Below are 57,671 nucleotides of genomic sequence, written 5' to 3'. Positions count from 1 at the left end.
ACGGCTGATCTCGGCATAACGGGTTTCATCAGGCTGCCACAGCAAACGGAAATTTAACGGCAATAAGTAATACAGCGCAAAGAGTACAACCAGAGAGACGCCATAACGAATGCTTTTCATACACCCGAGCCCAGTAATTGTTCACGTCCAAGCCAACCTTCCCGGCCAGCCAGTTCACCACGGACCACTTTGCCTGACGGCAGCTCGCTAAAGTCAGCGGGCAACAGCTGGCTCAGTGGGCAAAATTGTATTTCTTCTTCCTCCGCCATGGCCAGCAGCGCATCGAACTGGTCGGCGTAGGCAATGCCTTCCACTTCGGCGTGGATGGTATAGACCGGCGTTCCCTTGTCGCGATGGATGCAGTCCAGCAGATAGCGGTTAAAGCCAGCGCTATCTACGGCGCTACCGACCACTTCATCCCAGGTGGGAAGCGTCACCGGGATTTGTACGGTGCCGGAGGCCCCGCCGCCAAGCTGCGGCAGGAATGGCCGCGTGCCGCGACAATCGCTGTTGTAGAGGAAATCGAAGGATTCTTTCGCTTTTACCACCCGCTGGTCGGCACGCCAGCCGGCGACGGCTGAGCAGGTTACCGGGCGACCGATAATGCGTTCCAGTTCGAGCAGACCGCGTTCCACTTCCAGCGTCAGACGTTCCTGCGGCCACACGCCGCTCCATGCCTGCCAGCTGTAGTGGTCCCAGGCATGCAGACCCACTTCATGGATCTGCGCGGCGGCGCGAATAACCTCTTCGTTACCCGCGCCAATCCTGCGCCCCGGCCACGCGGTACCGGCCAGCAGAATATCCCAGCCGTACAGCGACGCCGCGTTAGAGCGCAGCATTTTCCACAGAAACTTCGGTTTTACCAGGCGCCATAAATGGCGCCCCATATTGTCCGGCCCGACGCTGAAAAAGAAGCTTGCCTGAATTCCATGCTTGCCCAGCAGGGCCAGCAGCCGCGGTACGCCATCACGCGTCCCGCGAAAGGTATCGACATCTATGCGTAAGCCGACTTGTTTCATGAGTTTTTATCGTCCGTGAGCTCAACGGTGCGCAGGAAGAAGTCCAGAGTATGCTCAACGGTCTCTTCCATCTCGACGGTCGGTTCCCAGTTCAGGCAGCGTTTTGCGTTACGAATGCTCGGCTTACGATGCTCAACGTCCTGGTAGCCTTTACCGTAGTAATCGCTGCTTTCCACTTCACGGAAACCGGCGAACGGCGGGAAGCGATCGCGCAGCGGGTGGCGCTCGAAGCAGGCAAGCAGCATTTCCGCCAGCTCTTTGATGCTCGCTTCGTTTTCCGGGTTACCGATGTTGATGATCTGACCATCGCAGCGACCATCTTTATTCTCAATGATGCGGAACAGCGCTTCGATACCATCGCTGATATCGGTGAAGCAGCGCTTCTGCTTGCCGCCTTCGATAAGCTTAATCGGCGAACCTTCCACCAGATTAAGGATCAGCTGAGTGATGGCGCGGGAGCTACCGATACGCGCGGCATTAAGGTTATCCAGACGCGGCCCCATCCAGTTGAACGGACGGAACAGGGTGAACTTGAGGCCGTTCTTATCGCCGTAGGCCCAGATCACGCGGTCCAGCAGCTGTTTAGAAACCGAGTAGATCCAACGCTGTTTGTTGATCGGCCCGACCACCAGATTGGAGGTATCTTCGTCGAAGTTTTTGTCGGTGCACATGCCGTACACTTCCGAGGTCGACGGGAAGATGATGCGCTTATTGTATTTCACGCAGTCGCGGATAATTTTCAGGTTCTCTTCGAAATCCAGCTCGAACACGCGCAGCGGGTTACGGGTGTATTCGATAGGCGTGGCGATCGCGACCAGCGGCAGTACCACGTCACATTTCTTAATGTGGTATTCGATCCACTCGGAGTGGATACTGATATCGCCTTCCACGAAGTGGAAACGCGGGTTATCGAGGAAACGGCTGATGGCGTCAGAGCCGATATCCAGGCCGTAAATCTCATAGTTGTCGTCCTGCAACAGACGTTCGGTCAGATGGTTACCGATAAAGCCGTTGACGCCGAGAATCAGCACGCGGGTACGGCGCTTCACCGCCACCACCGGTTTGCTGCTCAGCACCGCGCTGGTCACCAGCCCCAGCGCCTGCGCCAGTTGGGTACCCTGCATATAAACGCCGCGTTCGGTCTGGCCGGTGACAATTTCCAGCGCCCCCTGCTGACAGGCAACCACCAGCGGCGCGACAGAGATCACGGTGCCGGGCTTGGCTGCCGGCAGGTCGGCGCGCACGCGGGATTTCCAGACGATAAATTTGTTCGCGCCGGCATAGGCGAAAGCGCCAGGCCACGGATCGGACACCGCGCGCACCAGATTGTGCAGAGTCTGCGCCGGTTTGTCCCAATCGAGACGCCCATCTTCCGGGGTACGACGGCCAACGTAGGTCGCCTGGCTGTGGTCCTGCGCGCGTTCCTGAGTCTTACCCTCACGAATAGCCGGCAGCGCCTGGCCCAGCAGATCGGAGGCGGCGGCGCACAGTTTACGGTGCAGCGCCAGCGCCGCTTCATCCGGACCGATAGCCACAGCTTGTTGGGCGACGATATCGCCCGCGTCGGCGCGGTTAACCATTCGATGCAGGGTCACGCCGGTTTCACTTTCGCCGTTGACCAGCACCCAGTTCAGCGGCGCACGACCGCGGTATTTCGGCAGCAGAGAACCATGCAGGTTGAAAGCCCCCTTCGGCGCGATATTCAGGATCTCATCGCACAGCAGGTTGCGGTAGTAGAACGAGAACAGCACATCCGGCTTCATCTCGCGAATACGTTCAATCCACAGCGGATGGTTAACATCTTCCGGCGCCCATACCGGGATACCTTGCTCGGCGGCAATACGGGCAACGGAACCAAAGAAATGGTTTTCGCCAGGGTTATCCGGATGGGTAAAAATAGCGGCGATTTCATAACCGGCATCCAGCAGTGACTGAATACCTGCGCAACCCATATCGTGATAAGCGAAGACTACTGCTTTCATGAACGATCTTCCTCTTGAGACGCCGTTTCCGGCTGACGAACAACACGTTGAATAAAGTAACGGGGACGGGCGCGGACATCGTTATAGATGCGGCCGATATACTCCCCGAGCAGGCCCATACCGACAAACTGGGCGCCGATAAACATGAACAGCACGGCGAAGAGCATGAACACCCCTTCCGCCGCCCACTGTGGACCGAAGGCCAGACGCAGCACCACCAGCAGCAGGCCGAAGGCGAAGCCCAACAGGGCTATCACGCTGCCGAAAATGCTCAGTAAACGCAGCGGGGTGGTGGTCAGACAGGTCACCAGGTCATACATCAGGTTAATCAGACGCATGAAGCTGTATTTGGAGTCGCCGAATTCGCGCTCGGCGTGCATCACCGGGATCTCGACCGCCCGGCGGGCGAAAGTATTCGCCAGAATCGGGATAAAGGTGCTGCGCTCATGGCAGTTGAGCATGGCGTCGATGATATGGCGGCGATAGGCGCGCAACATGCAGCCGTAGTCCCCCATGGCTTTACCGGTGGTACGCTGGATCAGGCGGTTAATCATCTTCGAGGCAGATTTACGGAAGATGCTGTCCTGACGGTTCTGGCGCACGGTACCGACCACGTCGTAGCCTTCATCGGCTTTTTCCACCAGCCGCGGGATCTCTTCCGGCGGGTTTTGCAGGTCGGCATCGAGGGTGATGATCAGATCGCCGGTGACATGGCTGAAACCGGCCATAATCGCCGAGTGCTGGCCGTAGTTACGGTTCAACAGCACCGCCACCACGTGGCTGCCTTCGGCTTCGGCGGCCTCGGTCAGCATGCGCGCGGAATCGTCGCTGCTGCCGTCGTCGATCAGCAGAATTTCATATTGGCGCCCTAGCGTCGCACAGGCGGCGTCGGTACGACGCAGCAGCTCCGGCAGACTATCCTGTTCGTTATAAACCGGGATAACCACCGAGACTTTTTTTACGGGAGGATAAGTAAGCATATCAACGTCCTGACAACTGATGTAGCGCGGTAATGACGCGGGTGACATCGTCGTCGGTCATATCCGGGAACAGCGGGATGGAACAAATGCGCGCGCTGTTCCATTCGGTATTCGGTAACGAAACTTCAGGAAAACGCTCGCGGTAATACTTTTGCGTATGGGCCGCGCGGAAGTGCAGACCGGTGCCTATGCCCATGGCTTTGAGTTTTTCCATCAGGGCATCGCGGCTGATGCCGCAGGCCGCTTCATCAACGCGGATAATAAACAGGTGCCAGGCGTGCTGGTGATCCCATGCCGGAACGGTCAGCGGCTTAAACGGGGTATCAGCCAGCTCGCGCAGGTAGCGCTGGGCGATTGCAGCGCGACGTTGATTCGCCTGCGCCAGCTTATCCAACTGCACCAGCGCCAGCGCGGCGTTGATATCGGCCAGATTGTATTTGAAGCCGGGGGTAATCACTTCCGCCTGCGGCGCTCGGCCGTGGGTCTGGCGGTCGTAGGCGTCAACGCCCAGGCCGTGGAATTTGAGGCTGCGGATGCGGGAAGCCAGCTCGTCATCATCGGTGACGATAAGCCCCCCTTCGGCGCAGGTCATATTTTTGATCGCGTGGAACGAGAAAATCGCGGTGCCGCGCCAGCCGACGTGGCGGCCCTTATAGTGCGTTCCCGCGGCATGCGCGGCATCTTCGATAACCGGAATACCGTGGCGCTCGCCAACGGCGCGGATCGCATCGATATCCGCAGGCGCGCCCGCGTAGTGGACGGGAATAATCGCTTTCGTCCGCGAGGTGATCGCCGCTTCCACCGCCTCGGGGGTAATCATCAGATTATCGTGATCGACATCGATCATCACCGGCGTAGCGCCCAGCAGACAGATCATATTCAGCGTCGACACCCAGGTTTGCGAAGGGGTGATCACTTCGTCGCCAGGGCCAATGCCCATCGCCATTAGCGTGACGTGCATACCGCCGGTAGCGGAGCTGACGGCGATGGCGTGGCGGTTGCCGGTCAGTTGGCAAAATGCCTCTTCCAGCGCCTGGTTTTTAGGACCGGTAGTAATCCATCCTGATTGCAAAACTTCACGCAGCGCAGCCAGCTCTGCGTCGCCCATCGACGGGCGCGAAAACGGCAGAAATTCGCTCATCTTTTTCCTGTTCTATTAATAACCCACTAAAAAAGGGGGCCGGTAGAAAGAAATATCCTGCGCCAGCGGACTTAAACAAAATGAAAATGAAGTCGGTTCACCGCCACATTTCATTCCAGGGTATTTCGACGGTTATAAATCTAGTCGCTGTTGCTTAGGATAATATTAAGAAATTAATATTTTTCGCGAGAATAGTAATATCTCATTGAGAATCAGATAGATAGTATTTTCTTATGACAGGAATCAGCAGCAAAAAGCCCCAGTTTCATAGAGAAAACTGGGGCTTAACGGGTGAAAGTAAACGAATCGTCAACCAGCCCGCAATAAATATTTATTTACGTTTTAATCTATCGGTAAAAATTAGTGTTAGATCACAGAATTATTTCTGCTGTATTACAAATTTGCAGGAAAATCTGCGGGTAATTCATTAGCCGGGCAATTAATTACATCGTTATTATCCGCGCCACAATCGCGAACAAAGGTGATAGTCGCGAATTCATCAATCACTTCGGTCGGGTAGGCCGGGCCGGCGTCACGATAGGCGTTCATTAACGGAATATGATCGTTCTGGAAGCAGACGGTTTTTTCCGGGTTATTCATGATCCAGCGGGGGAAGAATATAGTGCCGTGGAACAGTTTGTCGCCCAGGTTGACGATCAGGCTGACGTCGGTACCGGTTGGTTCGGTCCAGGAAATTTTATAAATGCTTTCGCCTACCCGCACGATGTACGCATGCTGGTCTTTCACCCAACGGTTGGCAACGATGCCGCTGTGAATACGATAGTCCAGAGTGGTGCCATTTTTAACGTAAATTTCGTAGTTCCAGCCGTTGTCGTAGGTATAAACCAGATGTTTACCGATAAAGCCGCTGAGGTCATGTTTGTCAAAAGTGCTCATTATTTATTCTCCTCTGTTTCGTTGAGGTAAGAATACGGCTTTAAAAATTGAATGAATAACGCTATGTTTGGATTAAAATAATCTAATTTTTAGATGAATCATGCACAAGACCACGCTGGAACAATGGGCGCTATTGGAAAAAGTGATTGAGCTGGGCAGCTTTGCCAAAGCCGCGGAAGAGACCAACCGCAGCCAGTCTTCGGTGAGCTATAACCTGGCGCTGCTGCAGGAACGTTTAGGAGTGGCGCTGCTGGCGCCGTCCGGACGGCGAGCGGTGCTGACGCCCGCTGGCGAACTGCTGCTCAATCAGGTGAAACCGTTACTGAAGGCCTTTTCGTGGGTTGAGACCCACGCCGCGACGCTGCGCAACGGCGTGCGCACCCGTCTGGATCTGGTCGTCGACAGCATTTTCCCCCGCCAGCGGCTGTTCGCCATTCTGCGTCAGTTTCAGCAACGCTACCCGCAAACTCAGGTTCGGCTGACCGAAGTGCTGGAAAACGTCGATGAGGCAAGCGCCGCCCGCAGCGAGGCCGACGTGATGGTCTTAACCCGTCGCCAGGATATTACCGGACGCGGCGAATGGCTGATGAATATCGACTTTATCGCGGTCGCCCATCGCGACCATCCGCTGTCGCAATCGGATGAATTGCTGGACGACAACGCGCTGGCCCCTTGGCCGCTGATCCGCATTGCCGACCGTAGCGGCGATGCCTCATCCACCCGCGATGCCTGGACCTTTTCTACTATTGATGCCGCCATTGATGCGGTGCTGTATCAGGTGGGATTCGGCTGGTTGCCGGAGGAGCGGATACGCGCACATCTGGAACAGGGCGTGCTGAAAGCGCTGCCGCTGAGCCATGGCGCCCGCCGCGCCACGCCGCTGCATTTGATAGTCAAGCGGGACCTGGCGCCGCTCGATGAACAGGTCACCACCCTGTTGGATTTGTTCAGACAATCGTAATCATATGCTACATATGATTTTGTTATGGTTTTCTCCCAACATATTGATCCAGGTTACTCCTTAAGTATGACAAATTATTAAAATCGTCATACTTTTCGTTCCTTCTGGATGTAAACCTTGTCTATTTTCCGCACCACCTTGCTGGCGCTCTGCGCCTGCATTCCTCTGCTCGCGCCCGCCGCCATGCATGAAATCGCCATCGCCTGGCCGGTTAACGTCGGTCCTCTCAATCCACATCTGTATACGCCGAACCAAATGTTCGCCCAAAGTATGGTGTATGAGCCGCTAGTCAAATATCAGGCTAATGGCCGGGTTACCCCCTGGCTGGCTACCCGCTGGATCCACTCAGCCGATGGTAAAATCTGGCGTTTCACCCTACGTGATGATGTCTACTTCTCCAACGGCGAACCTTTTAACGCCCAGGCCGCGGTGGCCAATTTTCAGGCGGTGCTGGCCAACCGCCAGCGGCACGCCTGGCTGGAGTTGACCAATCAGATAACGGACGTTCAAGCGCTCAGCGATAACGAACTACAAATCACCCTGAAAAGCGCCTACTACCCGTTCCTGCAGGAACTCGCCCTTCCCCGCCCGTTTCGTTTTATCGCCCCCTCGCAGTTTGTTGACGGTAGTACCCAACGAGGCATCAAGGCGCCCATCGGCACCGGTCCGTGGATGCTGGCCAGCTCGCAGCTTAATCAGCAGGATGTACTGGTACGCAACCCGCGCTACTGGGGAAAAAAACCGGCGCTTGAGAAAGTCACCGTGAAAGTGATCCCCGATGCCACCAGCCGGGCGGTCGCCTTTGAAACCGGTGAAGTTGATCTGCTGTATGGTGATGAAGGGCTACTGCCGCTGGATACGTTCGCCCGTTTTCGCCAGCAGGACGCGTACCGCACGCGTCTTTCCGCCCCGACGCAAACCGTGATGCTGGCGCTCAATACGCTGCAAGCGCCAACGAATGAACTGGCGGTACGCGAGGCGCTTAACTATGCCGTCAATAAACAGGCGCTCATTGACGGCGTGCTGTACGGCACTCAGCAGGTCGCCGATACGCTTTTCGCGCCCTCGGTACCTTACGCGCCGGATAACCTGCTGGCGCGCCGCTTCAATCCGGATAAGGCCCGTACGCTACTGGAAAACGCCGGCTGGACGCTAACGCCCGGCAAGGATATTCGTGAAAAAGACGGGCGCCCGTTGCGACTTGAACTGGCTTTTATCGGCACCGATGCGCTGGCTAAGTCGATGGCGGAAATCATCCAGGCCGACCTGCGCCAGGTAGGTATCGATGTCGGGTTGGTCGGCGAAGAGGAGAGCAGTATCTATGCCCGCCAGCACGATGGCCGCTTCACGATGATCTTCAACCATACCTGGGGAGCGCCGTTCGACCCGCACGCGTTTATGAGTTCGATGCGCGTCCCTTCGCACGCCGACTATCAGGCGCAGCGTGGCCTGCCGGATAAGGCAATCATTGATCAAGAGATAGGAGAGGTCCTGACCACCACCGACGAGAGCCGCCGTCGCGAACTGTATCGCGATATCCTCACCCGTCTGCACAACGAAGCGGTCTATCTGCCGATAAGCTACGTCTCGCTGATGTCCGTCGCCCGCAAAACGCTGGGCGAAGTGCCCTTCGCGCCGGTGACCACCGATCTGCCGTTAGAGCTGATTACGCCGGTGGCGCCATGATGCTGAAATATCTTCTTCGCCGCCTGCTCCCGCTGCCGTTGATGCTGCTTACCGCCTCGGCGATCATCTTCCTGTTGTTACGTCTTGGCGCCGGCGACCCGGCGCTGGACTATTTGCGCCTCTCCAACGTGCCGCCCACCAGCGAAATGATTGCCGCTACCCGCGAGCAGCTCGGGCTCAATCAGCCGCTGGCGCGGCAGTATCTACACTGGCTGTGGCGCGCGCTACATCTCGATTTCGGCGTCTCCTACGCCAGCCAGCGCCCGGTGCTGGACGACCTGCTCCATTTTCTGCCGGCGACGCTGCAGCTCACCGGCGCGGCGCTGGTGATTATTCTGCTGACCTCGCTACCGCTGGGGATCTGGGCCGCGCGCCATCGCGACCGATTACCCGATTTCGCCGTACGTTTGATTGCCTTCCTCGGTGTCTCAATGCCCAACTTCTGGCTGGCGTTTTTGCTGGTAATGTTCTTTTCCGTCCATCTGCGCTGGCTACCGGCGATGGGCTACGGCGGCTGGCGACATCTGCTGCTGCCGGCGTTCTCCATCGCCCTGATGTCGCTGGCGATCAATGCTCGCCTACTGCGCGCCAGCATGCTGGAAGTGTCCAGTCAGCGCCACGTGGTCTGGGCGCGTCTGCGCGGGCTGAGCGAAGGTCAGATTGAGCGGCGACACGTGCTGCGTAACGCGACCTTGCCGGTGGTGACGGCGCTGGGTATGCACATCGGCGAGCTGATTGGCGGCACGATGATCATCGAAAATATCTTCGCCTGGCCCGGCGTCGGTCGCTATGCGGTTTCCGCGATTTTCAATCGCGACTACCCGGTGATCCAATGCTTTACCCTGATGATGGTGGCGGTGTTCGTGCTGGCCAATCTGGCGGTCGACCTGCTTAACGCCGCGCTCGATCCGCGCCTGCGCCGCCATGAGGAGGCCGCCGTATGACGCTGTTCGCGACCTTCCGCTGGCCGGTAAAACTGGCGCTACTCATTATTGCGCTGCTGGCGGCAATCGCCATGAGCAGCGGCTGGTGGCTGCCCTATGACCCGGCGGCCATCGATCTCCATCAACGTCTGCTCTCTCCAGGCGAGGCCCACTGGCTCGGTACCGATCACCTCGGCCGTGATATTTTCTCGCGCCTGCTGGCCGCCACCCGCGTCTCGCTGGGCGCGGTGATGGCCTGCCTGCTGCTGGTGCTGCTGATCGGCCTTACGGTCGGCGGCAGCGCCGGGATGGTGGGCGGCCGCGTCGATCGCGGCCTGATGCGCCTGGCCGAGCTATTTATGACCTTCCCGACCTCAATACTTTCGTTCTTTATGGTCGGCGTACTCGGTACCGGTCTTAGCAACGTGATTATCGCCATTGCGCTGTCGCACTGGGCCTGGTACGCAAGGATGGTGCGTAACCTGGTGGTCTCTCTGCGCCAGCGCGAGTTTATTCTCGCCGCACGCCTGAGCGGCGCGGGCCATTGGCCATTGTTCCGTGACCATCTGGCCGGTGCGGTGCTCCCTTCGCTGCTGGTGCTCGCCTCGCTGGATATCGGTCATATGATGCTCCACGTAGCCGGGATGTCGTTCCTCGGCCTCGGCGTCAGCGCGCCAACGGCGGAATGGGGGGTGATGATCAACGACGCCCGCCAGTACATCTGGACGCAGCCGCTGCAAATGGTCTGGCCCGGACTGGCGCTGTTTATCAGCGTGATGGCTTTTAATCTGGTGGGCGACGCGCTGCGCGATCGTCTCGATCCTCAGCTGATCGCGGAGCATAACCACTGATGCCGCAAAAGATCCAACTGGAACAACTTTCGCTCGTCGCCGACCGTCCGCTGGTCAGCGACGTTTCCCTTACCCTGCGCCGCGGTCAGGTGCTGGCGCTGCTCGGCAGTAGCGGCAGCGGTAAATCGCTGACCTGCGCCGCCACGCTCGGTATTTTACCGCCCGGCGTCAGGCAAACCGCGGGCCGGGTGCTGCTCGATGGTATCCCGGTGTACGGCGAACAGCTGCGCGGCGCGACCATCGCCACCATTATGCAAAATCCGCGCAGCGCCTTTAATCCGCTGCACACCATGGCGGCGCATGCGCGGGAGACCTGTCGGGCGACGGGTTACGAAGTCAACAACGCCGCCCTGCTGGCAACGATGGAAGAAGTGGGGCTGGAAAATCCGCTCTCGCTGCTCAAGCGCTACCCCTTCGAGATGAGCGGCGGCATGCTGCAGCGGATGATGGTGGCCCTGACCCTGCTCAGCCGCGCGCCGTTTATTATCGCCGACGAGCCGACCACCGACCTTGATGCCGTCGCCCAGGCGCGCATTCTCGACCTGCTGGCGGATATCGTCGCCAACCGCGGACAGGGACTGCTACTGGTGACCCATGATATGGGCGTTGTCGCCCGGCTGGCACATGACGTGGCGGTGATGGAAAACGGTCGTATTGTTGAACGCTGCGACGTTAACACGCTATTTAGCGCCCCGCAGCACTCGCTCAGCCAGCGCCTGCTGGCCGCTCATCTGGCGCTGTATGGCCTGGAGAAAACACCATGAATTTACTCAGCGTAAACGCAGTGAGCCACGATTACCCCCATCATGGCCCGGTATTGCGCGATATCCAGTTCGACATCGCCTCCGGTGAAACGATGGCGCTGCTCGGGCGCAGCGGCTGCGGCAAAAGTACCCTGGCGCGGATGCTGGTCGGTCTCGAAACGCCGCGGTATGGCGAGGTCGCCTGGCGCGGCGCGTCGCTGACCTCCCTGAAGGGGGAGGCGATCGGCGCCTTTCGCCGCGATATTCAGTTGGTGTTTCAGGATGCCATTAGCGCGGTGAATCCGCGCAAAACGGTGCGCGAGATTATCAACGAGCCGCTGCGGCACCTGTTTAGTTTATCGCACGATGAGCGTACGCAGCGGGTGGAGGAGATGCTGCTGGCGGTTGACCTCGCCCCGGCGCTGCTCGACAAGCGTCCGGCGCAGCTCAGCGGCGGACAGCTGCAGCGCGTGTGCCTGGCGCGGGCGCTGGTGGTCCGGCCGCAGCTATTAATTCTCGACGAAGCGGTATCGAATCTCGATCTGATGCTTCAGGCGGAAATTATCGCCCTGCTCAAACGCCTGCAGGCGCAGTTCGCCACCGCCTGCCTGTTTATCACCCACGACCTGCGGCTGGTGGAGCGTTTTTGCCAGCGGGTGCTGGTGATGGATAGCGGACGCATCGTTGAAACGGCAACGGTTAGTCTGCCGCTGCGCCTTACATCCGCTGCCGGACAGGCGCTACAGCGCGCGGTGCTCCCGCCCTTTCCCCACACTCTGCTTAACGAGGCCATGCCATGCAGCGCGTAACCCTGACTCTGGATGATGACCTGCTGGCCGCGCTCGACGCGCACAGCGCCCACCGCGGCTATCACAACCGCTCAGAAGCGGTGCGCGATATTCTGCGTGACGCGCTCCACCACAATCCGCTGCAACAGGCGGCGCAGCGCGGCTATGCGGTCCTGTCGTACGTGTATGAGCATGAAAAACGCGAACTGGCGAGCCGGCTGGTCGCCTCTTCGCATCAGCATCACGATCTCTCGATCGCCACGTTACATGTCCACATCAATCATGATGACTGTCTGGAGATCGCGGTGCTAAAAGGCAACATGGACGAAGTACAGCATTTTGCCGACGAGGTTATTGCCCAGCGCGGCGTGCGGCATGGGCATTTGCAGTGTTTAGCGGATGATCAAAACCTTGAAAATGAAGCCGCTCAATCCATAAAAAATTGAGAATGATTTATGTGGTTTATCAACAGTTGATAAACCACATAAACTATACGCTTTGTGAATTATCCCTGTTCGCCAATAATGGCGCCTCATTTAACGATCTCGTTATGGCGAGGCTCCTGCATAAATACAAGTTACCGCCCTGTTGGTATCGAGAGAGACCACTCAGGGAAATACAGGCTTCCATCGAATCAAGGTGTTGCCAAGGTAACTTCTGGCGGTCATAACCGTTCAGATACGTTATGCAGTGCTAAAACCAGGACGTAGGGATCTGCCTGCGCTAACCCTGTCTTGTTCGCCCCTATGAGTGATTTTTTATAGGGATTTTAATCATGTCTTCCATTCAACTCTGCGCCGCGCATCAGGCGACCTCTGGCTTCGACGGCGATGCGATCGCCCAGTACATGCGTACCGATTTTATTACGTTGCAGGAACATTTCAGCGTCCATGAGGCGCGTGAACACTTTATCTCGCAGCTCGCCAGCGACGATATCCCCGGCCAGGTATTTGTCGTCGCCGGTAACAAGCTGCGCGGCAGCTTATCAGTCAAAAAACTATTGCAGGAGGTAGAGGTAGGCCAGTCTATTCGCTACCTGATGGACAGCTGTCTGTTCCGCGTTAAACCCGACGATGAGCGCCCTCAGGTCATTGCCGAACTCACCGAGCGCGGCCTCGATCTGGTGCCGGTTGTCGATAAAGGGGAGCTGGTCGGCTGCCTGATGGAAAAGGAGATAGCCCATCTGCTGGAGGATGACGTCACCGAAGACGCCCAGCTGCAAGGGGCGACGCTACCGCTGGAAAAACCGTATCTGGAAATCAGTCCGTGGACGCTGTGGAAGAAACGCTCGGTCTGGCTGCTACTGTTATTTGTTGCCGAAGCCTACACCAGCAGCGTGCTGCAGCATTTTGAAGAGGCGCTGGAATCTGCCATCGCGCTGGCCTTCTTCATCCCGTTACTGATCGGCACCGGCGGCAACAGCGGAACGCAGATAACCTCAACGCTAGTGCGTTCGATGGCGTTGGGTGAAGTCCGCTTACGTGACATGGGACGGGTTATCCGCAAAGAGGTGTCGACCTCGTTTCTGATTGCCCTGACCCTGGGTCTGGCGGGCTGCCTGCGCGCCTGGATGATGGGGATTGGCATGGAAATCACGCTGATCGTCAGCCTGACGCTGGTCTGCATTACTCTGTGGAGCGCGGTGGTGTCTTCGGTTATTCCGATGTTGCTTAAGCGGATCGGTATCGACCCGGCGGTGGTTTCCGCGCCGTTTATCGCCACGCTGATTGATGGCACCGGGCTGATTATCTATTTCAAAATCGCCCAGTATTTTCTTGGGCTGAACTGATCGAAACAGCCCGGGCGCCAGGGTGCCCGGGCTCTCGGATTAAATTTCCGCCAATGCCTGCGCGCAGGCCCAGGCGCTTGACCACGCCCACTGGAAGTTATAGCCGCCGAGCCAACCGGTGACGTCCATCACTTCACCGATAAAGTAAAGCCCCGGCGCTTTGCGCGCCTCCATGGTGCGTGACGAAAGCTCGTTGGTATCCACGCCGCCGAGCGTCACTTCCGCAGTACGATAACCTTCAGTGCCGTTCGGCTGCACGCGCCACGCGGTTAGCGTCTCCACCAGCGCCTGCTGATCGCGAACGTTCAGTTGCTTCAGTGTCACATCAGGTATTTGCCCAAGCTGCTGTAAACATTCGACCAGCCGCTTCGGCAACTGCATCGCGAGGGTATTTTTCAGGCTTTGGTTCGGATGAGCGCCCCGCTGCTCATTGAGGAACGCCTCAAGATCGCAGTCCGGCAGCAGGTTGACGGTGACAAACTCGCCGGGCTGCCAGTAGCTGGAAATCTGCAGCACCGCCGGGCCGGAAAGGCCGCGATGGGTAAACAGCAAATTTTCGCGGAACAGCGTACCGTTCTCGGCGGTAATGGTAGCAGGAACCGAAACGCCGGAAAGCACCTGCAGCTGTTCAAGCAGCGGTTTATGCAGGGTAAACGGCACCAGCCCGGCGCGGGTCGGCAATACCTTCAGGCCAAACTGCTCGGCTACCTTGTAGCCAAACGGCGACGCGCCGAGCCCCGGCATCGACAGGCCGCCGGAGGCGATTACCAGCCTCTTCGCCGCCAGCGTTTCACCGTTAACCTGTAGCCGGTAGCCTTGTTCATCGCGCTCGACGCTGAGAATTTCGCTACGTAGACGGATCTGTACGCCGCCCTTTTCACATTCCGACAGCAGCAGATTGACGATTTGCTCCGCTGAATCATCGCAAAACAGCTGGCCCAGCGTTTTCTCATGCCAGGCGATGCCATATTTACCGACCAGTTCAATAAAATCCCACTGGGTGTAGCGCGCCAGCGCAGATTTGCAAAAATGCGGGTTTTGGCTGAGATATGCCGCGGGTTCGACATACATGTTGGTAAAGTTGCAGCGGCCGCCGCCGGACATCAGGATTTTGCGCCCCGGCTTTTTGCCATTATCGAGCAGCAGCACCCGGCAGCCTAACTGCCCCGCCTGCGCCGCACAAAACATTCCCGCCGCACCGGCGCCGATTACAATGGCATCAAACCTTTCCACTCAACTTTCCTCATTCCCGAATTGTCGGGAATTGTAAATATTTCACTCTGGTCACACCAGCACGAAAAAAACAACATTCAGTTACGTCTTTGAAAGATATAGGATTAATCCCAACCGGGTAAAACCCAAACAGGAAGAAAATCAAAAAAAGTCTATATTTCACTTTGCCCGCGCCGCTAAAGTCACTGATAATGCGCCGCGTTCATGTCCTCAAAATGGCGTAACGTCCTATGCTACATTTATTTGCCGGTCTGGATTTACATACCGGACTATTATTATTGCTTGCTTTAGCTTTTGTACTGTTTTACGAAGCGATTAACGGTTTTCATGATACCGCAAACGCTGTTGCAACGGTGATCTACACTCGCGCAATGCGGTCGCAGCTTGCTGTTGCGATGGCGGCACTCTTCAACTTTTTCGGCGTTCTGCTGGGCGGTCTCAGCGTAGCCTATGCCATCGTGCATATGCTGCCAACGGACCTGCTGCTTAACATGGGTTCCGCACATGGCCTCGCCATGGTGTTCTCTATGCTGCTGGCGGCCATCATCTGGAACCTCGGAACCTGGTATTTTGGCCTCCCGGCCTCCAGTTCTCACACCCTGATTGGCGCCATCATCGGTATTGGTTTAACCAATGCGCTGATGACCGGTACTTCAGTGGTTGATGCGCTGAATATCCCGAAAGTCATCGGCATTTTTGCCTCGCTTATCGTCTCGCCGATCGTTGGCCTGGTGGTAGCGGGCGGCCTGATTTTCATTCTGCGTCGTTACTGGAGCGGTACCAAAAAACGTGCTCGTATCCACCTGACCCCAGCGGAACGCGAAAAGAAAGACGGTAAGAAAAAACCGCCGTTCTGGACCCGTATCGCGCTGATCCTGTCCGCTATTGGCGTGTCGTTCTCGCACGGCGCCAACGATGGGCAGAAAGGCATTGGTCTGGTCATGCTGGTACTGATTGGCGTCGCGCCGGCGGGCTTCGTGGTCAACATGAACGCGTCAGGTTACGAAATCACTCGTACCCGCGATGCGGTCAACAACGTGGAAACCTTCTTCCAACAGCGTCCTGAGCTGCTGAAGAAAGCCACCGGCGTTGATCAACTGGTTCCGTCGCCGGAGACCAACACCGCGGCCAACGGCGAGTTTCACTGCCATCCGGCGAACACCATCAACGCGCTTGACCGCGTGAAGACAATGCTCACCGGAACGGAAAGCTACGATTCGCTGTCAGTGGATCAGCGCGGCCAGCTGCGTCGTATTATGCTCTGCATCTCCGACACCACCGACAAAGTGGCCAAACTGCCGGATGTGAGCTCTGACGACCAGCGCCTGCTGAAGAAACTGAAAACCGATATGCTGAGCACCATCGAGTACGCGCCAATCTGGATCATTATGGCGGTCGCGCTGGCGCTGGGTATTGGCACCATGATCGGCTGGCGCCGCGTGGCGACCACTATCGGCGAGAAGATTGGTAAGAAGGGTATGACCTACGCGCAAGGTATGTCCGCACAGATGACCGCTGCGGTGTCTATCGGCCTTGCAAGCTACACCGGGATGCCTGTTTCTACCACCCACGTGCTCTCCTCCTCGGTTGCGGGGACGATGCTCGTTGATGGCGGCGGCCTGCAGAAGAAAACCGTCACCAGCATCCTGATGGCATGGGTTCTCACCCTGCCGGCAGCGATTTTGCTGTCAGGCGTGCTGTACTGGCTGGCTCTGAAGCTTATCTAAGCAGTAGTCATGCGAAAAATGGGTCAGGAAACTGGCCCATTTTTTTGCCGTCTATTCAGCGCAGCTCAATGCCAGATAAGCAGCGCAATCATACTCACCAGTACCAGACCACATAGCGCGCTGGTCAGGATGAACTGCCGGCGAACACGCTCACAGCGACGAATAAACTCGTCATCATGATGATCGCGATATCGTTGGGCATAGATATACCAAACCAGCCGCATTTGTTTACTGGGCTGCCCATGCGAGGTGAAAAAACCTCCGCCATCAACATATTGATAGAGCAAGGGATCGCAACCACGTAGCACAACCAATAATGCACGCAACGATGAGAAGTAGCGTGCCATATTCACCACACAAACGATACACAGGGCCCAAAACAGCGCAACAGTGCTGATCATACTTCCTCCCCGGCGACCCATCCACGGAGATCCCTCCGGGACTACCGCTCCCCAATATCATCCAACCCACCGTACAGTAAAAGAGTGCGATACCGGTCACGTTTATTTATCCAACCGGCTCATTAAATAGTGTAGGAGATCAGTTAATTTTTTTACCACAAGGTTAATCGTTATCAATACGTAAGACGGAATAATTTGTTTAACTAACGGTGAACCAGGTGCATTGACGGAGTGCGAGGGGCGCTATATTGTAGAAATTATCTTCTACAATTAAGTCCTTAAAGGCTTAGCCCCCCGCGAATCTAGCTTGCAGGACGCGGGCGAATCGGCAGCACAGGCTGTCTGGTCCAACGGTCATCGACAACTTATGGAAGGAGTAACACTATGGCTTACAAACACATTCTTATTGCAGTAGACCTATCACCGGAAAGCAAAGTGCTGGTAGAGAAAGCGGTTTCTATGGCGCGCCCCTACAATGCGAAAGTTTCCCTGATTCACGTGGATGTGAATTACTCCGACCTCTACACCGGTCTTATCGATGTCAATCTGGGCGACATGCAGAAACGCATCTCTGAAGAGACGCACCACGCGCTGACGGAGCTTTCCACTAACGCCGGCTACCCGATTACCGAAACCCTGAGCGGCAGCGGCGATCTTGGCCAGGTGCTGGTCGACGCGATCAAAAAATACGATATGGACCTGGTGGTCTGCGGTCACCATCAGGACTTCTGGAGCAAGCTGATGTCCTCCGCGCGTCAGCTGATCAACACCGTTCACGTTGATATGCTGATCGTACCGTTGCGCGACGAAGAAGACGAATAATCCGCTTCTCCTCGCCAGCCAACGCCCGCACCTGCGGGCGTTTTTGTTTTTATGCTGTATCCCGCCTGAAGCGCACCGACCACATCAGGATATCAATCCAGATAATTAATGTCGGTTAGTGTGATCAACCATTTATTAGAAATAATATCTATATAATAATCTATACATTCAGCCAATGACCGCATCATGATGGGTCATCAGACTTTTTCGGCGCGTTTTGGCAGACGCGTTCATACTTTTTGGGATAGCACTAAAAGGCGAAGGAATATGAAAACAACTGCACCTACGGGCTTGCTGCAGCAACCCCGTCCGTTCTTCATGATCTTTTTTGTAGAGTTATGGGAGCGTTTTGGCTATTACGGCGTCCAGGGCATCCTGGCGGTGTTCTTTGTTAAACAGCTTGGTTTCTCTCAGGAACAGGCATTTATCACCTTTGGCGCCTTCGCGGCGCTGGTCTACGGCCTCATTTCCATTGGCGGCTATGTCGGTGACCATCTGCTGGGAACCAAACGCACGCTGGTGCTCGGCGCCGTCGTGCTGGCTATCGGCTACTTTATGACCGGCCTGTCGCTGCTCAAACCCGATCTTATCTTTATCGCGCTTGGCACGATCGCCGTCGGCAACGGGCTGTTTAAAGCCAATCCCGCGAGCCTACTGTCAAAATGCTATCCGCCTAAAGATGCCCGTCTCGACGGCGCCTTCACCCTGTTTTATATGTCGATTAACATCGGTTCGCTGCTGTCGCTGTCGCTGGCGCCGGTTATTGCCGATAAGTTTGGCTACGCGGTAACCTACAACCTGTGCGGCGCCGGGCTTATCGTCGCGCTGCTGGTCTACTTCGCCTGCCGCGGAATGGTGAAAGATATCGGTTCCACCCCGGATCATCAGCCGCTGAGTTTCCGTAATCTGCTGTATGTGCTGGTCGGCACCGTGGTGATGATTTTCCTCTGCGCCTGGCTGATGCATAACGTTAAAATCGCCAACCTGGTGCTGATTGTGCTGTCCATCGTGGTGACGATTTTCTTCTTCCGCGAAGCTTTTCGCCTCGATAAAACCGGCCGCAACAAGATGTTCGTCGCCTTCATCCTGATGCTCGAAGCGGTGGTGTTTTATATCCTGTACGCCCAGATGCCGACCTCGCTCAACTTCTTCGCCATCAATAACGTGCATCACGACATTCTCGGCATGACGATTAACCCGGTGAGTTTCCAGGCGTTGAATCCGTTCTGGGTGGTGGTCGCCAGCCCGGTACTGGCGGCTATCTACACCCGTCTTGGCAACAAAGGCAAAGACCTGACCATGCCGATGAAATTCACTCTCGGCATGTTCCTGTGCGCGCTGGGCTTTCTGACCGCCGCGGCGGCCGGGATGTGGTTTGCCGACCCGCAGGGACTGACCTCGCCGTGGTTTATCGTGCTGGTTTATCTGTTCCAGAGTCTCGGCGAACTGCTGATTAGCGCCCTGGGACTGGCGATGGTCGCCGCGCTGGTGCCGCAGCGGCTGATGGGCTTTATTCTGGGGATGTGGTTCCTGACTCAGGCCGCCGCGTTCCTGATGGGCGGCTATGTCGCGACCTTCACCGCGGTACCGGAAAATATAACCGACCCGCTGCAGACGCTACCGATCTACACCAACGTGTTCAGTAAAATTGGCCTCGTGACCCTGGCGGTGACGGTGGTGATGGCCTTTATGGTGCCGTGGCTGAACCGGATGATAAATACCCCAGCCAGCGCCGAGTAACCCGTTAGCCGCCCCGGCGACAACCGCCGGGGCGAGAATAAAAGGCGGCAACGGCCGCCATTATTTTAATCTAGAGAACAAATGAAAAGCTGGCTTTAATATATATTTATAATATGTCTGTAGTAGAGCAAGCATAATTCTCAGTTTTCTCCCCACCACACTTTTTCCCCGCCTTATTATGCTAGAGTACATTACAGCGCGTCAGGCCTCACCTCATAAAAATGGCAAACTACGTTCATATTTATACGTAATCATGCGGCGAATAATATAAAAGGAATTATTATGAATAATGGGTTTAAAAGGGATAACTTGCTCCAGATACTGAGCGAATTATTGCCAAATGAAACCATTGATGAACGGAAATATGTTCATGGTCTTATTCGTTCGAAGCCAGCGGTGCTGTACTTCGCCGATACACAAATAGTCCAGCTTAATCTTTCATTGTTTTATGATTACAAAGATAATTACCAGCGCATCCCTTATACTGATATACGCGAAATTAAAATGCGCAACGTTCTCTGGCGAAAGTTCGCGCTCATATATACCAATCCGATCGCGCCCATTGAAGTTGAAATGCCCGGCAAATGCCTCGGTTGCCCATGGCAGGCTGAAAACTTAAGCTATCTATTAGAGAATGATTTCTTTCAGAATAGTTGGCCTCATTAGGCCTTATTAAGTAGATACTGTTATCGGTTTGCAACTTTTTAAGGGTTTTTCCCGGACGCGGCGCGTTGCGCCTTCTCCGGGCTACCAAATCGCATCGTGCTGTAGCCCCGGTAAGCGGCAGCGCCACCGGGGGATTTTGAGATCGCCAGCACCAGTAGTGTCAGCCATCATGGTGAATTAATTAAAGGCAGGCCGCACGGACCGTAGGTCGGGTAAGGCGTTAGCCGCCACCCGACAAAAAACGACACCGCGAGTAGCTAGCCCGGGTAAGGCTTAAGCCGTAGCCCGGATAAGGCGCGTTGCGCCGCTATCCGGGAGATACCATCACGGCGTAATATTACTCCGGCGTACCGGCATAAATATCAAACCGATGCCCTTTGGTCACCACCGCGTTCGGCGTGGCGACATCCGCCAGCGGCGGCGCATAATCCGGACGCTTCACCACCACTCGTTTGGTCGCCAGCTGTCGCGCCGGCGCCAGCAGGCCATCGGCGTCTAAATCGGGCCCCACCAGCGACTGAAATACCCGCATCTCTTTTTTGACCAGCGCGCTTTTCTGCTTATGGGGAAACATTGGATCCAGATACACCACCTGCGGGCGCGGGGTGATATCGGTCAGCGCATTCAGACTGGAAGCATGAATCAGCTGCAGGCGCTCCTGCAGCCAGCCGCCGATCTCCGCATCGGCATAGCCACGTTTCAAACCATCGTCGAGCAGCGCGGCGACCACCGGATTACGCTCCAGCATCCGCACGCGGCAGCCGACCGACGCCAGCACGAAGGCATCACGCCCCAGGCCGGCGGTGGCGTCGACAACATCCGGCAGATAATCGCCTTTAATACCCACCGCTTTGGCTACCGCTTCGCCGCGGCCGCCGCCAAACTTGCGCCGATGGGCCATCGCCCCGCCGACGAAATCGACAAAGATTCCGCCAAGTTTGGGCTCATCACGCTTGCGCAGTTCCAGATGCTCGGCCGTCAACACCAGCGCCATCGGATTCTCAGCATCATGCTCCAGCCCCCAACGGGCGGCCAAAACAGATAAGGCGCCGTCACCGGCGCCTGTTTCATCAATTAAGCAGATCTTCACGTAGCAATCAGCCTTTGATCCCGTAATGCTCAAGCATCGCGTCCAGCTGCGGCTCGCGCCCGCGGAAGCGTTTGAACAGCACCATCGGCTCTTCGGAACCGCCGCGGCTCAGGATATTGTCGAGGAATGACTGACCGGTTTCGCGGTTGAAAATCCCCTCTTCTTCGAAGCGCGAGAAGGCATCCGCCGCCAGCACGTCGGCCCACAGGTAGCTGTAGTAGCCCGCCGCGTAGCCGCCCGCAAAGATGTGGCTGAATGCATGCGGGAAGCGGCCCCAGGTCGGGCCAGGCACCACGGCGACCTGCTTTTTAATCTCGGCCAGCGTCTCGAGGATTTTCGCCCCCTGCTCCGGCGAGTATTCCGCGTGTAGACGGAAATCGAACAGACCGAACTCCAGTTGGCGCAGAATAAACATCGCCGCCTGGTAGTTTTTCGCCGCCAGCATTTTCTCCAGCAGTTCCTGCGGCAGCGGTTCACCGGTTTCGTAATGACCGGAGATAAAGGCCAGCGCTTCCGGCTCCCAGCACCAGTTTTCCATAAACTGGCTCGGCAGCTCGACCGCATCCCACGGCACCCCGCTGATGCCGGAAACGCCAGCGGTATCAATGCGGGTCAGCATGTGGTGCAGACCATGGCCGAACTCGTGGAACAGGGTAATTACTTCATCGTGCGTGAACAGCGCCGGTTTGCCGTTTACCGGGCGGTTGAAGTTACAGGTCAGATAAGCGACCGGTTTTTGCAAGGAGCCATCCAGTTTACGCATCTGGCCGACGCAGTCGTCCATCCACGCCCCGCCGCGTTTATGTTCGCGAGCATACAGGTCGAGATAGAAGCTGCCGCGCAGCTCGTTATTTTCGTCATACAGCTCGAAGAAACGCACTTCCGGATGCCACACATCGACATCGGTACGCTCTTTGGCGGTGATGCCATAAATGCGCTTAACCACTTCAAACAGGCCGTTAACGGCTTTGTTTTCCGGGAAATACGGGCGCAGCTGCTCATCGCTGATGCTGTAGAGATGCTGTTTCTGTTTTTCGCTGTAGTAAGCGATATCCCACGGCTGCAGTTCATCGACGCCAAACTCGGCTTTGGCGAAAGCACGCAGCTGAGCTAGCTCTTTCTCGCCCTGAGGACGCGCGCGTTTTGCGAGGTCGGTCAGGAAATCGAGCACCTGCTGCGGGTTTTCGGCCATTTTGGTGGCCAGAGATTTAAAGGCGTAGCTGTCAAAGCCCAGCAGTTGCGCCAGTTCGTGACGCAGCGCGAGGATCTCCGCCATCACCGGGCTGTTATCCCATTTCCCAGCGTTCGGGCCCTGATCGGAGGCGCGAGTGGAATAGGCGCGATACATCTCTTCGCGCAGCGCCTGATTGTCGCAGTAGGTCATCACCGGCAGATAGCTCGGGATATCCAGCGTCAGCAGATACCCTTCCTGCTCTTTCGCCTGCGCCTGGGCCTGAGCGGCGGCCAGCGCGCTTTCAGGCATGCCAGCGAGATCGGCGACGTCGGTCACCAGCTTGTTCCAGCCCATGGTGGCATCAAGCACGTTGTTGCTGTACAGATTGCCAAGCTCAGAGAGGCGCGCGGCGATTTCGCCGTAGCGTTTCTGCGCTTCTGCCGGCAGGCCAATACCGGATAATTCGAAATCGCGCAGCGCGTTATCGACCGCTTTTTTCTGCGCGGTATTCAAGGTGGCGTAGTTATCGCCGTCGCGCAGGTCGCGGTAGGCTTTATACAGGCCTTCATGCTGGCCGATCCAGGTGCTGTACTCGGAGAGCAGCGGCAGCGTCTGTTCGTAGGCTTCACGCAGCTCCGGGCTGTTTTTTACCGAATTTAAATGGCTGATTGGCGAGAAGATGCGTCCCAGCACATCGTCCACTTCCGCCAGCGGCTGGCAAAGATTTTCCCAGCTATACGGCGCGCCGTGCGCCACCGCGCTTTCCACCGCGGCCCGGCAATCATCCAGCGCTTTGGTGACCGCAGGGACCACGTGCTCTGGTTTAATCGCAGAAAAAGGCGGCAATGAAAAAGGCGTCAGTAATGGATTGGTCATATGCGCTGTCCTGTTGAAGAAGGTGAATGAAGCGCGCGTTCCGGCGCTTTTGCATGAGATCTAGAATGGGGGATAGTTGCGGGAATTTCAATGACAGGCGGTGCGACAGCGGCAATCCTGGGCGAACTGCGGTAAACTGTCGGTTAACTTGTTTACTTCCCGGAATCTCTGCATCCATGCTCAGTTATCGCCACAGCTTTCACGCAGGCAACCACGCCGACGTCCTTAAACACACCGTTCAGAGTTTGATCATTGAATCGCTGAAAGAGAAAGAAAAACCGTTTCTCTACCTGGACACCCACGCCGGCGCGGGCCGCTATCAGCTGAGCGGCGAGCACGCCGAACGTACTGGCGAGTACCTTGAAGGCATCGCCCGTATCTGGCAGCAGGACGATCTGCCGACCGAGCTGGAGCCGTATATTTCGGTCGTCGAGCACTTCAACCGCAGCGGCCAGCTGCGTTACTACCCGGGTTCGCCGCTTATCGCGCGCCAACTGCTGCGCGAGCAGGACAGCCTGCAAATGACCGAATTGCACCCGAGCGACTTCCCGCTGCTGCGCGCCGAGTTCCAGAAAGACAGCCGCGCGCGCGTCGACAAAGCCGATGGCTATCAGCAGCTGAAGGCCAAGCTGCCGCCGGTTTCCCGTCGCGGTCTGATTCTTATCGACCCGCCATACGAAATTAAAACCGATTATCAGGCGGTGGTCACCGGGATTAACGAAGGTTATAAACGCTTCGCCACCGGCACCTACGCGCTGTGGTATCCGGTGGTGCTGCGCGCGCAAATCAAACGCATGATTAAAGATTTAGAAGCCACAGGTATTCGCAAAATTCTGCAAATCGAGCTGGCGGTGCGTCCGGACAGCGACCAGCGCGGCATGACCGCCTCCGGGATGATCGTCATCAACCCGCCGTGGAAGCTGGAACAGCAGATGAATAACGTGCTGCCGTGGCTGCACAGCAAACTGGTTCCAGCCGGTACCGGTCACGCGACCGTAAGTTGGATCGTACCGGAGTAATCGCAACCATCGGTGGAACCTTTTAAGCCTCGCGCTACAATCGCGGCAATTAACGATTAAGGACATATGGGCATGAGCAAACATTATGATTACCTCGCCATCGGCGGCGGCAGCGGCGGTATCGCCTCGATTAACCGTGCGGCGATGTACGGCCAGAAGTGCGCGCTGATTGAAGCCAAAGAGCTGGGCGGCACCTGCGTCAACGTCGGCTGCGTGCCGAAAAAAGTGATGTGGCATGCGGCGCAGATCCGCGAAGCGATTCATCTGTATGGCCCGGATTATGGTTTCGATACCACCATCAATCATTTCGACTGGGATAAGCTGGTCGCCAGCCGCAGCGCCTATATTGACCGTATTCATACCTCTTACGACAACGTACTGGGTAAGAATAACGTTGATGTTATCAAAGGGTTCGCGCGCTTTGTCGATGCCCACACCGTGGAAGTCAACGGCGAGACCATTACCGCCGATCATATCCTGATCGCCACCGGCGGCCGCCCGAGCCACCCGAACATTCCGGGTGTGGAATACGGTATTGATTCCGACGGTTTCTTCGAACTGCCGGCGCTGCCGAAGCGCGTGGCGGTAGTCGGCGCGGGCTATATTGCCGTTGAACTGGCCGGCGTGATTAACGGCCTCGGTGCCGAAACCCACCTGTTCGTGCGTAAACACGCGCCGCTGCGCAGCTTCGATCCGCTGATCGTTGAGACTCTGGTGGAAGTGATGAACGCCGAAGGCCCGCAGCTGCACACCAACGCTATTCCGAAAGCGGTAGTCAAGAATGCCGACGGCAGCCTGACTCTGGAGTTGGAAGATGGCCGCAGCCAGACCGTAGATTGCCTGATTTGGGCGATTGGCCGCGAACCGGCGACCGATAACTTCAACTTGGCGGCAACGGGCGTTAAAACCAACGATAAAGGCTACATCATCGTTGATAAATTCCAGAACACCAACGTGCCGGGCATCTACGCGGTGGGCGATAATACCGGCGCCGTCGAGCTGACGCCGGTCGCCGTGGCCGCAGGCCGTCGTCTGTCCGAACGCCTGTTTAACAACAAGCCGGAAGAGCACCTCGACTACAGCAATATCCCGACCGTAGTCTTCAGCCACCCGCCAATCGGCACCGTCGGCTTAACCGAGCCGCAGGCGCGCGAGCAGTACGGCGATGACGCCGTGAAGGTGTACAAATCGTCCTTCACCGCGATGTATACCGCCGTGACCTCTCACCGCCAGCCGTGCCGTATGAAGCTGGTCTGCGTCGGTCCGGAAGAAAAGATTGTCGGTATTCACGGTATCGGCTTCGGAATGGATGAGATGCTGCAGGGCTTTGCGGTAGCGCTGAAGATGGGCGCCACCAAAAAAGACTTCGACAACACCGTCGCCATTCACCCGACCGCAGCGGAAGAGTTTGTCACTATGCGTTAATCCGCGCAGCCCCGTCTCAGGACGGGGCTTCACTATTGCTCCGTCACCAGGTTACGCAGGATCTGATGGCCGATGTAGTTACTCCAGTTAAAGCTGTTTTGCAGCACCACCACCGCGTTTTGATTCGCTTTATCGAAGCCGATATAGCTCGAATATCCGCCGATGTAACCCACCTGATAGGTCAATTGCTGCTGACCAAACGTATCGGTCACCCAGGCAATGTTCGCCGCTTCGATTTGCCGCGGATAATAATCGACGCTAACGTCCCTGAATGCCTTATCCAGCGCCGTCTGCCCCGTGGGCGCGAAGTGAGCGCGGGCATAATTAATCAGATCGCCGGCGTCGCTGTACAAACTCGCCGCGCCAACCATGTTATTGGTAAACTTCCAGTCCGGCGTCAGCGCGCCGCGCGGTTTAAATTTCGGCTGATCGCCTGCATGTCCCAGCGCCCGCCACGGATATTCACGCAGCGTTTGCGGCTGGAAGCTGGTATTCCCCATCGCCAACGGCCGGAAGATCATCCGTGAAGCCAGCGTCTCAATCGATTCGCCGGTTTGGTATTTGAGGATATATCCCAGTATCGCAAAACCAAGGTTGGAGTAGCCCGGCTCGCGTTCCTGCGGCGCATTGAAGTTGCTCAGATAGCTCAACACGCCATCGGCATCGAGCTCGTGATAGAAGTTTTCACCGTCGTTAAGATAGGCCAATAGATGCTCAAGCGACAGCATATTCATCGGCTGACGCGGCAGCCCGGAGGTATGGGTGACCAGCTGCAGCAAGGTTATCTTACGGGCATCTTCGCTCAGCGCCGTACCCGGCGGCAGCAGAGTTTGTAAGGTGTCGTTCCAGTGCAAGCGTCCCTTGTTAACCAGCATCGTCACCACTTCAGCGGTTACGCCTTTACTTAACGAGCCGAGGGCAAAAAGCGTTTGCGGGATTATCGGGTAGCGCTGCTTATCATCTGTCACGCCGAAGCAGTGAAATTCAGCCGGACCGTTGTGATGAATAACCGCCACCACCACGCCGCTAACCTGCTTTTCACGCATGTAATGGCTGACGAAAGCGTCGATGGAAAGCCGCTGCCCATCATTTCCCACCAGGCTGGTTTCATTGCTGGGCGGACTCATTTGCGACAGCGTACCGGAACAGCCTGAAACCAACAGTAATGCCAATAGCACAAGGCCTAACCGCCTGTTCAAACTTCACCTACCTGCCGCGCATTTTGGGATGAGATAAAAAATAGACGCGGATCGTAGCGGTATTACTCCGCCAGCGCAAAGCGAATACGCTGAAAAATAAATAAGCTCCAGGCTTAGGACGCTACGCCACGCCGTTATTGCCGTGGCGCATAAATGCCGGACGCTGGTTAAGGGCCATATACCAGCGTTCGACGTTTGCCATCTCCGGGTGGGCGAACGGCGTCATTTTCCAACGGTGCACCGAAAGCCCCAGCACGATATCCGCCAGCGTAAACGTCTCGCCGGTCAGCCACGCGCCGGTGCGCTGTAGCTGGTTGTCGACAATCTGTACGCAGCGCGTCCACGCGGCGATACTCTCTTTAATGGCCGAGGGGTCCTGGAAACGCGGGTCTTTACGCACCAGCCCCGTGAAAGCGTAGCGCCAGGCGCTATTAAACTCCGTCGCCTGCCAGTCCATCCAGTGCTCTACCTGCGCCGCGGCACGTAACGCCGAGGGTAGCAAATCCTCACGTCCGGCCTTACGCGCCAGATAGCGGCAGATGCTGTTCGACTCCCAAAGGACAAAATCGTCATCCACCAGCACCGGCACTAACGCATTCGGATTGAGCGCCAAAAATTCCGGCGTATCAAGCGGGCTATAGCCGCTGCCATAATCTTCCTGCTGATACTCGATCCCCGCCTCTTCGCAGGTCCAGAGGACTTTACGCACGTTAATAGACGAGCGTTTACCCAAGATTCTTATCATCGTCAGCAACCCTTTTTCGTAATATGGCAGACATGAAGCTTGCCGGATAATGTGTATAGTGGATTGCAGAATAATTATCCACTACAGGTACTCTTACACATGGTCACTCCCTTCAACATTTTAACGCCCGGCAATATCCGCTTTGGCCGCGGGCAGGCCCGCAGCGCCGCGCCGTGGCTGGCGCAATATGATGCCCCGGTGCTGCTGGTTCACGGCGCGACCAAAAGCCGCGCCCAGTTTTTATTGAGTGAACTGACCGCATTGCATCTTCAGGTCAGCACGTTTGCTATCGCCAATGAACCCACGCTGGACGATATAGAACGCGGCGTACGGCTGGCGCGCGAGCGCGGCGTCGGCGCGGTGGTCAGCCTTGGCGGCGGCGCGGTCATTGATGCCGGTAAAGCCATTGCCGCGCTGGTCCCGGCAAGCGGGCCTGCCGTCGACTATCTGGAAGTCGTCGGAACGGGGAGAATACTGGAAGCCAGCCCGCTACCGTTTGCCGCTATTCCCACAACGTCCGGCACCGGCGCGGAGGTCACTAAAAACGCGGTCATCAACGTCCCGCAGCAGCAACGCAAAGTCAGCTTGCGTGACGACCGCATGCTGCCGCAGCTGGCGATTGTCGATCCGGCGTTAACGGATAACGCCCCCCGCGCCGTCACCCTCGGCTCCGGCCTTGATGCCTTAACTCAGGTTATCGAACCCTGGCTGTGCACCCGGGCGACGCCCTTCACCGATGCTCTGTGCCGTGAGGCGATCCCCCGCGGCATCGCCGCGTTAAAAACGCTGATGGAAAAAGAGTGTGCCGACAGCCGCGACGAGCTGGCCTGGGTCAGCCTGTGCGGCGGGCTGGCGCTGGCCAACGCCGGGCTGGGCGTGGTTCACGGTCTTGCGGGGCCGCTTGGCGGGCTAAGCGATGCCTCCCACGGCGCGCTCTGCGGCTGCCTGCTGCCCTTTGGGCTGGAACTCAATGAGTCGCAGGTAACCAATCCGGCGCTGCGCCAGCGTTTCCTCGACGTGCGCCAGTGGATCGCTGCCGGACTCGGCGTCTCGCCGGATGACGCCTGGCAAAGCCTGCGCGAATGGAGCCAGCGCTCGGGGCTCGGCAATTTACGCGACCTCGGCGTGCCGCGCGAAGCGCTGGAACCCGCCGCGCTGGCGGCCAGTAGTTCATCGTCGATGAAAGCCAATCCGGTCACGCTGGATTCAGAGCAACTGCTGGAGATGCTGGAAGCCGCCTGGGAATAAACGAGCCAACCGCCTGCGTTTACCCGGGGCGGTTCAAATTTTGTTGCATAATGAATGCTCCGAATTTCGTTTTCGCGCATTCACGATACCGGTAAATATTCACCCTTTAATTTCAAAGACCTGCTCTACTTCCCTGTCGTTTTTATGCACTGAAAAGCGTGACCTGACGCACAGTTTGTCTTCCGCAGACCGAAGCGAGTGTCTACGCTTATTAGAGAGCCCGGGCATGCCCGGCCCCTAAACTCACGCTATCCGGAGGCCTGTATCGCTATGTTCAGCCAGAAACTACGCAACGTTGATGACGACGAGTTGAGGATCGAAAACGATCCGTGCTACGAAGCCGATCCGTATGAGTTAAAACTGGATGAAATGTTCGACGCCGAACCGGAGCCGGAGATCATCGAAGGGCTACCGGCGTCCGACGCGCTGACCCCCGCCGACCGCTATCTCGAGTTGTTTACCAACGTCCAAAAGTCGCGCATTTTTCTTGATAGTAAAACCTTTCCCGACTGCGCGCCGAAACACGATCCGCTGGATATCCTGATGCACTATCGACGGGTTAAGCGTACGCCGGAGTTCGATTTGCGTCAGTTTGTGGAAGACAACTTCTGGCTGCCGGATAACCGCGCCGATGATTACACTTCTGATCCGAAACTGACGCTAAAAGAGCATATCGATAAGCTCTGGCCAGTCCTCACACGTGAACCGCAGGATCATATTCCGTGGTCGTCGCTGCTGGCGCTACCGCAGTCATATATCGTCCCCGGCGGGCGTTTTAGCGAAACCTACTACTGGGATTCCTACTTCACCATGCTGGGGCTGGCGGAAAGCGGCCGTGAAGATTTGCTCAAATGTATGGCCGACAACTTCGCCTGGATGATTGAAACCTACGGCCACATTCCCAACGGCAATCGCACCTACTATCTCAGCCGCTCCCAGCCGCCGGTGTTCGCCCTGATGGTGGAGCTGTTTGAGGAAGATGGCGTTCGCGGCGCGCGCCGCTATCTCGACCATCTCAAATTAGAGCACGCCTTCTGGATGGACGGCGCGGAATCGCTGATCCCTAACCAGGCCTACCGTCACGTGGTACGTATGCCTGACGGTTCGCTGCTTAACCGCTACTGGGACGACCGCGATACGCCGCGCGATGAATCCTGGCGAGAAGATGTAGAAACGGCGAAACATTCCGGCCGCCCGCCGAACGAGGTCTATCGTGACCTGCGCGCCGGCGCGGCTTCCGGCTGGGACTACTCCAGCCGCTGGCTGCGCGATATCACCCGGCTGGCGAGTATCCGCACCACCCAGTTTATTCCCATCGACCTCAACGCTTTTCTGTTTAAGCTGGAAAATACCATCGCCAATCTCTCCGGCCTGAAGGGCGATCGCGAAGCTGAAGCCGAATTTCGCCGTAAAGCTAACGCACGCCGGGAGGCGGTGACCCGCTATCTGTGGGATGAAGAGTGCGGCTGTTTTCGCGATTACGACTGGCGCCGTGAGCAGTTGGCCTTGTTCTCCGCCGCCAGTATCGTCACGCTATATGTCGGGATGGCGACTCACGCCCAGGCCGAACGGCTGGCGGATGCCGTACGCGCGCGTCTGCTCACCCCTGGCGGCATCATGGCGACGGAATATGAAAGCGGAGAACAGTGGGATAAACCCAACGGCTGGGCGCCGCTGCAGTGGATGGCGGTACAGGGATTCAAAATGTACGGCCACGACCCGCTCGGCGATGAAATCGCCCAGAGCTGGCTGCAGACGGTGAATCAATTTTATCTCAAACACCACAAGCTGATTGAGAAATATCATATCGCCAGCGGCGTCCCACATGAGGGTGGCGGCGGGGAGTATCCGCTGCAGGATGGCTTCGGCTGGACCAACGGCGTGGTACGGCGACTCATCAGCCTGTACGGCGAGCCGAGGTCTTCATGAGGCACTTTCCGTCGGCATGCTGTGCTGCTAAGGTTTTATTTTCCCCTTGCCAGAGCCGACAACATGCCCGAACTGCTTACGCCGCGGCTGCGCTGCTCGCCGCTGCAGCTTGACGACTGGTCTTTTTTTCTCAGCCTGCAACAGGATCCGCAGGTGATGCTCTATGTCGCGGATAACCGGCCCATCGCCGATATCCGCGCCGCGTTTGATACGCGCCTGCCGGCCTGGTCGCCTAAGGCCGCGCACTGGTTATGTCTGGTGGTTCGCGATCGGCAAAGCCATACGCCCCTCGGCCTGACCGGCTATTGCCACCACGATGATGATATTGCCGAAGTGGGCTTTCTCTTCGCCCCACAGGCGCAGGGCCAGGGCTACGGATATGAATCACTGCGGGCGCTATGTGATTACGCGTTTTCTACAGGCGGCATCCGTCGCCTGACCGCCAGCGTCACCGCCGGGAACCAGGCCTCAAAACAACTGCTGCTAAAAACAGGATTTATTCAGGAAGGAGAGCTACGCGAGAGCTACTGGCTACATGGCCGTTGGCACAATGACTGGCTGTTTGGCCTGATGCGCCACGATTACCAATAAGGCCCTGGGCCATCCGGCGAATGGGGGCAACCCCGCTTTTCCTCTACACTGCCGCCAACCACAGAGGAAAAGATCATGACCGTCACCACGTTAAGCCTGCCGGGGCTGCGTTTTATCCAGCAGACGCAAGGGCTGGCGCTACTGCCGTATCAGGACAAATTTGGGCAATGGCGGGTCGGCTACGGCCACGCTATCGGTGAAGATGAGAAAGAGACGCCCATCACCGCCGAACTGGCGATGATGCTATTGACGCTAGACCTGCTGCGGTGCCAACAGATATTACAGCGAAGGTTAGTCGTGGAACTGACTCAGCCGCAGTGCGATGCCCTGCTGGCGCTGGTATTCAGTTTAGATGGCAGCGCCCAACCGGAGTTGGAGGCTATTTTGCGTTCACTTAACAGCCACAACATAACGCAGGCGCTGGCGATATGGCGGAAAATTGACCGCGATAACGCCTTCCGCCTGCAGGAGTGCGAGTGGTTTTCTCAGACCAGTTAATTTTCACCGACGCTATTAAATGCCATCGCCGCCTGGGTCCGATTTTTCACATCCAGCCGCCGATATAACGACTCAAGATGCGCTTTCACGGTCCCGGCGCTGATATTTAACGTACGGCTAATTTCCTTATTAGAGCTGCCTTCCGCCAGCAGTTTTAAAATTTCCTGCTGGCGACGACTTAAATGCACAGCGTGTTTCCCGCGCTCCGCCGAAGTCATTAACCAGGTGCCAGGCAGACACATCATACCCAACATGATGCTATTAATGATCTGGGCAAACATATCGGCGCTATCCTCACGTTGGGCAATGGCGCGCACGTTCCACGCCAGCGCTCGTTGCAGCCAGCTTTTATTATCATCCGAAACCACTAATAATACTTTGGCATGCGGAAAACGCTGCTGCTTTTCCTGGAGCAACCAGCAACAAAATTCACTATTCAGGTCGCCATCAAGGATAAGAAGCGCCTGCGGATGAGCCGTGAGCAGTTGCCACAGCTGTTCTGCCTGACAGGTGCTATGAATATTAATTTCAGGAATACGTTGTTGTAAGCCGACCTTCATTCCATGAATAAATATTGACTGCCTGTCAAACATGATTACTTGCATGGACTGCTCTCCATCGAAAAAATACCCCTTAAAAAGTGGGGGAAGGGTAATATCAGCCGACAAAAATAAGAACTCGCCGTATGACCTAAGCCATTTTACCGATGGAGTAGATGATATAAACATCATGAAGATGAATAGTTACACGCCAGCGCGGAACGATTACCCATTCATAATATTTATTACATTTGATGTAAGGAATTCCTTAATTAAACGGACAGCTAAGCGGAAAATAATATTATTTCCGCCAGTGTAATCCACTCGCGAAAAATCAGCGATATGCATGAGGAAAAAGAGTGTTACGGAATAATAAAACGCACAATATGAAGGCGCCCTACGCTATTATGCGCAGGGCGTTCTCATTACAAAAACATGCCGCCGGAAACCTCAATGCGCTGAGCGTTCATCCAGCCAAGCTCGTCGCTCAGCAACGCGGCGATAGCATCGCCGATATCATCCGGCAGACCGACGCGTCCCAGCGCCGTCTGGGCGGCAATATGCTGGTTAAGCTGGGCATTATCGCGCACCGCGCCGCCGCCAAAGTCGGTTTCAATTGCCCCGGGAGCGATAATATTGACCGATATCCCGCGCGCACCGAGCTCTTTGGCCTGATAACGGGTTAATACCTCCATCGCGCCTTTCATCGCCGCATAAGCGGAATAGCCCGGCAGCGCAAAACGCGCCAGCCCGCTGGAGACGTTCAGAATGCGCCCGCCATCTTTAATCAAAGGCAGCAGCTGCTGGGTAAGGAAGAACGGTCCCTTAAAGTGGATGCTCATCAGCTCGTCAAACTGCGCTTCGCTGGTCTCGCTAAACGGCGCGGTCAACCCGATGCCGGCATTGTTCAATAAATAATCGAAGCTATCGCGCTGCCACTTCTCCTTGAGACATTGCGTCAACTGTTGCGCAAAGCCAGAAAAACTGGCGCTATCGCCGACGTTAAGCGGTAATGCTGCTGCTTTCGCGCCTGTTTGCTCAATTTCGCCCACCACTTCCAGCGCCGCCTGCTGGTTACTGTGGTAGGTCAGAATAATATCGGTTCCCTTGGCCGCCAGCTTCAGCGCCGCGTTTTTTCCCAGGCCGCGGCTGCCGCCGGTCACTAAAGCGATACGTTGTGTCATAAGAAACCTCTTCGTCATTACGTGTGTGTGAATAAAGAGCTTATTAGCAGACGCAGTAACAATAAATGGGCTAAATTACGTTTTACTGTTTCAGTATTAACAACAATAGGCAGTAAGTATGGATAAAATTCACGCAATGCAACTCTTCATCCGCGTCGCGGAGCTGGAGAGCTTCTCTCGCGCCGCCGATACCCTTGGGTTGCCCAAAGGTAGCGTATCGCGACAGATCCAGGCGCTGGAAAGCCATCTCGGCGCCCGCCTGCTCCACCGCACCACCCGCCGGGTGCAGCTGACTCAGGACGGCATGGTCTATTACGAACGCGCCAAAGACCTGTTAAGCAATATCGAAGAGCTGGATGGTATGTTTCAGGGCGATCCGTCGAGCATCAGTGGCCGCCTGCGTGTCGATATGCCGATCAGCGTCGCCAAAAAACTGGTCATCCCGAAACTTCCCGCGTTTTTACAACAGTATCCCGGTATTGAAGTCGAACTGAGCAGTAGTGACCGGCTGGTCGATGTGGTGCGCGAAGGTTTCGACTGCGTGATCCGGGTGGGTACGCTTAAAGACTCGGGACTCATCGCCCGCCCGCTCGGCAAGCTCACGCAAATTAACTGCGCCAGTCCACATTATCTGGCGCGCTTCGGCTACCCGGAAAGTCTCGACGATCTGGCGGATCATGCCCTGATCCACTATGCCAGCAACTTCGGCGCGCGGCAGTCAGGTTTTGAGGTCGTCAGCGACGGCGTCGTGCGCTGGGTCAAAATCGGCGGCGTGTTGACCGTCAATAGCACCGAAACCTACCAGGCCGCCTGTCAGGCCGGGCTCGGCATTATTCAGGTTCCGCGCATTGCGGTACGCGAACCGCTGCGTACCGGCGAGCTGGTTGAGATCCTGCCGCAGTACCGCGCCGAACCGATGCCGGTGTCGATTATCTATCCACATCGGCGCAATCTGTCCCGCCGCGTACATCTCTTTATGGAGTGGCTGGGCGGATTGATGAAAGGTTATGTCGATTAATCGGCGCGGGTCGTCAACCTCCGTCGGGCCGATGGGCGCCTGCAAGATGCGTCGTTTAAGGTATACTTTTGGCTGAATATCGCTGTAAAGAAAGGAAGAAATCACTTATGACGCCGGAAAACGACGATCGCCAGCCGCCACAGGAAACGGACCAGCTGCCGGAGAAAAACAAAAGTACGCTCGCCGCCATCAACGATTCCGCCGTTGGGCAGAAAGCTAACCAGGCGCTGAAAACGGTCACCGGAACAGCGGCGAAAGTCCAACGAAATCCGGTGATAGCCCACCTGCTGCGCGCCGCCGAGCGCTTCAATGACAGGCTTGGCAATCAGTTTGGCGCGGCCATTACCTACTTCTCATTCTTGTCGATGATCCCGATTCTGATGGTCTCGTTCGCCGCCGCCGGTTTCGTGCTGGCCTGGCATCCGACCCTGCTGCAGGACATCTTCGATAAAATTCTGCAGAACGTCAGCGACCCGACGCTGGCGGCAACGCTTAAAAACACCATCAACACCGCCGTGCAGCAGCGTACCGCCGTCGGGCTGGTCGGCCTGTTGGTCGCGCTCTACTCCGGTATTAACTGGATGGGCAACCTGCGTGAAGCGATTCGCGCCCAGTCGCGCGACGTGTGGGAACGTACGCCGCAGGATCAGGAAAAAATCTGGGTAAAATACTTCCGCGACCTGATCTCGCTGATTGGCCTGCTGGTCGCGCTGGTGATCACCCTGTCGATTACCTCCGTTGCCGGATCCGCGCAGCAGATGATCATCTCCGCGCTGTACCTCGATTATATTGAATGGCTGAAACCCGCATGGCGCCTGATTGGCCTGGCGATTTCCATCTTCGCTAACTATCTGCTGTTTTTCTGGATCTTCTGGCGATTGCCGCGCCACCGTCCACGCCGCAAAGCGCTGTTCCGCGGTACGCTAATTGCGGCGATTGGCTTTGAGATTATCAAAATCGTGATGACCTGGACGCTGCCGGCGCTGGTGAAATCCCCATCCGGCGCCGCCTTTGGTTCGGTACTGGGACTGATGGCCTTCTTCTACTTCTTCGCCCGTCTGACCCTCTTCTGCGCCGCGTGGATTGCGACCGCAGAGTATAAAGACGATAAGCGGATGCCGGGGAAAACCCACGATTAAAGTCATTATCGGGCTGAATAAAGACGCAAAATTCAGCCCGACCTATCATTTCAGCAGATAAATCCAGTGCGTAACTTTTATTTAACCTAAAACTGGTTTTATTCTCTAATATTTTAATTATGTGAAGCATTTCATAGAAGATATTTTCTCAGGGCGAAAATTATCCGCTTTTTGCCTGTTTTTTGCGCAATGGCGAGTTTTGTTACAGATTGAAATGTCTCTTTTGCTGTGGCTATATGGCTTTTCGTTCGCTCAAAAATAAGAAAGATCTATGCAAGCCACAGCCACTACTATCGACAACGCGCAAGACGCCACGCCGGTTAACTCGCGTAATAAAGTCGTCGTCGCCTCGCTCATCGGCACCGCCATTGAGTTCTTCGACTTCTATATTTACGCCACCGCCGCGGTTATCGTCTTCCCCCATATCTTTTTCCCACAGGGTGATGCCGCCGCCGCGACGCTCCAGTCGCTGGCGACGTTCGCCATCGCCTTTGTCGCGCGCCCGATTGGCTCAGCGCTATTCGGCCACTTCGGCGACCGTGTAGGCCGGAAGGTCACACTCGTCGCCTCGCTGCTGACCATGGGGATATCCACCGTGGTCATCGGCCTGCTGCCGGGCTATGAAAGCATTGGCATTCTGGCGCCGATGCTGCTGGCGCTGGCGCGCTTTGGTCAGGGTCTCGGCCTGGGCGGCGAATGGGGCGGCGCGGCGCTGCTGGCGACGGAAAACGCTCCGCCGCGCAAACGCGCGCTATATGGCTCCTTCCCGCAACTGGGGGCGCCAATCGGCTTCTTCTTCGCCAACGGCACCTTCCTGCTGCTGTCGTGGCTGTTGAGCGACCAGCAGTTTATGGAATGGGGCTGGCGCGTGCCGTTCATCTTCTCTGCGGTACTGGTCATTATCGGTCTGTATGTTCGCGTGTCGCTGCATGAAACCCCGGTGTTCGCCAAAGTGGCGGCGGCGAAAAAACAGGTCAAAATCCCGCTGGGTACGCTGCTGACTAAGCACGTACGCGTAACCGTGCTCGGCACCTTCATCATGCTGGCGACCTATACCCTGTTCTATATCATGACCGTTTACTCCATGACCTTCAGTACCGCTGCCGCGCCGATTGGTTTAGGTTTGCCGCGTAACGAAGTGCTGTGGATGCTGATGATGGCGGTCATTGGTTTTGGCGTGATGGTGCCGGTGGCGGGCCTGCTGGCGGATGCCTTTGGCCGTCGTAAGAGCATGATCATCATCACCACAATGATTATTCTGTTCGCGCTGTTCGCCTTTAAACCGCTGCTCGGTTCCGGCAACCCGCTGCTGGTCTTCGCCTTCCTGCTGCTGGGCCTCAGCCTGATGGGGCTGACCTTCGGCCCGATGGGCGCGCTGCTACCGGAGCTGTTCCCGACGGAAGTACGTTATACCGGCGCCTCTTTCTCCTATAACGTGTCGTCGATCCTTGGCGCGTCGGTCGCACCGTATATTGCCGCCTGGCTGCAGGGCAATTACGGCCTGCCGGCTGTCGGTATCTACCTGGCGGCGATGGCGGCGCTGACGCTTATCGCCCTGCTGTTGACCCACGAAACCCGCCATCAATCGCTGTAAGCTGCAGGCCCTGACGCTGTTGCCGTCAGGGCCATCACTCATCCCATCCTTACTTTTTCATCTGCGACAAAATCGTCCGGCACTGATTCGCCTCGCCTTCCGCCGGCGAGATCAGCGCCAGTAAAGCGGCCGCCGGCGTGACCAACGTCGCCAACGCTGCCGCCACCGCGCCGCGGGCAATCAGCGGCCCGGCTTTCACCCCGGCATCCGGCGATTTAAATGTGCCGCGCACGTACAGCGGCGAGCGCAGAGTAATCACCCGCAGGCCCTTACTTTCCGGGTCAACGGTCAGATCCAGCTGTTCAGAGGCAAAGCTGGCGGTGCCGGTCACGTTAATCAACGCGTTCTCGGTATCGAAGGCGAAAATTTGCGGTCGCGCCACGCCGTCGACCACATCGATATTAGCCGCCGCACAGTTCACCCGAACCTCCTCATCGCCGAAAATCTGCCCGATGATAAAATTACCGACGTTTAAGCCGAGAATTTCCATCAGGTTGCGGCTAATCAGACCATCATTCATCAGCAGCTTAAGGTTGCCGTTGCTGTTGCCAAGCAGCGCCGCCACCGAGTTACCGCTGCCGCGCAGTTGCACATCGCCGCTCATCTCACCGAGCGTTTTCTGCATCATCTCGACGTTCGGCATCAACGCCTTAAGCTTGAGCCGCCGCGCCTGCAGATTGGCCTCGCCCTGTAGCGGTTTTTTATCGCCCTGCAGATGCACGCTGCCGGCAATCGAACCGTTAGCCAGGCCAAAACGCACCGGCTGCAGGCGCAGGTCGCCGCGTTCAAGAATAATATGGGTCGCCAGGTCGCTGATGGGCAGAGTACCGCCGTGTTCGATTCGCCGCCCCTTGAAGCGCACATCGGCGTCCATCACCTGCCATTTATCCGTCTCAAAGCGATCGGCCGGCAGGACTTTCCCCGCCGGCTGTAGGGCATCGCCCGCTTTACGTGATGAGGATTTCTTCGCCCCGCCGCCGGAATCAACGCCAATCAGCGGGCCGAGGTCCGCCAGCCGCAACTGTTTAGACTCCAGATCGCCGGTGAGCTTCGGTCGCGGTTTGCCGGTAGTATAGGTCAACGAACCGTGGATATCGCTGTCGCCAATCCGGCCGTTAAAATCGCGATAGGCAAAACACATGCCGTTTTTGTGCTTAAAGTCGGCGCGCAGGCGGCCATCGGTGGAAAAGGACGGCGTTTCCGGCAGCAGGACGCCGGTCAGATCGTAGAGGTCGCGCAGCGAGTCGCCGGCGAATTTCAGCCGCAGATCGAGCCCGCCGACGTTAAGCGGATCGCTGACTGTGCCGCTAAACGCAATCCGGGTATTACCAGAGTGAAAATCCCCTTGTAGCGGGAACGGCGTACTATCGCTACGCAGCGCCAGCATGCCGCCAATTTTTCCGCTGCCGCTCAGCGGCTGGCCTTTGTAGCGCCCCTTCACCGACAGGCCAAAGATATAGTCGCCGGCTTTTTTCGCCTGCGCTTTGTTGCCCGCACCGGTAACTTCGCTAAACGGCAGCGCTTTGCCAAGCGGATCGACCACGATCGCGATATCGCTGCGGGTTACCTTATCGTCAATACCGATGTTGCCGCGATCGAAGAGAATATTATCAAGGCGGAAAGACCAGGCCGATGGCGGGTTGGCTTTTTCGGGTGCCGGGTCAGAAGCTAATTTAAAGGTCCAGTTATTGCTGTTTTCCGTCAGCCTTATCAGCCGGACGTCAGGCTGTTCGAGCTTAATCCACGGCAAATAGACCGTTTTGCTCAGCAGCGCCAGCGGGGCCAGCGTCGCTTCCACGCGCGGCAGATGCACCATCGTCACTTGCGGAATGTCGGGTGGGTTACCCAACACGATATCTTCGGCATGCACGTGCGGCCACGGGATCCAGCTGCGCCAGCCGCGCTCCTCGGGCTGTCGCTCCCACACCACGCCCAGGTCGCCGCGAATGGCGAATGGCCGATTGAGTTCGGCGGAGACTTTCTGATTGATCGTCGGCTTGAGCCGGTTCCAGTCAAAGGTCGCCAACACGATGAAAAAAAGAACGATTAACAGCACAATCGTTCCCGAGATAATAGCAATCGTTTTACGGGTTCTGGTCATCCCCTCTCCGCTCCTTTTGCGTCTCGTCACTCCTCACTATAGTTGAAGAGCGGAGATTCATCCGCCAAATGCGCTTTTCGTCACATTTTGCGCGTCAGGTCAAAAAATAATGGAACGATGTTTTAATATGATTGACCATGCCGGGTGCCCAGCGCAAACTACCGCTAATTTCGATTCAATTTCAGGTCAGCACTATGTCTAAGAAAATTGCCGTGATTGGCGAATGCATGATTGAACTGTCAGAGAAAAACGCGGCGGTGAATCGCGGTTTCGGTGGCGACACCTTAAACACATCGGTCTACATCGCGCGCCAGACCAGCGCGGATGCCCTTAGCGTGCACTACGTGACCGCGCTGGGCACCGACACCTTCAGCCAGCAGATGCTGGAATCCTGGCAGGGCGAGCAGGTAAAAACCGATCTGATTCAGCGCATGGCTGACCGCCTGCCTGGCCTCTACTACATTGAAACGGACGAGACCGGCGAGCGCACCTTCTACTACTGGCGCAACGAAGCGGCGGCCAAATTCTGGCTCGAAAGCGAGCGCGCGGACGCCATCTGTGAAGAGCTGGCGACCTTTGATTACCTTTATCTGAGCGGTATCAGCCTCGCCATCCTCAGCCCGTCCAGCCGGGAAAAGCTGCTCACGCTGCTGCGCGAATGCCGCGCTAACGGCGGGAAAGTGATTTTCGATAACAACTACCGTCCGCGCCTGTGGGCCAGCCAGCAAGAGACTCGCCAGGTGTACCAGCAAATGCTGGAATGTACCGATATCGCTTTTCTGACGCTGGATGATGAGGATGCGCTGTGGGGAGCGGTACCGGTTGCCGAGGTTATCGCCCGTACCCACGCCGCTGGCGTCGAAGAGGTGGTGGTGAAGCGCGGCGCCGACTCCTGTCTGGTGGCGATTGCCGGCCTGCCGCTGCTGGAGGTGCCCGCGGTGAAGCTGGCGAAAGAGAAAGTGGTGGATACCACCGCGGCGGGCGATTCGTTCAGCGCCGGCTATCTGGCGGTGCGCCTGACCGGCGGCGACGCGGAATCCGCGGCGAAACGCGGACACCTCACCGCCAGCACGGTTATCCAGTATCGCGGGGCGATTATCCCGCGCGAAGCGATGCCGGACTAAGCTCCGATTCCCCCTGCTTGCGCTGCGCTTAGCAGGGCTACCAAATCGAACAGTGCTGTAGCCCCGGTAAGCGGTAGCGCCACCGGGGATTTTGAGGCCGCACGAACCGTACCACAGGCGGTGGACGCAGAGCAGATTTTGCGCCGGGTGGCGGCTAACGCCTTACCCGGCCTACGGCCATTGCCATTGCCATTGCCATTGCCATTGCCATTGCCATTGCCATTGCCATTGCAACTGAAGCTTTTAACTCTTCCTTTGTACCCATGACTACTGAAACTGCCGGTGTTGGTGGCCTCAAAATCGCTGAGACGTTCCAGGAAGGCCGGGGCAGCCCGCATGGATGCGGGCTGAGGGCCGTGTTTTGCACGGACGCTGCCTCGGCCCGACCCGAAGCCTGCCGGGATAAGTCGAAGGTACCACGAAGTGGCGATTTTGGCGGCCAGAGCCCGGGGGTACAGGGGGCGGCGGCGACTGGCCGCCCCCTGTGCGCTCCCTGCGCCATGAGAGCCATAACGCAGAAGAAATATCGGGAGCGCAATGTGCTCGGAATTAACACAAAGCACATATTTTTCCCGACCAAAACCGTTGCAAACTGATAACAGTATCTACTGCGCTGGAGGAATATCCGTCGCCTCATTATGCGCATCAGCCGCATCCGGCGTGGCGCTCACCGCAGCAGCAGGCGCTGGCGCCATCAGTTTTTCCCACGTCGCTTTCAGATCCTTCATGTTGTACTCCGGCTCGCCTTTCGGCTGCTGCAGCACCAGCGCCATATCCTGCGATAACTGCTGGCGCAGATACTGGTTCAACATGTCGACCGTCAGTGAATTGAGGAACTCCTGGCGCAGTTTCTGATACTGCTCCGGCGCGATATCCACCACCTGATTTTGCAGCGAACGCATGCGTTGGCTAATCAGAATATCGGTATCCGTGCGCGCATAGGTAGCGAACAGTTTTTGCAGTTCGAGGTTTTTCTGCGCAATCAGCGCATCAAACTCTTCCTGCGGCAGGCCGTTGTCGCGCACCTTCGCCAGCTCGCGCGATACCGCGCTCAGGTTGGCGTTCAGGCGTTCGCCCGGCGAGTCGATATTGATTGCGCACTGGGCGCGCTGGTACAGCACGCGGCAATCAAAACCAAGGCCGATATCTTTTACATTGCTTTTGCTCAGGTTCTGCTGCACGTGCCAGAACAGCGCTTCCCGAGCCAGGTCATCGCGCCAGTAGCGCTGCAGCGCGGCGGAATCGCGGATCGGCTGCCATGGGGAATCCCACATGATCGACAGCTTATCCTGACGCACGGCCTCGGTCATGATGCTGACCGGCGTAGCCGGCAGAGGTGAAAGCGTTGGCACCGCCGCCGGCGTCTCGCGTTTACCTTTCAGTTCGCCGAAGATTTTGTTGATTTGCTCCGCGACGCTGCGGCTATCGACGTTGCCGACGACAATCAGCGTCATCGCGTCCGGGGTGTACCATTTCTGATAAAATTCTTTCAGCTGTTTAATATCAACCGGTTGCTTCAGCGGTGCTGCCGGATCGTGACCGAGCATCGTCGAGCCCTTCAGGCGATAGCGCCACCAGCCTTCCTGAGTATCCAGCGGCCAGGTCGCCACCATATCGCTGCCCTGCAGCGCATGATTGACCGCTTGCTGGGTGATGCTCAACTTACCGTTAGCGTCCGCCAGCCAGTTCAACGCCTCTTTAAGCAGGTCGTTGCGGTTGTTCGGCAGGCTCAGATTAAACAAGGTGAAATCGTACGAAACGATCGCCGGCGGCAGAGGACGCTTCGGGTCAATACTCTGCTGCCACAGCGAACGCGCCTGCATCGTCGGGAGGCTGCCGCTTTGGGTCAGCGCCAGGCGCGGAATGAAATGACTGAAGCCGCTCTGCTGAGTGCTTTCGCTCAGCGAGCCAATATTCACAGCCAGGCGGACTTCGACGCGATCGCTAGGACGCTGCGGCGTGGCCAGTACCTGCCACGAAAAACCGTTCGCCAAAGTCCCCTGTTGCCAGGCCGGGTCCGGCTGGAGCGCTTCTGCCTGCACAGAACCGGCCGTCGCTATCATCAGCAAACCACCGGTTAAGAGTCGAATTTTTGTGCCCTGCATGTGAACCCCTGATGAACATTCCTGGTTACATAGGCAACCCATCGTCGGATTGCCGAAAAAGGTGGTGAATCAAATACGTCGGTTAGACCACGCGAAGGCGAAAATGTCGCATGAAGACGTAAAATAATCATGAGGTATCATTCCCCCAGAAGGGGAATGATACCTAATTTTGCGCAGGAGCCCATAGTTCATGGGCATAACATGAGGAATTACGAGGATAATTCTTGTGATTTGTCCGCGGGAACGCGGTTATTCAACACATCATCGAGCTGTTTGGCATCGAGTTCTTTCACCCATTTCGCGACGACCACGGTCGCCACGCCGTTACCCACCAGGTTGGTCAACGCGCGCGCTTCCGACATAAAGCGGTCGATACCGAGAATCAGCGCCAGACCCGCCACCGGCAGATGCCCCACCGCGGAGATGGTTGCCGCCAGTACGATAAATCCGCTACCGGTAACGCCCGCCGCCCCTTTCGAAGAGAGCAGCAGCACCACCAGCAAGGTGATCTGATGGAAGATATCCATATGGCTATTGGTGGCCTGGGCGATGAACACCGCCGCCATCGTCAGGTAGATGGAGGTGCCGTCGAGGTTAAAGGAGTAGCCGGTCGGTATTACCAGCCCCACCACCGATTTGCGGCAACCCAACTTCTCCATCTTATCCAGCATTCGCGGCAGCGCGGACTCCGAAGAGGAGGTACCGAGCACAATCAGCAGCTCTTCGCGGATATAGCGAATGAACTTGAAGATGCTAAAGCCGGTGGCCCGCGCGATAGAGCCCAGTACCAGCACCACGAACAGAATACAGGTGATGTAGAAGCAGATGATCAGTTGGCCCAGCTGTACCAGAGTACCGACGCCGTATTTACCGATGGTAAATGCCATGGCCCCGAAAGCACCGATCGGCGCCAGGCGCATAATCATGTTAATGATGCCGAAAATGACCTGCGAGAAGCTTTCAATGACGTTGAAAATCAGCTGGCCTTTGCTACCTAAACGATGCAGCGCAAAGCCAAACAGGACGGCAAACATCAGCACCTGCAAAATATTACCGCTGGCGAAAGCGCCAATTACGCTGCCCGGGATAATATCGAGTAAGAAGGCGACAACACCCTGATCTTTAGCCTGCTCGGCGTAGACCGCCACCGCGTGCGCGTCAAGCGTCGCCGGATCGACGTTCATGCCCGCGCCGGGTTGCACCACGTTGACAATGATAAGACCGATAATCAACGCAATGGTACTCACCACTTCAAAGTAGAGTAACGCCACCGCACCGGTACGACCGACGGCCTTCATGCTTTCCATTCCGGCAATCCCTGTCACAACGGTACAGAAGATAACCGGAGCAATGACCATTTTAATCAGTTTTACGAAGGCGTCGCCGAACGGTTTCATCTGCGCGCCAAGTTCCGGGTAGAAATGGCCCAGCAAAATACCGATGGCTATGGCCGATAAAACCTGGACATAGAGGCTTTTGAAGAGAGAGAGTTTCATAGGGTGTCCTTTGGGAATAACCACAGACAATGAAAGGTTATCTGTGTCTGTGGCTTAAAAATAACACCCTGGAAACATTTCAGAAATAAGTAACCGCTAAGTTGCAACGGAATTGTTAAAATATTTGAGCTGACTCGCACAAACAACTAAAAATGTTACAAACTTGCATCATCCTTTTCAGCGTGCAGGAAGCGCTGCATAAAGCTTTCCAGCGGTAAGGCGCAACCAAACAGGTAACCCTGAGCGATGTCCACCCCCGCCGCTTGCAACCATTTCAGCTGTTCTTCTTTTTCGACGCCCTCAGCGACAATCCGCAGCTTGAGCCCGCGTGCGAGCTGAATTATCGCCGGGACCATGCTGGTATCATCCGGCACCATATCAATAAACGCCTTGTCGATTTTCAGTATATCCACCGGCAGCGATTTCATATGTTGCAGCTGGCGCAACCCGGCATAACCCATGCCGAAATCATCCAGCGCAATGCGCGTACCGGCGTCGCGCAGCGGGCGCAGCAGGGCAATCACCGCCTGCGGATCGTCAAGACGGCGGCTTTCCGTCACCTCCAGCACCAGCGTGCCCGGGGCGATACGGTAGCGTTCAATGAGCGCCAGTAGCTCAACGCCGCGCTCGGGATGCAGCAGTTGCAGGAGAGAGACGTTCACCGACAGCGGCAGCATGATCCCTTGTTGCTGCCAGGCTGCCAGTTGACGGCAGGCTTCTTCCATTACCCAATAACCTACCGGCACCATCAACCCGCAGTTTTCAATACGCTCGATCAGATCGCACGGTAGCGACCAGCTGCCATCGGCCTGTCGCTGACGCAGCAGAACTTCCGCACCGCAAATATCGCCGCTGGCAATATCCACCTGCGGCTGGAACCAGATGGCGAACTGCTGATTATCGAGCGCGGTGAGGATGTCATGCTCTTCCATTAACCGGCGCTGGGCTTTTTCCATCTGCTCAGGGTCAAAGAACTCGATCTGATTTTTACCCTTACGCCGCGCCGTCACCGCGGCGGAAACCGCACGGCGATAGAACTGCTCGGCATTCAGCTCGCTATTAAACATCGCGATGCCAACGCTGGCGCAAGGGCGCAGCTGGACACCGTGCAGCGGCAATCGCTCGCTAATAGAAGTGAGCACTCGCTTACTTAGCGAAACCGCTTCCCAAGGCTCGCTAAGTCCGGGCGCGTAAATGGCGAAATCGTAACCGCTCACCTGCGCCAGTACCATATTGGCCGGGATAACCGCTTTTAGTTTCTCGACCAGCGTTAAGAGCAGCATCTCGCGCTGGCTCTCTTTCAGGACGCCCGCGGCATCTTGCAGGGTTTCACACGCCACCACCAGCAGCGCCGAAGGCTGCGGACGGGTCGCGGTCTGCTCCAGCATCGCCATCAGAAAAGCTTTGTTGGGGAGCTCAGACACCGGAAAACGGGTCGATTGCAGCGATAGCTCATCATGCTGGCGCAACAAGGACTGCTGATTGCGGTTGTAGCAGCGCACCAGCATGCCGATTTCATCGTCCTGGTGCAGTCGCGGTAGGCTCAGTTGATGCCCGAGACGATCCTGAGGCGGAATATCGTTGAGCTCGCGAGCGATGGCGCGCAGCGGCCGAACAATCAGTCGGTTGATGCACCAGGTGAGCGCTACCGTTAAAACCAGCACCAAAAGTAAGTAAGTAGTCACTAACGTAGCAAGCGCGCTCATGACGAATTTGTACATGCGATAGGAATCCGCCTGCAGCACCAGATAAGCCAGCGGCTGCGGGTTAGCCGGGCGTTCCAGCGAGTAGATTGGCAGAGATATCTGCACCGGCAGTTCAAACAGGCGAGTGATCATCACCGGCACCGGGCGTTCGGGAATAAAGCGCATCCGCAGCGCCTGGAATTGATTCGGTAGCACCACATCCGCCCGGCTGACGATGCCAGCAGGCTGAATGCGGCCCAGAATGGCTTCCGCTTCGGGAATGTCGGCTTTCAAAATTGCCGCCGACAGCGGTTCGCGAACGGAACGGGCGATACTTTCTAATTGCGTGGCCGTGGTATAGCGACTCTGTTGCACAAAGTGAAACAGTAAAATGGAACAAAAGACCAGGACAAACGCCATGGACACGCTCGCGACCATCGCCATCTGTTTAATTGTAAGTGAGCGGCTGACGCGCAACTGTGTTCTCCACTGAAACTGAACGACTATCCGGCGAGATCCATCACTACCGGTCGTTTTCAGGCTGATTATATACGCAAATTGTTCGCTCTCGCCCGCAAGACGGGTTCTTCCCGAAAGCGGCGGGCGAGGTACGGCGAGTATACGCGAACAGCGGGGTGGATTGGCGATTAGACGTAGAAATCAGGCTAATCTGCTACCAATCCGCATAAGGTACCAACGGCTGCGGCGGCATATCCATGTCGCCCTGCCAACCGGAAGCGGAATAGCGCACGTACAGCAGCGCGTGGCTCGGCGTGTAATCTTTGGCCTGCTGAATATCCACCGCCGCGCCGACAAACCAGTTGCCGGTAACTCGCCGTTCCACCAGCGCCCGTGCGGTATAACCGAAGCCCTGGCTGCTGCCGCCCTCTTCTTTTAGCTGGCTGGCCTCGTAGCGATACTGCGACGGAATCAAATTCAGCAACGGATAGCGCGCCTGAGTTTGCGTGCGCGAATGGGACCATGACACCGAACCGCCGAGTTCCCATGACCAGTTTTCGGTACGCTGACGCCAGATGACCGGCACCGAGAAAGAGAGATACTCCTGCGGGCTGTAGTAACCGCCCTGACCCAGCGTGTAGCCGCTGAGGTCTTTGTCGTAGTGCCAGATCATATTGGTCAGGCCGACGGTCACCCGGCGATTATTTTCATTGATCGCTTTATAGTAGTAACCGGTCATCCAGCGCACGCGCCAGTTGTCCTCGACGTTTTTGCCGGTGAGTTGGTCCGCACCCAACGATGACCAGATGCCGTTCGCCTCGCCTTTATCGTAGCTCAGGCTGATACCGCCGCCGGCGGCGCGTACCCCGCCCCAGGTGGTACCGGTGTGGCCGTCGTTAGGGTTATCTTTTTGCCCGCCGAAGGAGAGCAGCGAGCTGGAAATGGGCCGCCGGTGGACGTTGACGATATAGCCGACCGGCCCGGCATCGCCGCTATAACTCAGTCCCCCCACGACATCGACCACGTTAAAGCCCATCGGCGTAGTGCCGATATCGCCGCTCCAGGTGTCGTTCTTCCAGCCGACCGCCACGCTGGCGCCGCCGTCGCTCTGATTTTTGCTGCCGCCATAGCAGCTAATTTCGCCGCAGGTCCCCCAGCTCGGCGAGTAGCCGCCGTCGCTATTGGTGGAAAACGTCCCGGCGTTCATATTCACCACATCGGTACGGAAGAACATCCGTCCGTCATACAGCGGCGCGTCCACCTGCAGCATGGTGGTGTGCGCTTTGAGGTCTGAATAACCGCCGGTGCCGCTCGATCCCCAGTAGTCGTGCTCAAGGGTAACGTTAAGATCCTGCTGGCGATAAAGATCGGCGGCGTCGCTGCGGATCCCGCGCTTCAGCCAGTCATCCTGGCTATCGTTGCGGGTCAGGCGGGTAAAGGTGTCATTATCCTGCGGGCGAACGCGGGTCACGCCAGAGGCTACCATCGCGTCTTTATAGCTTTCCAGGGCCTGCTGTGGTTGATCGCTTTGCGTCTGGAAGCGCGCGGCATCACGCAGCACCAGCGCGCTTTCCATCGACGGCGGCTGGCTTTTCGCCTGCGGCACGATGCGGTCGAATATTTGTTGCGCGCCCGCGGTATCGTCAAATCCGGCGCGGGCCAACGCTACCCGGCGCTGCATGTTGATCGATTCCGTATCCGCATCCTTCAACTGCGCGACCTGCGCGCGGGCGGCATTTTTATCGCCCTCGGCAAGATAGACTTCCGCCAGGCCAAGGCGCGCATCGCCATTATCAGCCTGCTGGCTCAGCACCCGATGGTACTGGGCTATCGCCTCTGCGCTATCGCCGCGCTGCTGCGCCCAATCCGCCAATGCCAGATCGTAGCGTACCGATTCCGGCTGCCGTTTAATCAAGGCAATAGCCTGCGCTTCCTGCCCGCTATCGCGAAGTTGGTTGGCCTCGCGCATCACTTTGTCGCTTTGCAGACGCTCTTCCAGCTCACGGATATTATCGGTCCACTGTCCGCGCGGCAGCGCGTTAATTTGCGCCAGCGCCGCATCATCCTGATTATTACCGGACAGATAGAGCCCGTAGGCGTAAATCCGTTCGGCATCGCCCGGCTTGCGGTTGGCCATGTTACGCATCAGCGCGTCCGCTTCCGGCCGCTGGCCGGCGCTGACCAGATCTTTCGCTAGCCGATAGGTTATCCACACGCTTTCTGGATCCAACGCCAGACGCCGCCGCTGCACCTCCGCGGCCTGCGCCCAGCTGCCCTGGCTTTCCAGCGCTTCAGCCTGTTTTTCCAGCCGATCGTTGGTGAGACTGCGTTCGATATCATCAATACTGCGCCGTTGGCTGGCAGGGAGACTGGCAATATAGGCGCTGGCTTTTTCAGGCGACTCACGGCGATAAACATTCGCCAGACCGCGTACCGCGAGGTTATTGCCGCGATCCATCCGCAGCGCCTGTCGATAGTAGCGCTCGGCAGCGGCGTCATCTTTGCGCGCCGCGGCGACATCGCCTAACCCCAGTACCGCGTAGCTGTCAGTGTTATCCACCCGCTGCGCCTGGGCGTAAGCATTTTGCGCCTGCGCCAGTTGGCCTGCTTTCAGCGCGTTATCACCCTGTTTAATCAACAGCCAATAGCGGTTGGTCTTCAGCAGACTGTCCCACTTATCGCGATTCGGGCTTTTCGGATCCATCGCGATCGCTTTATTGAGCTGCGCCACCGCCCGCACCCGGTCGCCGCGCTGTGAGTAAGCGGCGCCCAGCGCGCCGACGGCATCGCTATCGCGGGCATCGGCGCGTACCGCCTGCTGCAGATCGGCCACCGCCTGCGCCGCATTGCCGGATTTCACCGCCGCCAGTCCTTCGCTTTTAGCGCGGAAGGTCGGATCTTTCAGTTGAGTTTGTTGCTGCGCCAGCAGCAGCCGGGCATTAGCGGCGGCGGATCCGGCGGGGAACAAGAGCAGGAATCGCTGTAATGCCTGAACGCTGCCGCTGCTGACCGGCATAGTTTTAATTTCGCCGAGCCACATATCTGCCGCGATACCGCGACCTGAAGCCGAACGCGCCATCTGTTCCAGATAGGCGAAGCCTTCCTGCTGCTTGTTATCTGAAAACATCTGTTTCGCCAGCGAGGTCAGCAGAGTGACGTTATCCGGGGTACTGGCATTGAGTTTTTTTAGCTGGCTAACGCCTTCACTATGGCGAGCGGGCAATCGCGCCACCAGCGTCCAGTATTCGATAGCCGCTTCGGTATCCGTCGGGACGCCGCCGAAGAGCTTTTCATAGGCGGCGATGGCTTCATCGACCTTTCCGGCCACGCCGAGCAGGCGCGCCTGCTGCAGCTCTTGCTGTCCTTTGCCTCCGCTGAGATCGATCTCGCTGCGCGTCGCTTTCAATGCCGCTGAGTCAGGGGCCAGTTTCGCCAGCAGATCGAGCTGCTTTTGCGCGCCGGCGGTGTCGCCCTGACGCAGGAGGTAGCGAGCCCGCGCGGCGAGATAATCCGGGTTATTCGGGTCGATCAATTCCAGTCGATAAAGCGACTGACGTACCAGGTCTTCACGGCTGCTTGCCTCGCCGAGACGCACTTGTTCCAGCAGATGCTGCTGCGCAGGGGTATTCGCCGCCTGCGCCAGCGGCAGTAGTGCGAGACCGACAGACAGCGTGATGAAGCTTAGTGAGAACTTGCGCATTCCTGGTTCCAGTCAGGTTGTAATTCGCCACCTGCGGCGAAACGAAAACGATGTTGATCCCACCCCTGGCCGAACAGCGTCAGCACCGCGCTATAGTAGGCATCCGCGTCGGGATAATGATCGGCGACCCGTTGGCGCTGTAGCGCGCGGGCGTCCTCATCTTGTAAAAACGGCAACATGGAAGCGGAGAAACCAACCGGACCCTCACCGGTGGTTTTCCCGCTGGCGATATTGGTTTTTTCCGGCGGCAATCCCTGTTTGATCGTCTGAGTCGCCATCGGTTTGAAACGCGCCAACAGCGGCGCTTTTTGTTTATCGGCGTTATTGAGCATCCCGACCCACAGATAGACGCGAATAGCGTCATAGCTACCAATAATCGGCTTATCGGTTTTCAGCTGCCAGCCGCTGCCTTTCTCATAGCGCACCCAGTCCGGCGAGAAGCCTTTCGGCGCCGTTTCCAGCAGCAGCCGCAGATTGCTGTCGCGGATCTTCGGCCACGGCGCGCCAAAGCGGGTAAAGTAGGTGGCGAGCTGCGGCGGCAGATAGCTTGGATTAAAGCGCCAGCCCTTGTCGTCCGCGAAACCGACTTTCCCCGGCAGTACCGACGGCCCCAGTCCCGGAACATCAGCGACTTCTTCATCGGCAATCCGCGCCAGCAGCGCTTTTCCTACCTCAGTATAGTTATCAACCTTCCACAGGCGTCCGGCTTCCAACAGCGCCCAGGCAATCCACAAATCAGAATCCGATGCCGAATTGGTGTCCAGCACCGTCCATTCATCCTCGCTCTTTTTCCCCCATAGCCATCCCGGCAGATGGGCGCGCAGATCGCCCTGCGCCAGGTTGTTCTGCGTCCACTGAAATAGCTTATCGAAGCCCTGACGATCGTTGGCCGCCAGGGCGAAGAACAACGCATAGCTTTGCCCTTCGGAGGTAGTGATTTTGCGCGCATCGCTGGGGTCGATGACTCGTCCTTCGGCGCTGACATACGCTTTTTTAAACTGCTCCCAGGCGGGCCACTGGCAGGCGGCGCTCACCTGCCCCGCCGCCAGCATTAAAACCGAGAGAAGTACCCCACGAAATGCGTTCATCAGCAATTACTCATCATCAGGATCAAGACGGCGACGGCTGAGAATACGCAGCATGCGCCACAGCACCCACGCCAGCAGCACAATGCTGACGGCCGCCAGAATCGCCAATAGTATCGGATGGCTGGAGAGCGCAAACCAGATGCGCTCGAACCACGGCAGGTGGCCGACATAATAGATATCGCCAACCCGCAGGCTATTGACGCCGGATTCACGAATCACCGCCACCGAACCGAACATCGCCGCCCGTTTACCGCTGTCATTTAAGGCGTTTGTGAGCAGCTCGTTACCGCGTGGGCTATCGGCCATCAGGGCGATCACGCTGCGCTGATCGTTGTACGGCGACTGGAAGCCAATAATGGCCGCCATCGGCCCGGAAGAGGTGATGTCGGTTCGCGTATGCGGCGTGCGCGCGTCATCATCCGGATAGATGCTGGCCAGGTCATAATGACGCATCGGCGTTTTCACCCAGCTTTTGGTCGCCTCGACCAGTAGATTGATTTTGGTATCGTCTTTCAGCGACGGCGGAATAGCGCCAATCAGCATCAGATCGGCATCTTTGCCCTTAATCTGGTTGCCGTCGTCGGTCATCTGCACGTTGATAGCCGCCAGCCCGGTCTGCGCGCCGATGCCGCCTACCGCCTGCAGCAGCGTCTCAACCTGACCCGCATCAGGCGTTTTCGGCACCACGATTAGCGTCTGAGAAAGATCGGCCATGCGGGTATACGGGAAACCGGCATTAGCGAAGACGCGCAAATCCGGCATCGCCAGGAAGTGGTAATACTTCGAAAAGTCGATGGTGGAGTCATCGCCGATCACCACGTGGTTCTGCACCGGCTGGAAGGTAATACAGTTATCGATGTTGCCGCCGGGCATCGGGTTCATGTACTGAAAATCGAAGCGCAGCTGGTTCATCGCACCGAGACGCAGCGCGGGTATGGTCACCTGGTTCTGGCCATCCAACAGCCCCTGCAGCACCGGCAGGCGTAAAATTAGCTTATTCACATCCTGCGAGCTATTGAGGCTAAACGACTGCAGGAACTGATCGTTAAGGCTGATATCCATCCGCGAGCTGTCTTTGATAGGCGGCATGGTATAGCGATATTTCAGATCCATATCGATGCCGTTGGCGCGAAGCAGGTATAGATCCGGCGGTAGGTTCAGCGCCAGGTTAATCGAATCTGGCACCAGGCCGCTTGATTGCAGCTGCTGCTCATAGGTTTTCAGCTCGCCGAAAGTCACCGGTCTGTCGGTACGGACCCAGTTCGGCGCGTCATACGGCTGGCGCGCCTTCAACTCTTTCACGCCATCCACTACCACGCTATCGCCGCGGAACAGAATATTGCCCTGGGCAATACCCTTCGCCGCCACCAGCAGGTCTTGATCGTTGCGACCGAAGATCACCAGCAGCTTGACGTACGGGTTGCTCGGGTGGTTGACCATTTCGATGGTCGGCGCTTTCACCGGCGGATGGTCGCGCAGGAAGTCCGGACGCTTATCGTTGGTGGCGAAGATGATAGCGTTGCGTTCCGGTATCTCATTGAAGTGGACCGGGAACTGCTGACCGCGCCAGCCGGCCTTGCTGCCAAACCAGGAGGCGACAATCGCCGCCGCCTGCTGCTGTTTGACGTCAGGCGCAGCAGCAAAAACCATCGGCAACGTCAGCGGACGGTTGTCGCGCGAGTCGTAGAACGGTACCGGGAAGTGGGACAGGTCGTTACGTACCTGCAGCGACTGATAGGTTAAATCCAGCGAGCTCTCACGGCCGATATCGAGCCACAGCGTACTGCTGGCCGGGTTTTCGCAAACGTCGCGATAGTGGCCGACAAACTCCAACCGCACGCGGTTAAAATCGGTGATATACAGTGGATCGACGGGGATCTGGGCGCTCACTTTTTTACCCAGTTGCTCTTTGGTGACCGGCAGTACGCCCATCAGCTCGTCGTTGAGATAAACCTTCAGCTGCGACTGCACCGGCAGCAGCGATGGCGACGGCGTGTAGTCAAGATTGAGCAGCGCTTTGGCGACCACTTCATCACTGCGCATGCCGAATTCCACGGCGCCCTCTGGGTGCGAACCGCGTAGCACCATACTCCCCGGCGGCGGCGCGATTTGCGCAAAAGTCAGCTTCACGTCGCGAGAGGGAATGTTGTCCGCCACCACCACCGGCGCGGCAGGATCGATAACCGCCGCCGTCGGCTGGCCATCGATAATCACCGGCGCTGGCTGGGCCGCACCCGTTGTGGCGGGAGCGTCGACCACCGCGGCATTCGGCGTCGCCGCCGGAGCCGAAAATGTTGCGAAGGGGTACCAGCTGCTCATTCCCACCGCCACTGCACAAATCAAGGAAAGTTTTCTTTTCATCGCATTATCATCATTGTTGAGCCATTGCTGGTTCTGCCGAAAGCACCGCCGCGGCGCGTTCGGGACGGCGCGGCAAAAACGATACAATCCAGGCCACCAGCGAGGTGAGCGAGCGGAAAATAACCTTCACCGACGGCGGCGAGAACTCCGCCAGGTGACGATATCCACGGAACCCCAGCTTGAGGATATCCAGCAGGCTTTCCATCGGCTTATCTTCCGGGAAGCTGTCCTGCCAAAGCGCCCACGTATCAGCGCGGGCAAACGTACACTGCACAAAATCAATATGTTGCTGGTTAGTCAGCGGCAGCAATTGCAGGCCGACTTCACCGCCGTTGACCCGCGCGACGCGAACCGGGAAGACGTATTCTTGCTGTCCGCGTTTGAGCAGCAAATTCACATGTTGCCCTTCCAGTACCCGCGCGTCGCCGTGAATTTTTATCCCCAGGCCGCCGTCAGAGTAGTCATGAACGGTACAGGAGAACAGGTGGCCATCCGGGCGGGCAATCGCCGCCGGCATCGACATCTCTACGCGGTGCGAACGCCGCACCTGCTTGCTCTCCACCGACACCGCCACGGCGCCGCCGAGGATGATTAAGTTATAAAACACCCAGATGATGCTGACCCAGACGGTTAAAATTTCGTTCTCGGGTCCGTACATAAAGCGCCAGATGCCGACCGCCACGCCCACCAGATTAAGCAACACCAGATAAATATAGGGGCGTGAGATAACCCAATCGACATACTCATCTTTCACTAGTCCGCCTTTGGCGGTGACGTTGAACTTGCCTTTGTGCGGGTTAATCAGCGCGACGAAGGTCGGCGGCGCGATATACCATGCCAGCACCGTTTCGTAGATTTCACTCCAGAAGGAGTGGCGGTACTTGCCCTGGATCTTCGAGTTCGTCAGACTGGCATGGATCATATGCGGCAGCACGAACAGCGCGATCATAAGCGCTGGCGCATAGATGATATAGGCGTGTAACAGCAGGAATGCCAGCGGCGCGGTGAGGAAGATAAGCCGCGGGATACCGGACAAAAAGTGCAGCATCGCGTTGACGTAGCAGATACGCTGCGCCAGCTTCAAACCTTTACCAAACAGCGGGTTATCAAGACGGAAAATCTGCACCATTCCGCGCGCCCAGCGAATACGCTGGCCGATATGCGCCGACAAGCTTTCCGTCGCCAGCCCCGCCGCCTGCGGGATGCGCATATAGGCGGAGGTATGGCCACGACGATGCAGGCGCAGTGAGGTGTGGGCATCCTCGGTGACCGTCTCGACGGCGATACCGCCGATTTCATCCAGCGGGCCGCGGCGAATGACCGCGCAGGATCCGCAGAAAAAGGTCGCATCCCACATATCGTTGCCGTCCTGCACCAGGCCGTAAAACAGCGTCCCTTCATTTGGCGTTTTACGAAAACGGCCCAGGTTGCGTTCGAACGGATCCGGCGAGAAAAAGTGGTGCGGCGTCTGCATCATCGCCAGCTTTTTATCCTTCAGGAACCAGCCCATGGTCATCTGCAGGAAGGAGCGGGTCGGCACGTGGTCGCAGTCGAAAATAGAGACGAACTCGCCCTTCGCATACTTCAACGCATTGTTGATATTACCGGCCTTGGCATGTTCGTGGCTGGTACGCGCGATGTAATGGACGCCGACATCTTTCGCGAACTGGCGAAACTCTTCGCGCCCGCCGTCATCAAGGATCCAGATATTGAGCTTATCCTTTGGCCAGTCGATACCCTGCGACGCGTAGATAGTATTTTTCACCACGCTAAGATCTTCGTTGTAGGTCGGGACGAAGATATCCACCGTCGGCCATTCGTTCATATCTTCCGGCAGCGGCACCGGCTGGCGATTGAGCGGCCACACCACCTGGAAATAGCCCAACACCAGCACAATCCAGGCGTAGGTTTCGGCAAACAGCAAAATCAACCCGCACACCAGGCTGACCGGATCGTTCCAGTTCAGCGTGGAGGTATAGCGCCACCAGATGTAGCGACAGGAAACGGTCAGCGACAACACGATCAACATCAGGGCGGAGAAACGCCCCGGAATACGCCGCACCAGCAGCGCGACGCCCCACAACAGCAGCAGGAAAATAAATTGCGACAGCGGGTTAAACGGCTGGGTGATACACAACAGCGCCAGAATCAGCGAGAAGAAGGTGATGGTACCCAGCACCAGCCGCCGCAGCTGTGGATGCAGGTGCTCAAGCTCTTTCTGCTTATCGAGATGGCCGGTACGGGTGTTGACCTTTTCCGGTAATTTTTCCATCCACTGCGCGTAGCGCCCGTGAACCCCTTCCAGCGCCGCCAGCGAGCGCCAGTTAATTTTTTTATCCGGTTCCGGCACCCGGGTCGCCAGTAGCCAGAGCGACTGCAGCAAATAGCGTATCGGATCTAACGGGCGTGGGCGATGCGGATTAATATGCGGAAAATAGTCGCCGTGGTGTTCGCGAATAGCTTGCCAGCGCGGCGTCTCAAGCGGCATTAACGCCCACGCCAACGACACCCACAGGCAACCGAGAAAAGCTGAAAGCACCGACGCGCCATGCTGACGATAGTCATCATAACGTGCGCTCAAGCGCTCGCCCACCGGCGGCGCCAGCAGCAACGTACTCAGGCGGATCATGCCGCTCCCTCTCTGGCATAGTGCAGCAGACACCAGTTGGCCAGCGTCAGCACCTCTTCCGCCGCCAGCGAATCCTGGCGATATTCGCCAAGCGGCTGTTTAGCCGCCAGACATTCCGCCATCGCTTCATCGCGGTGAATCGTGACCGGCAGAATACGGCGCTGGCTTTCCAGCCACAGTTGATAGAGATCTTCCTGTAGCTGGCTGCCGACGCGCAGGTCGTTAATCAAAATATCCGCATTAGCAGGCAGCGCCTGCTGATGCAGGCGAATATGGCTGTTGCCGTCGGGATGCACAACCTGTAGAGCGCGATGGCAAACGTTCAGCAATTCGCGGGTAAGCGGAGAGTAGCCTTCGGGTATATCAATCAGCAGCCAGCGGTGGCTCCCCTGCTGGTCGAGCAATTTGATTTGCTCCGCGATAGGTTCCAGCGTCGGACTGAACTTATCAACGTGCTCACGTTCGCCAGGCGTCAGGCGGCCAAACGGCAGAAGATCGATATGCGCGGTGTAGCGCAGCCCGGCGTCGCGCCAGTCACCTCCGTCAATCAACGAGCGCGCCCAGCCGTTGCGATGGTCGAAATCAACGTTGAAGAAAAAGCGCAGCATATTGTCCGGGCTGGCATCGACCACCAGCACGGTTTCACCGAGCAGCTGTAGCGCCCAGGCCAGTGCGGCGGTAATAGATGTGGTGCCTACGCCGCCGCGTATGCCTTGTAATCCCAGAATCGCCATCGACGGCTTCCTTACTTTTTCTCAGCTAATTCGGCCAACAGCGGCCAGCGTTGCAACGCCGCAGCGAGCTGTTCGCGTCGGGAAATGTCGTGGTAATCAATATCCGGCAGGGAAAATGCCCGGCTTAATGCCAGGAAATCATTTTGGAAGGTATATCCCAGCGTTGCATCGCCAGGTACCGTAGGGTCTTTTTCCGGCATTTCTCTGTCCATTCGAAAAACACATTATAAAACCAGGAAGTGGAAACCGCTCATCCCTAAAATTACGTGTACATGCTAAAACTGATGTCCTTTAATTTCAATGTTAGGTTTACTCTCACGCTTTCGCTAGTAAACTAATCATTGTAAATAGGGCACGCGAGGAACATCGTGGATATTGTATATACATTGGGTATTTCATCATTATGGGACGAAGTATGCCATATGCCCGTTGGCGGGGTATGGTGGCTTAATGTCGACCGCTATGCCGACGCCGTCAGCCTGCTGAATCAAACGCTGGAAAGCCAGGCTCCGGAAAGCAAGGTCGCCGCCATAATAATGGGTAAAAAACCTAATGAAGTCATATCATTAAGA

At 57.0% G+C, this 57,671-nt stretch carries 47 protein-coding genes and 1 riboswitch (2 of these 48 only partly in view); of the genes, 23 read left to right on the top strand and 24 right to left on the bottom strand.

The window, feature by feature from the left end:
• From arnT to PGS10_RS10105, 6 genes are all read right to left on the bottom strand, one after another.
• A protein-coding gene (gene arnT, locus PGS10_RS10130) for a lipid IV(A) 4-amino-4-deoxy-L-arabinosyltransferase (protein WP_289577753.1) crosses the window boundary here: on the bottom strand, positions 1–120 show its beginning. Its footprint begins 1,536 nt before the window's first position; only the first 120 of its 1,656 coding nucleotides appear in the window; its start codon is at positions 118–120; its stop codon lies beyond the left edge, outside the window.
• The gene (gene arnD, locus PGS10_RS10125) at positions 117–1,019 is read right to left on the bottom strand and encodes a 4-deoxy-4-formamido-L-arabinose-phosphoundecaprenol deformylase (RefSeq protein ID WP_045397107.1); all 903 of its coding nucleotides are present in this window, start codon (positions 1,017–1,019) and stop codon (positions 117–119) included. Before arnD ends, arnT begins: the two co-directional genes overlap by 4 nt.
• Entirely contained in the window at positions 1,016–3,001 is a 1,986-nt protein-coding gene (gene arnA / locus PGS10_RS10120) for a bifunctional UDP-4-amino-4-deoxy-L-arabinose formyltransferase/UDP-glucuronic acid oxidase ArnA (protein ID WP_047078858.1), read from the bottom strand. Before arnA ends, arnD begins: the two co-directional genes overlap by 4 nt.
• Positions 2,998–3,981 (bottom strand): undecaprenyl-phosphate 4-deoxy-4-formamido-L-arabinose transferase, encoded by a 984-nt coding sequence (arnC, locus tag PGS10_RS10115; protein WP_045397114.1) that lies wholly within the window; start codon positions 3,979–3,981, stop codon positions 2,998–3,000. Before arnC ends, arnA begins: the two co-directional genes overlap by 4 nt.
• A gap of 1 nt (position 3,982) precedes the next feature.
• Positions 3,983–5,122: a UDP-4-amino-4-deoxy-L-arabinose aminotransferase gene (arnB, locus tag PGS10_RS10110; RefSeq protein WP_045397116.1), complete on the bottom strand. Its 1,140-nt coding sequence runs from the start codon at positions 5,120–5,122 to the stop codon at positions 3,983–3,985.
• Between the two features lie 393 nt (positions 5,123–5,515).
• Positions 5,516–6,022 (bottom strand): phenolic acid decarboxylase, encoded by a 507-nt coding sequence (locus tag PGS10_RS10105; protein ID WP_026612202.1) that lies wholly within the window; start codon positions 6,020–6,022, stop codon positions 5,516–5,518.
• A gap of 97 nt (positions 6,023–6,119) precedes the next feature.
• Here PGS10_RS10105 and PGS10_RS10100 point away from each other — a divergent pair, with 97 nt between their 5' ends.
• The 8 genes from PGS10_RS10100 (at position 6,120) to PGS10_RS10065 (ending at position 13,760) form a co-directional block, all read left to right on the top strand.
• Complete coding sequence (locus PGS10_RS10100; protein WP_049059225.1) at positions 6,120–6,980, top strand: LysR family transcriptional regulator; 861 nt, start codon at positions 6,120–6,122, stop codon at positions 6,978–6,980.
• Between the two features lie 117 nt (positions 6,981–7,097).
• Positions 7,098–8,666, top strand: a complete 1,569-nt coding sequence (nikA, locus tag PGS10_RS10095; RefSeq protein WP_047078857.1) for a nickel ABC transporter substrate-binding protein — start codon at positions 7,098–7,100, stop codon at positions 8,664–8,666.
• Positions 8,666–9,610 (top strand): nickel ABC transporter permease subunit NikB, encoded by a 945-nt coding sequence (gene nikB / locus PGS10_RS10090; RefSeq protein WP_316422869.1) that lies wholly within the window; start codon positions 8,666–8,668, stop codon positions 9,608–9,610. The genes nikA and nikB overlap by 1 nt, the downstream gene beginning before the upstream one ends.
• Complete coding sequence (nikC, locus tag PGS10_RS10085; protein ID WP_045397126.1) at positions 9,607–10,440, top strand: nickel ABC transporter permease subunit NikC; 834 nt, start codon at positions 9,607–9,609, stop codon at positions 10,438–10,440. The genes nikB and nikC overlap by 4 nt, the downstream gene beginning before the upstream one ends.
• On the top strand, positions 10,440–11,204 hold the full coding sequence (nikD, locus tag PGS10_RS10080) for a nickel import ATP-binding protein NikD (protein ID WP_047078856.1): 765 nt from the start codon (positions 10,440–10,442) through the stop codon (positions 11,202–11,204). The genes nikC and nikD overlap by 1 nt, the downstream gene beginning before the upstream one ends.
• Positions 11,201–11,992, top strand: a complete 792-nt coding sequence (gene nikE / locus PGS10_RS10075) for a nickel import ATP-binding protein NikE (protein WP_047078855.1) — start codon at positions 11,201–11,203, stop codon at positions 11,990–11,992. Before nikD ends, nikE begins: the two co-directional genes overlap by 4 nt.
• Positions 11,980–12,417, top strand: a complete 438-nt coding sequence (gene nikR, locus PGS10_RS10070; RefSeq protein WP_047078854.1) for a nickel-responsive transcriptional regulator NikR — start codon at positions 11,980–11,982, stop codon at positions 12,415–12,417. The genes nikE and nikR overlap by 13 nt, the downstream gene beginning before the upstream one ends.
• A gap of 91 nt (positions 12,418–12,508) precedes the next feature.
• Positions 12,509–12,690, top strand: a riboswitch (M-box (ykoK) riboswitch).
• A 56-nt stretch (positions 12,691–12,746) separates the two neighbouring features.
• The gene (locus PGS10_RS10065; protein ID WP_045397141.1) at positions 12,747–13,760 is read left to right on the top strand and encodes a magnesium transporter; all 1,014 of its coding nucleotides are present in this window, start codon (positions 12,747–12,749) and stop codon (positions 13,758–13,760) included.
• Between the two features lie 39 nt (positions 13,761–13,799).
• Here the strand turns inward: PGS10_RS10065 and PGS10_RS10060 are convergent, their stop codons facing one another.
• Positions 13,800–14,993, bottom strand: a complete 1,194-nt coding sequence (locus PGS10_RS10060; RefSeq protein WP_047078853.1) for an NAD(P)/FAD-dependent oxidoreductase — start codon at positions 14,991–14,993, stop codon at positions 13,800–13,802.
• 230 nt (positions 14,994–15,223) lie between these two features.
• Between PGS10_RS10060 and pitA the strand changes: the two genes are divergently transcribed.
• Positions 15,224–16,720 (top strand): inorganic phosphate transporter PitA, encoded by a 1,497-nt coding sequence (gene pitA, locus PGS10_RS10055; RefSeq protein WP_045397146.1) that lies wholly within the window; start codon positions 15,224–15,226, stop codon positions 16,718–16,720.
• A gap of 65 nt (positions 16,721–16,785) precedes the next feature.
• Here the strand turns inward: pitA and uspB are convergent, their stop codons facing one another.
• Complete coding sequence (gene uspB, locus PGS10_RS10050) at positions 16,786–17,121, bottom strand: universal stress protein UspB (protein ID WP_015703743.1); 336 nt, start codon at positions 17,119–17,121, stop codon at positions 16,786–16,788.
• Positions 17,122–17,505: 384 nt separating this feature from the next.
• Here uspB and uspA point away from each other — a divergent pair, with 384 nt between their 5' ends.
• From uspA to PGS10_RS10035, 3 genes are all read left to right on the top strand, one after another.
• The gene (gene uspA, locus PGS10_RS10045; protein ID WP_004145166.1) at positions 17,506–17,943 is read left to right on the top strand and encodes a universal stress protein UspA; all 438 of its coding nucleotides are present in this window, start codon (positions 17,506–17,508) and stop codon (positions 17,941–17,943) included.
• A 267-nt stretch (positions 17,944–18,210) separates the two neighbouring features.
• Positions 18,211–19,683 (top strand): dipeptide/tripeptide permease DtpB, encoded by a 1,473-nt coding sequence (gene dtpB, locus PGS10_RS10040; protein ID WP_045397149.1) that lies wholly within the window; start codon positions 18,211–18,213, stop codon positions 19,681–19,683.
• 282 nt (positions 19,684–19,965) lie between these two features.
• The gene (locus PGS10_RS10035; RefSeq protein WP_045397151.1) at positions 19,966–20,349 is read left to right on the top strand and encodes a hypothetical protein; all 384 of its coding nucleotides are present in this window, start codon (positions 19,966–19,968) and stop codon (positions 20,347–20,349) included.
• Between the two features lie 337 nt (positions 20,350–20,686).
• On the opposite strand, the gene rsmJ is transcribed toward PGS10_RS10035, so the two are convergent.
• Positions 20,687–21,439: a 16S rRNA (guanine(1516)-N(2))-methyltransferase RsmJ gene (rsmJ, locus tag PGS10_RS10030; RefSeq protein ID WP_047078852.1), complete on the bottom strand. Its 753-nt coding sequence runs from the start codon at positions 21,437–21,439 to the stop codon at positions 20,687–20,689.
• Between the two features lie 7 nt (positions 21,440–21,446).
• Positions 21,447–23,489, bottom strand: coding sequence for an oligopeptidase A (prlC, locus tag PGS10_RS10025; protein WP_047078851.1), 2,043 nt, complete (start codon positions 23,487–23,489; stop codon positions 21,447–21,449).
• A 176-nt stretch (positions 23,490–23,665) separates the two neighbouring features.
• Here prlC and PGS10_RS10020 point away from each other — a divergent pair, with 176 nt between their 5' ends.
• Positions 23,666–24,508 (top strand): 23S rRNA (adenine(2030)-N(6))-methyltransferase RlmJ, encoded by an 843-nt coding sequence (locus PGS10_RS10020; RefSeq protein ID WP_015703746.1) that lies wholly within the window; start codon positions 23,666–23,668, stop codon positions 24,506–24,508.
• Positions 24,509–24,580: 72 nt separating this feature from the next.
• Positions 24,581–25,933, top strand: coding sequence for a glutathione-disulfide reductase (gorA, locus tag PGS10_RS10015; protein ID WP_047040394.1), 1,353 nt, complete (start codon positions 24,581–24,583; stop codon positions 25,931–25,933).
• Positions 25,934–25,965: 32 nt separating this feature from the next.
• Here gorA and PGS10_RS10010 read toward each other — a convergent pair whose 3' ends face one another.
• Both PGS10_RS10010 and PGS10_RS10005 read right to left on the bottom strand, forming a co-directional pair.
• Positions 25,966–27,060 carry a serine hydrolase domain-containing protein gene (locus PGS10_RS10010; RefSeq protein WP_316422868.1) on the bottom strand — a complete coding sequence of 365 codons (1,095 nt, stop codon included), beginning with the start codon at positions 27,058–27,060 and terminating at the stop codon, positions 25,966–25,968.
• A 193-nt stretch (positions 27,061–27,253) separates the two neighbouring features.
• Complete coding sequence (locus tag PGS10_RS10005) at positions 27,254–27,877, bottom strand: glutathione S-transferase family protein (protein WP_047078848.1); 624 nt, start codon at positions 27,875–27,877, stop codon at positions 27,254–27,256.
• A 99-nt stretch (positions 27,878–27,976) separates the two neighbouring features.
• Between PGS10_RS10005 and PGS10_RS10000 the strand changes: the two genes are divergently transcribed.
• The 4 genes from PGS10_RS10000 (at position 27,977) to PGS10_RS09985 (ending at position 32,143) form a co-directional block, all read left to right on the top strand.
• Positions 27,977–29,125 carry an iron-containing alcohol dehydrogenase gene (locus tag PGS10_RS10000; RefSeq protein WP_047078847.1) on the top strand — a complete coding sequence of 383 codons (1,149 nt, stop codon included), beginning with the start codon at positions 27,977–27,979 and terminating at the stop codon, positions 29,123–29,125.
• Positions 29,126–29,395: 270 nt separating this feature from the next.
• A complete protein-coding gene (locus PGS10_RS09995; protein ID WP_047078846.1) occupies positions 29,396–31,054 on the top strand; it encodes an alpha,alpha-trehalase in 1,659 nt (552 codons plus the stop codon).
• Positions 31,055–31,117: 63 nt separating this feature from the next.
• Positions 31,118–31,645, top strand: coding sequence for a GNAT family N-acetyltransferase (locus PGS10_RS09990; RefSeq protein WP_047047824.1), 528 nt, complete (start codon positions 31,118–31,120; stop codon positions 31,643–31,645).
• 75 nt (positions 31,646–31,720) lie between these two features.
• Entirely contained in the window at positions 31,721–32,143 is a 423-nt protein-coding gene (locus tag PGS10_RS09985; RefSeq protein WP_047047822.1) for a glycoside hydrolase family protein, read from the top strand.
• Here the strand turns inward: PGS10_RS09985 and PGS10_RS09980 are convergent.
• Complete coding sequence (locus tag PGS10_RS09980) at positions 32,140–32,748, bottom strand: helix-turn-helix transcriptional regulator (protein WP_015703753.1); 609 nt, start codon at positions 32,746–32,748, stop codon at positions 32,140–32,142. The genes PGS10_RS09985 and PGS10_RS09980 overlap by 4 nt on opposite strands.
• A gap of 359 nt (positions 32,749–33,107) precedes the next feature.
• Entirely contained in the window at positions 33,108–33,866 is a 759-nt protein-coding gene (locus PGS10_RS09975) for an SDR family NAD(P)-dependent oxidoreductase (RefSeq protein WP_047047818.1), read from the bottom strand.
• 118 nt (positions 33,867–33,984) lie between these two features.
• On the opposite strand from PGS10_RS09975, the gene PGS10_RS09970 reads away from it, so the two are divergent.
• From PGS10_RS09970 to PGS10_RS09960, 3 genes are all read left to right on the top strand, one after another.
• Positions 33,985–34,884, top strand: a complete 900-nt coding sequence (locus PGS10_RS09970) for a LysR family transcriptional regulator (protein WP_047047817.1) — start codon at positions 33,985–33,987, stop codon at positions 34,882–34,884.
• Between the two features lie 107 nt (positions 34,885–34,991).
• Complete coding sequence (gene yhjD, locus PGS10_RS09965; RefSeq protein WP_045397187.1) at positions 34,992–36,023, top strand: inner membrane protein YhjD; 1,032 nt, start codon at positions 34,992–34,994, stop codon at positions 36,021–36,023.
• Between the two features lie 271 nt (positions 36,024–36,294).
• Positions 36,295–37,617, top strand: a complete 1,323-nt coding sequence (locus PGS10_RS09960; protein ID WP_045397190.1) for an MFS transporter — start codon at positions 36,295–36,297, stop codon at positions 37,615–37,617.
• 49 nt (positions 37,618–37,666) lie between these two features.
• On the opposite strand, the gene PGS10_RS09955 is transcribed toward PGS10_RS09960, so the two are convergent.
• Positions 37,667–39,718, bottom strand: coding sequence for an AsmA family protein (locus tag PGS10_RS09955; RefSeq protein WP_316422823.1), 2,052 nt, complete (start codon positions 39,716–39,718; stop codon positions 37,667–37,669).
• Positions 39,719–39,912: 194 nt separating this feature from the next.
• Here PGS10_RS09955 and PGS10_RS09950 point away from each other — a divergent pair, with 194 nt between their 5' ends.
• A complete protein-coding gene (locus PGS10_RS09950; RefSeq protein WP_047048053.1) occupies positions 39,913–40,842 on the top strand; it encodes a sugar kinase in 930 nt (309 codons plus the stop codon).
• A 605-nt stretch (positions 40,843–41,447) separates the two neighbouring features.
• Here PGS10_RS09950 and PGS10_RS09945 read toward each other — a convergent pair.
• The 9 genes from PGS10_RS09945 to bcsR all read right to left on the bottom strand — a co-directional run bounded on the left by PGS10_RS09945 (position 41,448) and on the right by bcsR (position 57,299).
• On the bottom strand, positions 41,448–42,947 hold the full coding sequence (locus tag PGS10_RS09945; RefSeq protein ID WP_047047807.1) for a M16 family metallopeptidase: 1,500 nt from the start codon (positions 42,945–42,947) through the stop codon (positions 41,448–41,450).
• A gap of 209 nt (positions 42,948–43,156) precedes the next feature.
• Positions 43,157–44,443 (bottom strand): dicarboxylate/amino acid:cation symporter, encoded by a 1,287-nt coding sequence (locus tag PGS10_RS09940; RefSeq protein ID WP_015369244.1) that lies wholly within the window; start codon positions 44,441–44,443, stop codon positions 43,157–43,159.
• Between the two features lie 155 nt (positions 44,444–44,598).
• Positions 44,599–46,605, bottom strand: coding sequence for a biofilm formation regulator HmsP (gene hmsP / locus PGS10_RS09935; RefSeq protein WP_047047804.1), 2,007 nt, complete (start codon positions 46,603–46,605; stop codon positions 44,599–44,601).
• Positions 46,606–46,801: 196 nt separating this feature from the next.
• Positions 46,802–50,287 (bottom strand): cellulose synthase complex outer membrane protein BcsC, encoded by a 3,486-nt coding sequence (bcsC, locus tag PGS10_RS09930; protein WP_316422822.1) that lies wholly within the window; start codon positions 50,285–50,287, stop codon positions 46,802–46,804.
• Positions 50,269–51,375: a cellulose synthase complex periplasmic endoglucanase BcsZ gene (gene bcsZ, locus PGS10_RS09925; RefSeq protein ID WP_045390827.1), complete on the bottom strand. Its 1,107-nt coding sequence runs from the start codon at positions 51,373–51,375 to the stop codon at positions 50,269–50,271. The genes bcsC and bcsZ overlap by 19 nt, the downstream gene beginning before the upstream one ends.
• A gap of 6 nt (positions 51,376–51,381) precedes the next feature.
• Positions 51,382–53,736, bottom strand: a complete 2,355-nt coding sequence (bcsB, locus tag PGS10_RS09920; protein WP_045390806.1) for a cellulose biosynthesis cyclic di-GMP-binding regulatory protein BcsB — start codon at positions 53,734–53,736, stop codon at positions 51,382–51,384.
• A gap of 10 nt (positions 53,737–53,746) precedes the next feature.
• On the bottom strand, positions 53,747–56,365 hold the full coding sequence (gene bcsA, locus PGS10_RS09915) for a UDP-forming cellulose synthase catalytic subunit (RefSeq protein WP_045390803.1): 2,619 nt from the start codon (positions 56,363–56,365) through the stop codon (positions 53,747–53,749).
• Positions 56,362–57,099 carry a cellulose biosynthesis protein BcsQ gene (gene bcsQ, locus PGS10_RS09910; RefSeq protein ID WP_047047797.1) on the bottom strand — a complete coding sequence of 246 codons (738 nt, stop codon included), beginning with the start codon at positions 57,097–57,099 and terminating at the stop codon, positions 56,362–56,364. The genes bcsA and bcsQ overlap by 4 nt, the downstream gene beginning before the upstream one ends.
• An 11-nt stretch (positions 57,100–57,110) precedes the next feature.
• The gene (bcsR, locus tag PGS10_RS09905; protein ID WP_045390797.1) at positions 57,111–57,299 is read right to left on the bottom strand and encodes a cellulose biosynthesis protein BcsR; all 189 of its coding nucleotides are present in this window, start codon (positions 57,297–57,299) and stop codon (positions 57,111–57,113) included.
• A gap of 168 nt (positions 57,300–57,467) precedes the next feature.
• On the opposite strand from bcsR, the gene bcsE reads away from it, so the two are divergent.
• Positions 57,468–57,671, top strand: partial view of a cellulose biosynthesis protein BcsE gene (gene bcsE, locus PGS10_RS09900; protein WP_047047793.1) — the 5' end (the start) only. 1,353 nt of this gene lie beyond the right edge of the window; only the first 204 of its 1,557 coding nucleotides appear in the window; its start codon is at positions 57,468–57,470; its stop codon lies beyond the right edge, outside the window.

Source organism: Klebsiella sp. 141153 (genome assembly GCF_032601995.1).
Taxonomy (GTDB): domain Bacteria; phylum Pseudomonadota; class Gammaproteobacteria; order Enterobacterales; family Enterobacteriaceae; genus Klebsiella; species Klebsiella aerogenes.
Note: the sequence above shows the minus strand (reverse complement) of the source record. Positions and strands in the feature narration are given on the sequence as shown.

Excerpts from the sequence above, each read along its gene's own strand:
- arnD (WP_045397107.1), bottom strand. The coding sequence starts at position 1,019 with ATGAAACAAGTCGGCTTACGCATAGATGTCGATACCTTTCGCGGGACG.
- arnA (WP_047078858.1), bottom strand. The coding sequence starts at position 3,001 with ATGAAAGCAGTAGTCTTCGCTTATCACGATATGGGTTGCGCAGGTATT.
- arnC (WP_045397114.1), bottom strand. The coding sequence starts at position 3,981 with ATGCTTACTTATCCTCCCGTAAAAAAAGTCTCGGTGGTTATCCCGGTT.
- arnB (WP_045397116.1), bottom strand. The coding sequence starts at position 5,122 with ATGAGCGAATTTCTGCCGTTTTCGCGCCCGTCGATGGGCGACGCAGAG.
- PGS10_RS10100 (WP_049059225.1), top strand. The coding sequence starts at position 6,120 with ATGCACAAGACCACGCTGGAACAATGGGCGCTATTGGAAAAAGTGATT.
- nikB (WP_316422869.1), top strand. The coding sequence starts at position 8,666 with ATGCTGAAATATCTTCTTCGCCGCCTGCTCCCGCTGCCGTTGATGCTG.
- nikC (WP_045397126.1), top strand. The coding sequence starts at position 9,607 with ATGACGCTGTTCGCGACCTTCCGCTGGCCGGTAAAACTGGCGCTACTC.
- nikD (WP_047078856.1), top strand. The coding sequence starts at position 10,440 with ATGCCGCAAAAGATCCAACTGGAACAACTTTCGCTCGTCGCCGACCGT.
- nikE (WP_047078855.1), top strand. The coding sequence starts at position 11,201 with ATGAATTTACTCAGCGTAAACGCAGTGAGCCACGATTACCCCCATCAT.
- nikR (WP_047078854.1), top strand. The coding sequence starts at position 11,980 with ATGCAGCGCGTAACCCTGACTCTGGATGATGACCTGCTGGCCGCGCTC.
- PGS10_RS10065 (WP_045397141.1), top strand. The coding sequence starts at position 12,747 with ATGTCTTCCATTCAACTCTGCGCCGCGCATCAGGCGACCTCTGGCTTC.
- pitA (WP_045397146.1), top strand. The coding sequence starts at position 15,224 with ATGCTACATTTATTTGCCGGTCTGGATTTACATACCGGACTATTATTA.
- uspB (WP_015703743.1), bottom strand. The coding sequence starts at position 17,121 with ATGATCAGCACTGTTGCGCTGTTTTGGGCCCTGTGTATCGTTTGTGTG.
- uspA (WP_004145166.1), top strand. The coding sequence starts at position 17,506 with ATGGCTTACAAACACATTCTTATTGCAGTAGACCTATCACCGGAAAGC.
- dtpB (WP_045397149.1), top strand. The coding sequence starts at position 18,211 with ATGAAAACAACTGCACCTACGGGCTTGCTGCAGCAACCCCGTCCGTTC.
- PGS10_RS10035 (WP_045397151.1), top strand. The coding sequence starts at position 19,966 with ATGAATAATGGGTTTAAAAGGGATAACTTGCTCCAGATACTGAGCGAA.
- prlC (WP_047078851.1), bottom strand. The coding sequence starts at position 23,489 with ATGACCAATCCATTACTGACGCCTTTTTCATTGCCGCCTTTTTCTGCG.
- PGS10_RS10020 (WP_015703746.1), top strand. The coding sequence starts at position 23,666 with ATGCTCAGTTATCGCCACAGCTTTCACGCAGGCAACCACGCCGACGTC.
- gorA (WP_047040394.1), top strand. The coding sequence starts at position 24,581 with ATGAGCAAACATTATGATTACCTCGCCATCGGCGGCGGCAGCGGCGGT.
- PGS10_RS10010 (WP_316422868.1), bottom strand. The coding sequence starts at position 27,060 with ATGAGTCCGCCCAGCAATGAAACCAGCCTGGTGGGAAATGATGGGCAG.
- PGS10_RS10005 (WP_047078848.1), bottom strand. The coding sequence starts at position 27,877 with ATGATAAGAATCTTGGGTAAACGCTCGTCTATTAACGTGCGTAAAGTC.
- PGS10_RS10000 (WP_047078847.1), top strand. The coding sequence starts at position 27,977 with ATGGTCACTCCCTTCAACATTTTAACGCCCGGCAATATCCGCTTTGGC.
- PGS10_RS09995 (WP_047078846.1), top strand. The coding sequence starts at position 29,396 with ATGTTCAGCCAGAAACTACGCAACGTTGATGACGACGAGTTGAGGATC.
- PGS10_RS09990 (WP_047047824.1), top strand. The coding sequence starts at position 31,118 with ATGCCCGAACTGCTTACGCCGCGGCTGCGCTGCTCGCCGCTGCAGCTT.
- PGS10_RS09985 (WP_047047822.1), top strand. The coding sequence starts at position 31,721 with ATGACCGTCACCACGTTAAGCCTGCCGGGGCTGCGTTTTATCCAGCAG.
- PGS10_RS09980 (WP_015703753.1), bottom strand. The coding sequence starts at position 32,748 with ATGCAAGTAATCATGTTTGACAGGCAGTCAATATTTATTCATGGAATG.
- PGS10_RS09975 (WP_047047818.1), bottom strand. The coding sequence starts at position 33,866 with ATGACACAACGTATCGCTTTAGTGACCGGCGGCAGCCGCGGCCTGGGA.
- PGS10_RS09970 (WP_047047817.1), top strand. The coding sequence starts at position 33,985 with ATGGATAAAATTCACGCAATGCAACTCTTCATCCGCGTCGCGGAGCTG.
- yhjD (WP_045397187.1), top strand. The coding sequence starts at position 34,992 with ATGACGCCGGAAAACGACGATCGCCAGCCGCCACAGGAAACGGACCAG.
- PGS10_RS09960 (WP_045397190.1), top strand. The coding sequence starts at position 36,295 with ATGCAAGCCACAGCCACTACTATCGACAACGCGCAAGACGCCACGCCG.
- PGS10_RS09955 (WP_316422823.1), bottom strand. The coding sequence starts at position 39,718 with ATGACCAGAACCCGTAAAACGATTGCTATTATCTCGGGAACGATTGTG.
- PGS10_RS09950 (WP_047048053.1), top strand. The coding sequence starts at position 39,913 with ATGTCTAAGAAAATTGCCGTGATTGGCGAATGCATGATTGAACTGTCA.
- PGS10_RS09945 (WP_047047807.1), bottom strand. The coding sequence starts at position 42,947 with ATGCAGGGCACAAAAATTCGACTCTTAACCGGTGGTTTGCTGATGATA.
- PGS10_RS09940 (WP_015369244.1), bottom strand. The coding sequence starts at position 44,443 with ATGAAACTCTCTCTCTTCAAAAGCCTCTATGTCCAGGTTTTATCGGCC.
- bcsC (WP_316422822.1), bottom strand. The coding sequence starts at position 50,287 with ATGCGCAAGTTCTCACTAAGCTTCATCACGCTGTCTGTCGGTCTCGCA.
- bcsZ (WP_045390827.1), bottom strand. The coding sequence starts at position 51,375 with ATGAACGCATTTCGTGGGGTACTTCTCTCGGTTTTAATGCTGGCGGCG.
- bcsB (WP_045390806.1), bottom strand. The coding sequence starts at position 53,736 with ATGAAAAGAAAACTTTCCTTGATTTGTGCAGTGGCGGTGGGAATGAGC.
- bcsA (WP_045390803.1), bottom strand. The coding sequence starts at position 56,365 with ATGATCCGCCTGAGTACGTTGCTGCTGGCGCCGCCGGTGGGCGAGCGC.
- bcsQ (WP_047047797.1), bottom strand. The coding sequence starts at position 57,099 with ATGGCGATTCTGGGATTACAAGGCATACGCGGCGGCGTAGGCACCACA.
- bcsR (WP_045390797.1), bottom strand. The coding sequence starts at position 57,299 with ATGCCGGAAAAAGACCCTACGGTACCTGGCGATGCAACGCTGGGATAT.